Source organism: Amorphoplanes friuliensis DSM 7358 (assembly GCF_000494755.1).
GTDB lineage: Bacteria > Actinomycetota > Actinomycetes > Mycobacteriales > Micromonosporaceae > Actinoplanes > Actinoplanes friuliensis.
The window spans coordinates 114,532-171,772 of sequence record NC_022657.1 but is presented as its reverse complement, the minus strand read 5'-3'; the positions used below and the strand labels follow the sequence as shown (position 1 = coordinate 171,772).

53 protein-coding genes and 1 pseudogene (1 of these 54 cut by a window edge) are annotated in these 57,241 nt (G+C 69.9%); 20 read left to right on the top strand and 34 right to left on the bottom strand.

Annotated features, from left to right (window positions below; all coding sequences use genetic code 11):
• Window positions 1-387: the 5' portion of an RNA 2'-phosphotransferase gene (locus AFR_RS00805; protein WP_023357390.1), read on the bottom strand. It extends 174 nt beyond the left edge of the window; only the first 387 of its 561 coding nucleotides appear in the window; its start codon is at window positions 385-387; the stop codon falls past the left edge of the window.
• On the bottom strand, window positions 384-1,160 hold the full coding sequence (locus tag AFR_RS00800) for a class I SAM-dependent methyltransferase (protein WP_023357389.1): 777 nt from the start codon (window positions 1,158-1,160) through the stop codon (window positions 384-386). Before AFR_RS00800 ends, AFR_RS00805 begins: the two co-directional genes overlap by 4 nt.
• An 18-nt stretch (window positions 1,161-1,178) precedes the next feature.
• On the opposite strand from AFR_RS00800, the gene AFR_RS00795 reads away from it, so the two are divergent.
• Window positions 1,179-1,550, top strand: coding sequence for a PPOX class F420-dependent oxidoreductase (locus AFR_RS00795; RefSeq protein WP_023357388.1), 372 nt, complete (start codon window positions 1,179-1,181; stop codon window positions 1,548-1,550).
• Window positions 1,551-1,628: 78 nt separating this feature from the next.
• Here AFR_RS00795 and AFR_RS00790 read toward each other — a convergent pair whose 3' ends face one another.
• Both AFR_RS00790 and AFR_RS00785 read right to left on the bottom strand, forming a co-directional pair.
• Window positions 1,629-1,838, bottom strand: a complete 210-nt coding sequence (locus tag AFR_RS00790) for a BldC family transcriptional regulator (protein WP_014687221.1) — start codon at window positions 1,836-1,838, stop codon at window positions 1,629-1,631.
• Between the two features lie 302 nt (window positions 1,839-2,140).
• Entirely contained in the window at window positions 2,141-2,980 is an 840-nt protein-coding gene (locus AFR_RS00785) for a DUF8083 family protein (protein ID WP_023357387.1), read from the bottom strand.
• A 162-nt stretch (window positions 2,981-3,142) separates the two neighbouring features.
• On the opposite strand from AFR_RS00785, the gene AFR_RS00780 reads away from it, so the two are divergent.
• Window positions 3,143-4,225, top strand: coding sequence for a Glu/Leu/Phe/Val family dehydrogenase (locus AFR_RS00780; RefSeq protein WP_023357386.1), 1,083 nt, complete (start codon window positions 3,143-3,145; stop codon window positions 4,223-4,225).
• A 190-nt stretch (window positions 4,226-4,415) separates the two neighbouring features.
• The gene (locus tag AFR_RS00775; protein WP_023357385.1) at window positions 4,416-4,634 is read left to right on the top strand and encodes a DUF3073 domain-containing protein; all 219 of its coding nucleotides are present in this window, start codon (window positions 4,416-4,418) and stop codon (window positions 4,632-4,634) included.
• 122 nt (window positions 4,635-4,756) lie between these two features.
• Here AFR_RS00775 and amcA read toward each other — a convergent pair whose 3' ends face one another.
• From amcA to AFR_RS00750, 5 genes are all read right to left on the bottom strand, one after another.
• Complete coding sequence (gene amcA / locus AFR_RS00770; RefSeq protein WP_023357384.1) at window positions 4,757-4,981, bottom strand: multiple cyclophane-containing RiPP AmcA; 225 nt, start codon at window positions 4,979-4,981, stop codon at window positions 4,757-4,759.
• The gene (gene amcB / locus AFR_RS00765) at window positions 4,950-6,053 is read right to left on the bottom strand and encodes a cyclophane-forming radical SAM peptide maturase AmcB (protein WP_023357383.1); all 1,104 of its coding nucleotides are present in this window, start codon (window positions 6,051-6,053) and stop codon (window positions 4,950-4,952) included. The genes amcA and amcB overlap by 32 nt, the downstream gene beginning before the upstream one ends.
• A gap of 145 nt (window positions 6,054-6,198) precedes the next feature.
• Entirely contained in the window at window positions 6,199-7,350 is a 1,152-nt protein-coding gene (gene purM, locus AFR_RS00760) for a phosphoribosylformylglycinamidine cyclo-ligase (RefSeq protein WP_041840490.1), read from the bottom strand.
• A gap of 96 nt (window positions 7,351-7,446) precedes the next feature.
• On the bottom strand, window positions 7,447-9,057 hold the full coding sequence (purF, locus tag AFR_RS00755) for an amidophosphoribosyltransferase (RefSeq protein WP_023357381.1): 1,611 nt from the start codon (window positions 9,055-9,057) through the stop codon (window positions 7,447-7,449).
• Between the two features lie 78 nt (window positions 9,058-9,135).
• The gene (locus tag AFR_RS00750) at window positions 9,136-9,498 is read right to left on the bottom strand and encodes a sterol carrier family protein (RefSeq protein ID WP_041840489.1); all 363 of its coding nucleotides are present in this window, start codon (window positions 9,496-9,498) and stop codon (window positions 9,136-9,138) included.
• Window positions 9,499-9,771: 273 nt separating this feature from the next.
• Between AFR_RS00750 and AFR_RS00745 the strand changes: the two genes are divergently transcribed.
• Window positions 9,772-11,832, top strand: coding sequence for a carboxypeptidase-like regulatory domain-containing protein (locus tag AFR_RS00745; RefSeq protein ID WP_023357379.1), 2,061 nt, complete (start codon window positions 9,772-9,774; stop codon window positions 11,830-11,832).
• Between the two features lie 261 nt (window positions 11,833-12,093).
• On the opposite strand, the gene purL is transcribed toward AFR_RS00745, so the two are convergent.
• The 3 genes from purL to purS are packed head-to-tail and all read right to left on the bottom strand — an operon-like array spanning window position 12,094 to window position 15,814.
• Window positions 12,094-14,841: a phosphoribosylformylglycinamidine synthase subunit PurL gene (gene purL / locus AFR_RS00740; protein WP_023357378.1), complete on the bottom strand. Its 2,748-nt coding sequence runs from the start codon at window positions 14,839-14,841 to the stop codon at window positions 12,094-12,096.
• A complete protein-coding gene (purQ, locus tag AFR_RS00735; RefSeq protein WP_023357377.1) occupies window positions 14,838-15,551 on the bottom strand; it encodes a phosphoribosylformylglycinamidine synthase subunit PurQ in 714 nt (237 codons plus the stop codon). Before purQ ends, purL begins: the two co-directional genes overlap by 4 nt.
• Window positions 15,548-15,814, bottom strand: a complete 267-nt coding sequence (gene purS, locus AFR_RS00730; protein WP_023357376.1) for a phosphoribosylformylglycinamidine synthase subunit PurS — start codon at window positions 15,812-15,814, stop codon at window positions 15,548-15,550. The genes purQ and purS overlap by 4 nt, the downstream gene beginning before the upstream one ends.
• Window positions 15,815-16,138: 324 nt before the next feature.
• On the opposite strand from purS, the gene AFR_RS00725 reads away from it, so the two are divergent.
• Complete coding sequence (locus AFR_RS00725; protein WP_023357375.1) at window positions 16,139-16,822, top strand: S1 family peptidase; 684 nt, start codon at window positions 16,139-16,141, stop codon at window positions 16,820-16,822.
• Window positions 16,823-16,883: 61 nt separating this feature from the next.
• Here the strand turns inward: AFR_RS00725 and purB are convergent, their stop codons facing one another.
• From purB to AFR_RS00710, 3 genes are read right to left on the bottom strand one after another with little or no spacing between them, the layout of a single operon-like run.
• Window positions 16,884-18,305, bottom strand: a complete 1,422-nt coding sequence (purB, locus tag AFR_RS00720; RefSeq protein ID WP_023357374.1) for an adenylosuccinate lyase — start codon at window positions 18,303-18,305, stop codon at window positions 16,884-16,886.
• Window positions 18,302-19,558 (bottom strand): MFS transporter, encoded by a 1,257-nt coding sequence (locus tag AFR_RS00715; protein WP_023357373.1) that lies wholly within the window; start codon window positions 19,556-19,558, stop codon window positions 18,302-18,304. The genes purB and AFR_RS00715 overlap by 4 nt, the downstream gene beginning before the upstream one ends.
• On the bottom strand, window positions 19,555-20,100 hold the full coding sequence (locus AFR_RS00710) for an ArsR/SmtB family transcription factor (RefSeq protein WP_041840488.1): 546 nt from the start codon (window positions 20,098-20,100) through the stop codon (window positions 19,555-19,557). The genes AFR_RS00715 and AFR_RS00710 overlap by 4 nt, the downstream gene beginning before the upstream one ends.
• Before the next feature lie 130 nt (window positions 20,101-20,230).
• On the opposite strand from AFR_RS00710, the gene AFR_RS00705 reads away from it, so the two are divergent.
• Window positions 20,231-20,683 (top strand): SCP2 sterol-binding domain-containing protein, encoded by a 453-nt coding sequence (locus AFR_RS00705; protein WP_023357371.1) that lies wholly within the window; start codon window positions 20,231-20,233, stop codon window positions 20,681-20,683.
• Window positions 20,684-20,746: 63 nt separating this feature from the next.
• Here AFR_RS00705 and purD read toward each other — a convergent pair whose 3' ends face one another.
• A complete protein-coding gene (gene purD, locus AFR_RS00700) occupies window positions 20,747-21,988 on the bottom strand; it encodes a phosphoribosylamine--glycine ligase (RefSeq protein ID WP_023357370.1) in 1,242 nt (413 codons plus the stop codon).
• 229 nt (window positions 21,989-22,217) lie between these two features.
• Between purD and AFR_RS00695 the strand changes: the two genes are divergently transcribed.
• From AFR_RS00695 to AFR_RS48750, 3 genes are all read left to right on the top strand, one after another.
• Window positions 22,218-23,510 carry an adenylosuccinate synthase gene (locus AFR_RS00695; RefSeq protein WP_023357369.1) on the top strand — a complete coding sequence of 431 codons (1,293 nt, stop codon included), beginning with the start codon at window positions 22,218-22,220 and terminating at the stop codon, window positions 23,508-23,510.
• A gap of 1 nt (window position 23,511) precedes the next feature.
• The gene (locus AFR_RS00690) at window positions 23,512-24,480 is read left to right on the top strand and encodes a diacylglycerol kinase family protein (RefSeq protein ID WP_023357368.1); all 969 of its coding nucleotides are present in this window, start codon (window positions 23,512-23,514) and stop codon (window positions 24,478-24,480) included.
• A gap of 1,602 nt (window positions 24,481-26,082) precedes the next feature.
• Window positions 26,083-27,096 carry a MinD/ParA family ATP-binding protein gene (locus AFR_RS48750; protein WP_438829921.1) on the top strand — a complete coding sequence of 338 codons (1,014 nt, stop codon included), beginning with the start codon at window positions 26,083-26,085 and terminating at the stop codon, window positions 27,094-27,096.
• 278 nt (window positions 27,097-27,374) lie between these two features.
• On the opposite strand, the gene AFR_RS00675 is transcribed toward AFR_RS48750, so the two are convergent.
• Complete coding sequence (locus tag AFR_RS00675; RefSeq protein WP_023357365.1) at window positions 27,375-27,797, bottom strand: DUF3151 domain-containing protein; 423 nt, start codon at window positions 27,795-27,797, stop codon at window positions 27,375-27,377.
• Between the two features lie 29 nt (window positions 27,798-27,826).
• On the bottom strand, window positions 27,827-28,816 hold the full coding sequence (locus AFR_RS00670; protein ID WP_023357364.1) for an ADP-ribosylglycohydrolase family protein: 990 nt from the start codon (window positions 28,814-28,816) through the stop codon (window positions 27,827-27,829).
• Between the two features lie 18 nt (window positions 28,817-28,834).
• Between AFR_RS00670 and AFR_RS00665 the strand changes: the two genes are divergently transcribed.
• Window positions 28,835-30,028 carry an LOG family protein gene (locus AFR_RS00665; RefSeq protein WP_023357363.1) on the top strand — a complete coding sequence of 398 codons (1,194 nt, stop codon included), beginning with the start codon at window positions 28,835-28,837 and terminating at the stop codon, window positions 30,026-30,028.
• Here the strand turns inward: AFR_RS00665 and AFR_RS00660 are convergent.
• Window positions 30,009-30,782 (bottom strand): RNA ligase family protein, encoded by a 774-nt coding sequence (locus AFR_RS00660; RefSeq protein ID WP_238547218.1) that lies wholly within the window; start codon window positions 30,780-30,782, stop codon window positions 30,009-30,011. The two genes, AFR_RS00665 and AFR_RS00660, sit on opposite strands and share 20 nt — an antisense overlap.
• 79 nt (window positions 30,783-30,861) lie before the next feature.
• On the opposite strand from AFR_RS00660, the gene AFR_RS00655 reads away from it, so the two are divergent.
• Window positions 30,862-31,098, top strand: coding sequence for a hypothetical protein (locus AFR_RS00655; RefSeq protein ID WP_023357361.1), 237 nt, complete (start codon window positions 30,862-30,864; stop codon window positions 31,096-31,098).
• Between the two features lie 7 nt (window positions 31,099-31,105).
• On the opposite strand, the gene AFR_RS00650 is transcribed toward AFR_RS00655, so the two are convergent.
• Both AFR_RS00650 and fbaA read right to left on the bottom strand, forming a co-directional pair.
• Window positions 31,106-31,654, bottom strand: coding sequence for a hypothetical protein (locus AFR_RS00650; protein WP_238547217.1), 549 nt, complete (start codon window positions 31,652-31,654; stop codon window positions 31,106-31,108).
• 87 nt (window positions 31,655-31,741) lie between these two features.
• A complete protein-coding gene (gene fbaA, locus AFR_RS00645; RefSeq protein WP_023357359.1) occupies window positions 31,742-32,767 on the bottom strand; it encodes a class II fructose-bisphosphate aldolase in 1,026 nt (341 codons plus the stop codon).
• 801 nt (window positions 32,768-33,568) lie between these two features.
• Here fbaA and AFR_RS46615 point away from each other — a divergent pair.
• Window positions 33,569-34,477 (top strand): hypothetical protein, encoded by a 909-nt coding sequence (locus tag AFR_RS46615; protein WP_041840485.1) that lies wholly within the window; start codon window positions 33,569-33,571, stop codon window positions 34,475-34,477.
• Here the strand turns inward: AFR_RS46615 and AFR_RS00630 are convergent.
• Window positions 34,467-35,501: an LCP family protein gene (locus AFR_RS00630; RefSeq protein WP_023357357.1), complete on the bottom strand. Its 1,035-nt coding sequence runs from the start codon at window positions 35,499-35,501 to the stop codon at window positions 34,467-34,469. The two genes, AFR_RS46615 and AFR_RS00630, sit on opposite strands and share 11 nt — an antisense overlap.
• Window positions 35,498-35,980: a SigE family RNA polymerase sigma factor gene (locus AFR_RS00625; protein ID WP_041840484.1), complete on the bottom strand. Its 483-nt coding sequence runs from the start codon at window positions 35,978-35,980 to the stop codon at window positions 35,498-35,500. Before AFR_RS00625 ends, AFR_RS00630 begins: the two co-directional genes overlap by 4 nt.
• Window positions 35,981-36,078: 98 nt before the next feature.
• On the opposite strand from AFR_RS00625, the gene AFR_RS00620 reads away from it, so the two are divergent.
• The 3 genes from AFR_RS00620 to AFR_RS00610 are packed head-to-tail and all read left to right on the top strand — an operon-like array spanning window position 36,079 to window position 40,849.
• Window positions 36,079-37,494 (top strand): 3' terminal RNA ribose 2'-O-methyltransferase Hen1, encoded by a 1,416-nt coding sequence (locus AFR_RS00620; protein ID WP_023357355.1) that lies wholly within the window; start codon window positions 36,079-36,081, stop codon window positions 37,492-37,494.
• Complete coding sequence (locus AFR_RS00615) at window positions 37,491-39,989, top strand: polynucleotide kinase-phosphatase (RefSeq protein ID WP_023357354.1); 2,499 nt, start codon at window positions 37,491-37,493, stop codon at window positions 39,987-39,989. Before AFR_RS00620 ends, AFR_RS00615 begins: the two co-directional genes overlap by 4 nt.
• 26 nt (window positions 39,990-40,015) lie before the next feature.
• The gene (locus tag AFR_RS00610) at window positions 40,016-40,849 is read left to right on the top strand and encodes a DedA family protein (RefSeq protein WP_023357353.1); all 834 of its coding nucleotides are present in this window, start codon (window positions 40,016-40,018) and stop codon (window positions 40,847-40,849) included.
• A gap of 161 nt (window positions 40,850-41,010) precedes the next feature.
• On the opposite strand, the gene AFR_RS00605 is transcribed toward AFR_RS00610, so the two are convergent.
• From AFR_RS00605 to AFR_RS00585, 5 genes and pseudogenes are all read right to left on the bottom strand, one after another.
• Window positions 41,011-41,679 (bottom strand): class II aldolase/adducin family protein, encoded by a 669-nt coding sequence (locus tag AFR_RS00605; protein WP_023357352.1) that lies wholly within the window; start codon window positions 41,677-41,679, stop codon window positions 41,011-41,013.
• A 98-nt stretch (window positions 41,680-41,777) separates the two neighbouring features.
• Window positions 41,778-42,155, bottom strand: coding sequence for an ArsR/SmtB family transcription factor (locus AFR_RS00600; RefSeq protein ID WP_023357351.1), 378 nt, complete (start codon window positions 42,153-42,155; stop codon window positions 41,778-41,780).
• A 57-nt stretch (window positions 42,156-42,212) separates the two neighbouring features.
• A pseudogene (locus tag AFR_RS48745) lies at window positions 42,213-42,356 on the bottom strand (orotate phosphoribosyltransferase); the annotation flags it as partial.
• A 623-nt stretch (window positions 42,357-42,979) separates the two neighbouring features.
• Entirely contained in the window at window positions 42,980-43,798 is an 819-nt protein-coding gene (locus tag AFR_RS00590) for a hypothetical protein (protein ID WP_148307832.1), read from the bottom strand.
• Window positions 43,799-43,890: 92 nt separating this feature from the next.
• Window positions 43,891-44,820 (bottom strand): hypothetical protein, encoded by a 930-nt coding sequence (locus tag AFR_RS00585; RefSeq protein WP_193786344.1) that lies wholly within the window; start codon window positions 44,818-44,820, stop codon window positions 43,891-43,893.
• A gap of 348 nt (window positions 44,821-45,168) precedes the next feature.
• On the opposite strand from AFR_RS00585, the gene AFR_RS00580 reads away from it, so the two are divergent.
• The gene (locus tag AFR_RS00580) at window positions 45,169-45,348 is read left to right on the top strand and encodes a hypothetical protein (RefSeq protein WP_023357347.1); all 180 of its coding nucleotides are present in this window, start codon (window positions 45,169-45,171) and stop codon (window positions 45,346-45,348) included.
• A gap of 50 nt (window positions 45,349-45,398) precedes the next feature.
• Here the strand turns inward: AFR_RS00580 and clpB are convergent, their stop codons facing one another.
• Entirely contained in the window at window positions 45,399-47,987 is a 2,589-nt protein-coding gene (gene clpB, locus AFR_RS00575; protein WP_023357346.1) for an ATP-dependent chaperone ClpB, read from the bottom strand.
• A gap of 73 nt (window positions 47,988-48,060) precedes the next feature.
• Window positions 48,061-48,966, bottom strand: coding sequence for a beta propeller repeat protein (locus AFR_RS00570; protein ID WP_023357345.1), 906 nt, complete (start codon window positions 48,964-48,966; stop codon window positions 48,061-48,063).
• Between the two features lie 82 nt (window positions 48,967-49,048).
• On the opposite strand from AFR_RS00570, the gene AFR_RS00565 reads away from it, so the two are divergent.
• From AFR_RS00565 to AFR_RS00550, 4 genes are all read left to right on the top strand, one after another.
• Window positions 49,049-50,254, top strand: coding sequence for an MFS transporter (locus AFR_RS00565; RefSeq protein WP_041840483.1), 1,206 nt, complete (start codon window positions 49,049-49,051; stop codon window positions 50,252-50,254).
• A gap of 22 nt (window positions 50,255-50,276) precedes the next feature.
• Entirely contained in the window at window positions 50,277-50,774 is a 498-nt protein-coding gene (locus AFR_RS00560; protein ID WP_023357343.1) for a cation:proton antiporter regulatory subunit, read from the top strand.
• Between the two features lie 10 nt (window positions 50,775-50,784).
• On the top strand, window positions 50,785-51,990 hold the full coding sequence (locus tag AFR_RS00555; protein WP_023357342.1) for a cation:proton antiporter: 1,206 nt from the start codon (window positions 50,785-50,787) through the stop codon (window positions 51,988-51,990).
• 224 nt (window positions 51,991-52,214) lie between these two features.
• Window positions 52,215-52,661, top strand: coding sequence for a hypothetical protein (locus AFR_RS00550; protein ID WP_023357341.1), 447 nt, complete (start codon window positions 52,215-52,217; stop codon window positions 52,659-52,661).
• A gap of 18 nt (window positions 52,662-52,679) precedes the next feature.
• On the opposite strand, the gene AFR_RS00545 is transcribed toward AFR_RS00550, so the two are convergent.
• From AFR_RS00545 to dnaK, 4 genes are all read right to left on the bottom strand, one after another.
• Window positions 52,680-53,120, bottom strand: a complete 441-nt coding sequence (locus AFR_RS00545; RefSeq protein WP_023357340.1) for a heat shock protein transcriptional repressor HspR — start codon at window positions 53,118-53,120, stop codon at window positions 52,680-52,682.
• Between the two features lie 26 nt (window positions 53,121-53,146).
• On the bottom strand, window positions 53,147-54,352 hold the full coding sequence (dnaJ, locus tag AFR_RS00540; RefSeq protein ID WP_023357339.1) for a molecular chaperone DnaJ: 1,206 nt from the start codon (window positions 54,350-54,352) through the stop codon (window positions 53,147-53,149).
• A gap of 82 nt (window positions 54,353-54,434) precedes the next feature.
• A complete protein-coding gene (gene grpE / locus AFR_RS00535) occupies window positions 54,435-55,058 on the bottom strand; it encodes a nucleotide exchange factor GrpE (protein ID WP_023357338.1) in 624 nt (207 codons plus the stop codon).
• Window positions 55,055-56,953 carry a molecular chaperone DnaK gene (gene dnaK, locus AFR_RS00530; RefSeq protein WP_023357337.1) on the bottom strand — a complete coding sequence of 633 codons (1,899 nt, stop codon included), beginning with the start codon at window positions 56,951-56,953 and terminating at the stop codon, window positions 55,055-55,057. The genes grpE and dnaK overlap by 4 nt, the downstream gene beginning before the upstream one ends.
• Window positions 56,954-57,241 lie beyond the last annotated feature (288 nt).

The following is a 57,241-nucleotide window of genomic DNA, read 5'->3' as shown; positions in this document are numbered from 1 at the left end:
CGACAGGTGGACGTGGTTGCGGCTCCGCGGCCGCAGGCCCTCTTTCCTGATCGAGGCGAGGTTCGCCCGGGGCGTTCCGTGGAAGAGGACCGGCGGCGGCTCGACCGCGGCCAGCTCGAGGTCGACGTTCACCCGCCGGGAGTGGCCCTGGCTCGCACGGATCCGATCGGCACCGTCGGCGCCCGGTGCGACGGCAAAGCGGGACTTGTCGTTGCCGGCGACCACGGCGTCGAGGTCGGCGCGGGAGATCTTCAGCGCGGCGAGCAGCTCGGCGACCGGCACCCAGCCGTTCGGGTCGAGGGTGAGGCCGGCGGTCTCGGGCCGGTGACGCAGCACGAGCGACAGCCGCTTGCTGAGCCGGACCTGCTCCCGGGTCAGGGCGGTCATGTCCTCAGCTCCATGACCGCAAGGTAGTAAGGCCGGTCGGCGGTGTCGACGGAATTCAACCGCCACGGGGAGCCCGCGAGCAGTTGCTCCAGCTCGTCGACCGAGCAGTTGAGGTAGTCGAACCAGTCGGTCGCCAGCAGCCGGTAGCGCAGCCGCAACCGCAGCTGCCCGCCGAGCCGCCCCCGGTCCCGGTTGCGCTGGTGATAGGCCACGTGGACGGGGTCCGTCGTGCCGTACGGGTCGGTGCCCTGCGCGATGATCCGGGCGCCCGGACGGGCCAGCTCTGCGAGCGCCGCCAGGAATGCCGGTGCGCGTTCCGGCCCCTCGATCAGCCCGAGGTTGTTGCCGAGCAGCAGGAACGTGTCGTAGCGGGCGGTCGAGCGGGCGTACGCGTCGACGGTGTTGAGCACGGTGTCCCGCAGCCCCCGTTTGCGCGCGACCTCGATGGCGCCGGCCGAGGTGTCCAGCCCGGTGACCGCCATGCCGCGCTTCTGAAGCTCCAGGGCCGTACGCCCGGCGCCGGCACCGATGTCGAGCACCGCGCCCCGCACCAGCCGCAGGGCCCGATGGTCGTGCGGCTGCCACTCGTCCGGCTCGGCGAGGTAGTGGTCGGCGGGCGCGCCGTTGATCAGCCCGTCGTCGCGTTCGATGATCTCGATGACCGGCCGGGGCACCCGCCCACCGGCCAGCGGCCGTGGCCCGATCCCCGTACGCACGGCGTACGCGTCGCGCACCAGGTCACCGAAGACGTCTCCGAGCGGTGGCTCATCCATTGTCATTACTCTTGGCCCATGCCGACGCTGGAGCAACTGGGTTCCGAGAAGTACGTCCTGCTGACCACGTTCCGGCGCGACGGCCGGGCGGTGGCGACGCCGCTCTGGGTGGTCCCGGACGGCACGGGCGTGGCGTTCTGGACGCCCGCCGACACCGGCAAGGTCAAGCGCATCCGCAACAGCGGACGGGTCACCCTGGCGCCGTGCGACGTGCGCGGCAACGTCAAAGGCGAGGCCGTCGAGGCGACGGCCCGGATCGGCGACGGTGCCGACCGCCGCCGGATCGGCGCCACGCTTCAGCGGAAGTACGGCCTGATGGGCCGGCTCACCATGCTGGGCAGCCGTCTGCGCCGGGGCGTCGACGGCACGGTCGCCGTTCTGGTTTCCTGATGTCCTGAAGATCGAAGAAGGGGCGACTGCCCTGCGGCATTCGCCCCTTTATCGATCTCTCGGTCGACTGCGGTTCGTTCAGTCGCCCTGGCGCTGCGTGGGAATCTGCCCCTGCAGCAGGGCGCGAACCTCCGACTCACGGTAGCGACGGTGCCCGCCCAGGGTGCGAATTGCACTGAGCTTGCCCGCCTTGGCCCACCGGGTGACGGTTTTCGGGTCGACACGGAACATCGACGCCACCTCGGCCGGCGTGAGTAGCGGCTCAGGATCATGCGTACGCGATGCCATCGGTCACTCCTCCACAGGTACCTAAAGACATCGGCCGGGGTCCCGCCGGCCGGTGCGTCTCTCATGGTCCGGCTAGTCCCCGATGTCCGACATGGGCCGAACGGCCGAACGTCCCTAGATAGACGGTTGAAGCATGCCCGATTAATACCTGTTTTCTACGCCAGAAAGTGTCTTGTTTGGACCGATTATCACGCTTCGCGGGTCGGCGATCACGAAGAGTGTTCGCCTAGAAAGCGCTTTCCGGGGCAGCGTTCCGTGCCCGTTCGTCCCATTTTCCCAGGTCAGAGCGTTACAAACGTCGATCAGTTGCAGCGTTCGAGCAACTGGACCGCGCGCCACCGCGCGACGAGCTTCTCGTAGGCCTCCGTGGCGGCGTCGGCGTCACCCCGGGAGAGGGCGGAAAGTCCCGCGGCCACCAGTCCGGGTGAATCGTCCTCCGACAGGGCCTCGGCATCGAGCAGGCCGGTCAGGCCGCCGTAGTCCAGCTCGACGATCGACCGCGGGTGGAACTCCTCCAGCCACCGGGTGCCCTCCTCGACGGCCTCGGTGATCGGAGCGTCGCCCAGCGACTTGCGCAGCACCGACACGGCCCGGTGCGCCCGGCGCCGGGCCTTCGAGATCTCCGTGCGGTAGCGCAGCGTGCGCTTGCCGTCGGCCAGGTTGATCTCGCGCTCGTCCAGGTCGACAAAAACGAACCAGCGCAGCGGCACACCCCAGGTCGCGATCTGCTCGTGCACCCGCGGCACCCCGTGCTCGAGCACCTTGGCCCCGCTGCGCCAGTCCTCGACGATCGCCTTGGCCTGGCCGGCCAGGACCGGAGGCACAAAGGCGTCGGCGAGCACGCTGGGCACACCGTCGCGGGCGTTCAGGGCGGCCTCGGCGACCCGAAGGCGAAGGTTCCAGGGGCAGACCAGCAGCGTGTCGGCCCACTCCATGACGTAGGCCTCGTCGGGGAGATCGGGCAGACGGGTCCAGCCCGCGCCCAGCGCCTCCAGCACGGCTGTGCGCTGACGAACCGGCCCCTCGACGGGGCCCAGCGCCCGGCCCTCCCGCGCATACCGGCGCCAGAAAATCTGACGGTCCCGGTCGAAGGCGGTCAGCGGTTCGTAAACCCGCAGGTACGACGCGAACAGTGACGGCACGGCGCGATCCTTTCACGAAATCGCCCCCGATTGACTTGTGGCACGGAGCCAATCAGGGCGTCCGATTCGCGACTAGGCTCGCTCCTGACCGGCACACCCCGCCGGAGCAGGCAGCCAGGCCCCACGAGGGCGGCAACCTCACACCTGTAGGAGAGAGCAGTCATGGGCGTGTTCGTAAGCAGCGACGGCACCGATGCCGCCGGGCACGAGCAGGTCGTCTTCTGCCAGGACCGGCACACCGGCCTGAAGGCGATCATCGGCATCTACTCCACGGCCCTCGGGCCCGCGCTGGGCGGCACCCGGTTCTACCCGTACGAGAGCGAGGAGGCGGCGCTCACCGACGTGCTGAACCTCTCGCGGGGTATGGCGTACAAGAACGCGCTGGCCGGCCTCGACCTCGGCGGTGGCAAGGCCGTCATCTGGGGTGACCCGGGCCAGGTGAAGTCCGAGGCGCTGCTCAGGGCATACGGCCGCTTCGTGGAATCGCTCAACGGCCGCTACTACACCGCCTGTGACGTCGGCACCTACGTGCCGGACATGGACGTCATCGCCCGTGAGACCCGCTACGTGACCGGCCGCAGCCTGGAGCACGGCGGTGCCGGTGACTCCTCGATCCTCACCGCGTGGGGCGTCTTCCAGGGCATGCGCGCCGCCGCCGAGCACACCTGGGGCAGCCCCACCCTGGCCGGACGCCGCGTCGGTGTCGCCGGGCTGGGCAAGGTCGGCAAATATCTGGCGGGTCACCTGATCGAGGACGGCGCCTCCGTGGTCGCCACCGACGTCAACGAGGCCGCGCTCGAGTGGGCCCGCACCACCTACCCGCAGATCGACCTCGTGGCCGACACCCAGACCCTGATCACCAGCGACATCGACGTGTACGCGCCCTGCGCGCTCGGCGGTGCGCTGGACGACGACACGGTGCCCGCTTTGCGGGCCAAGGTCGTCACCGGCGGCGCCAACAACCAGCTGGCCCACCCCGGCATCGAGAAGCTCCTCGAGGAGCGCGGCATCCTCTACACGCCCGACTACGTGGTGAACGCCGGTGGTGTGATCCAGGTGGCCGACGAGATCGAAGGCTTCAACTTCGAGCGGGCCAAACTGCGGGCGACCCGGATCTTCGACACCACCGGTCAGATCCTGCGTCTCGCCGACGACGAAGGCGTGCCGCCGGCGGTCGCCGCCGACCGCCTCGCCGAACGTCGTATGGCGGAGGTCGGCCGGCTCCGGAGCATCTTCCTCGGTTGAGCAAGGTTGCGCTGTTTTGTACACCATCGCGCGTCGGGTCCGTGACAAGCGACGACGCGCGATGGTGGTACACGCAACCCGAGGTGCCGAAGCAGGCGTCGTCCATGTACCGTAAGACCCACGAGAGATGCCTGACGTCATCGGGGCCCGCCTTCGGGCTGCCCCGAATTCTGTGCGAGGGGGTCGAGCCATGGGGCGCGGCCGTGCTAAGGCCAAGCAGACGAAGGTGGCCCGGGAGTTGAAGTACCACTCCCCGAACACCGACCTCACCGCCTTGCAGCGCGAACTGGCGGGTGCCGGTGGTAAGTCCGACCATCATTTCGACGACGACAATGATCAGCTCGTCGACGATGATGACGAGGACGATGCGGACGACGACCAGGATCCCTGGTCGCCGACAAGGCGCTGACCCGTATCGCACAGAGCACGCGGCTTACCGCGTGCTCCAGTGTGTCGTGGTCTTTCCGCAGTTATTCCGACGCGATTGAAGCCCACGCGGTCTGCACCGCGTGGGCTTCATGAGCCGCATTCTCAGCGGGGACGGTTGTTCCAGTTGTAGAACGTCGGGATGTTCTCGAAGTGGTTCCAGGCGCAAACCGCCGAGCCTTCCTTCGTCGTGGTCTCCGCGCGCCTCTGCCGGGCCTCCTCCGCCTCCTCGAGGAGCGCGGCCAGCCCGGTCCGGGTCTCCTGCACCCGTGCCGTCACGGGATCGGTCTCCACGCGGTCAGACAGCCGTGGGCTCGTGATCTCGGGCATGGTCCAGCACTCCCTCCAGTAGGCGAATCTTGCTGTTACGACAGTGGTCCGTCTCCGTGACGTCGAAACGGCCCTGCTCGAAGTAGCGGTTGGCCGCGTGCGCGCCGCCGCAGAAGCCGAAATAGGGGCACCGGGCGCGACAGGCCTCCACGCCGTCCAGGAACTCCCGGATCCAGGGTGTCTCCGTGGCCCGCTCCAGGATCTCGCCGAGCGGGGTCGTCAGCACGTTACCGCTGGAGAAGTCGCCGTACCGGGGATCGTGGAAGCCGGCCAGCTCCGGCGACAGCAGCACCACCGAGCCGTCCTCCGCCACCGTCGGAATCGGGTCCAGCCGGCGCGGCAACACCTGGTCGGCCGTCCCGTCGAGGACCGCTGCGGCGTACCGGAGGGACCACTCGACCTCCCGGAGGTGGATCCGGGGGTCCTGACGCCAGGCACCGACCAGCTCGGCCCAGAAGGCGGTCACCTCCGCGGCCGGATGCCGGTTGTCACGCTTGTTGACCCCCTCGAGCTCCTCGACGTTGATGCCGAGGACGTCACAGCCCAGCTCGAGGAAGTAGGCGTACAGCTCGGTGGCCAGGCCCGGCTCCGGATTGCCCACGACGCAGAGCGCCGAGAACGGGATCCCGTGCCGGTGGAGCGCTTCGACGCCACGCATGATCCGGGCATAAGCGGGCTTGTCACCACGGGTGACCCGGTCACCGTTGCGTGCCTCCGGGCCGTCCACGCTCACGCTGACCCGGATCTGCCGCTCGGTGAAGAACTTGCACCACGCGTCGTCGATCAGCGTGGCGTTGGTCTGGACGTGGTGCTCGACATCGTCCGCGAAGGGCTCGAGCAGGGCCGCAAAATGGTCCCGCCCGGCGGCCAGCGGCTCGCCACCGTGCCAGACGACCGAAAATCTCCCCGTACGCGACCAGGGGTTCACCGACGCCGCGACCGCCCGCGCGACCTCGACCGACATCTTCCTGTCCACCTGACGGAACGGCAGGTAGCAGTAGGAACAGTCGAGGTTGCAGAGAGTGGTGGGCTGCATGACGACGTAGGTGGGAGTCGTCGAGATGCCCCGCATCCCACTCCATGGTTGTGCCACCGCTGGTCCACCCCCGTCCGTCGTCAGGCTAAGCGTCGTCGTCCACCCTTCCGGCGCAAAAAGGAACCGCGTGTGCCGACGTATCGACACACGCGGATCATTTCATACCAAGCGCGAGAAAACTTCAGCCTCGGGTGTACTGGCCGACCATCTGGACCTGGCCGGTGCCCTCGATGACCTCGCCGACCTGCCACGCCTCGACGCCGCGGCCGGTCAGATAGGCCATCGCCCGGTCGGCGTCGTCCGAGGAGACGATCGCGAACATGCCCACGCCCATGTTGAACGTGGCCTCCATCTCGACGTCCTCGATGCGGCCCTTGGCCTGGATCAGATCGAAGATCGGCTGGGGGCGCCACGACGAGCGGTCCACGACGGCGTCGACGTGCTCCGGCAGGATCCGGACCAGGTTGCCCGGGATGCCACCCCCGGTGACGTGCGAGAACGCGCGGACGTCGGTCTCCTCGATCAGGCCGAGGCAGTCCTTCGCGTAGATCTTGGTCGGCGTGAGCAGCTCCTCGCCGAGGGTGCGCTGACGGCCGAAGTCCTCCATCACCGTGTCGAGCCGCATCCGGCCGGCGCCCAGCAGCACGTGGCGCACCAGCGAGTAACCGTTGGAGTGCAGACCCGACGAGCGCATCGCGATGACCGCGTCACCGATCTCGACCCGGTGCGCGCCCAGGATCTCGCTCTCCTCGACCACACCGACGCCGGTGGCGGAGACGTCGTACTCGTCCGGGCGCAGCACACCCGGGTGCTCGGCGGTCTCGCCACCCAGCAGGGCACAACCGGCATAGCGGCAGCCGTCCGCGATGCCCGCGCCGATCTCGGCGACCTTGTCCGGCACGACCTCGCCACAGGCGATGTAGTCGAGCAGGAAGAGTGGCTCGGCGCCGCAGGCCACGAGGTCGTCCACGACCATGGCGACCAGGTCGATACCGATCGTGTCGTGGATGTCGAGCTGCTGGGCGATCACCAGCTTGGTGCCCACGCCGTCGGTGGACGAGGCGAGGATCGGGCTCTTGTACTTCTGGGTGTTGAGCTTGAAGAGACCGGCGAAGCCACCCAGGTCACCCATGACCTCGGGGCGGGTCGTCTTCTTGACCTTGGACTTCAGCAGCTCGACCGCGCGCTCACCGGCGTGGATCGAGACGCCGGCGTCCGCGTACGTCACCGTGCGCTTGCGCCCGCTCCGGCCGGCACCTGCCGACCACGGCTGGTGGTCGGCGCCTTCAGCACCGCTGGATCCGGCACTGTTGCGCTCGGACACGTGCGTCACGGTTCTCCCCTTAGTGCGCGGATGCCCGCGCGGTTCGCAGCCTTCGATGCCGCTGTCTACGACGTCTCGGGTGGTGCTGATGGTTCCCTCGGCAACTTACGGGCGGCGCAGGGCGTCGACGCCGCCCGGGCTCCCCACCAACGGCTTGGCGGTCTCCCGCTCGCCCTCGGTGTACTGCTCGTCCTCATAATCCTGCTCGAGCCCGGCCACCGCAGCACTCGTGGCCTGCGAACTCGCATCCGGCATCGCGGCGCGCTTGCCGACCGACTCCAGCAGGTGCTTGCCGATCAGGTGACCGGCCGGCAGCTCGATCGGGTACTGACCATCGAAGCAGGCCATGCAGAGCCGCGTCTTCGGCTGCTCGGTCGCCTGGACCAGGCCGTCCAGCGAAACGTAACCGAGCGAGTCGGCGCCGATCGAGCGCCGGATGCCGTCGATCTCCAGGCCGTTGGCGACCAGCTCGGCCCGGGTCGCGAAGTCGATGCCGTAGAAACACGGCCACTTCACCGGCGGCGAGGAGATGCGCACGTGCACCTCGAGGGCGCCGGCCTCCCGCAGCATCCGGATCTGGGCGCGCTGCGTGTTGCCGCGCACGATCGAGTCGTCGATCACGACGATCCGCTTGCCGCGGACGACCTCGCGCAGGGGGTTCAGCTTGAGCCGGATCCCGAGCTGGCGGATCGTCTGCGAGGGCTGGATGAAGGTCCGGCCGACGTAGGCGTTCTTCATGAAGCCGGCGCTGTACGGGATGCCGGACGCCTCGGCGTAACCGATCGCGGCCGGGATGCCCGACTCCGGGACACCGATGACCAGGTCGGCCTCGACCGGATGCTCCTTGGCCAGCTTGCGGCCGACCTCGACACGGGCCGAGTAGATGTTGCGCCCGGCGATCGTGGTGTCGGGGCGGGCGAGATAGACGTACTCGAAGAGGCAGCCCTTGGGCTCCGGCGCCGCGAAGCGGGTGGAGCGCAGGCCGTGCTCGTCTATCGCGATGATCTCGCCGGGCTCGACCTCGCGGACAAAACTCGCCCCGACGATGTCCAGGGCGGCCGTCTCGCTGGCCACGGCCCAGCCGCGCTCCATCCGGCCCAGGACCAGCGGGCGGACGCCCTGCGCGTCGCGGGCGGCGTACAGAGTGCTCTCGTCCATGAAGACGAAGCTGAAGGCGCCGCGCAGGCGCGGGAGGACCTCGAGGGCCGCGGCCTCGACCGAGAGGTCGGGGCGGCTCGCCAGCAGGGTCGTCACCAGCGCGGTGTCGGAGGTGCCCATGTCGGCCTCGAGACCGCGCTCGGCGACCTCACGGGCGAGCTCGGCGGTGTTGACCAGGTTGCCGTTGTGGGCCAGCGCGATCGTCGTGCCCGCTGTGGTGGCCCGGATCGTCGGCTGGGCGTTCTCCCAGTTGGAGCCGCCGGTGGTCGAGTAACGGGTGTGGCCGATGGCCAGGTGACCACGGAGGCTGGCCAGGGTCGGCTCGTCGAAGACCTGGGAGACCAGGCCGAGATCCTTGTAGACCACGACGCCCGAGCCGTCACTGACGGCGATGCCGGCCGCTTCCTGGCCGCGGTGCTGCAGTGCGAAAAGCCCGAAATAGGTGAGTTTCGCGACCTCTTCCTCCGGGGCCCAGACACCGAAGACGCCGCAGGCATCCTGGGGTCCGCGGTCCTGGGGGTCGAGATCGTCGGTCAACCGGCCGTCGCCTCGGGGCACGCGCTTGCTCCCTCATGCTGATCTGCTCGAGCTTGCTGGTCTGTTCCGACGGCCCAGTGTACGCGAGACGGAGACCACTCAACTCGGGTGCACAGGGAGGTACGGAGTGAGATCTGTGCGTATTCCACTGGCCCGCACCCGGCCCGACTCCACCGCATCGGCCCAGGCCAGGCGGCCGGTGGCGACGAGCAGCCAGGTCATCGGATCGGTCTCGACCACATTGGGCGGTGTGCCGCGGGTGTGCCGCGGCCCCGCGACGCACTGAATCGCACCGAAAGGTGGAATCCGGACCTCCACCGATCGGCCCGGAGCGGTTCGCGCGAGCTCGGTCAGCAGCGCTCGCACCGCGTCACGCAGCACTGATCGCTCGGGTTCGTCACCTTGGTCCAGCGCGTCCAACGCGCTGGTCACGGACTCGGATTTATTGTGCGCAGGAGACACGTCGGGACAATACGACCCGCCCGGAGACAAGATCCCGGCGGCCCTGGGTCGCGCAGAAGTCGTGCGACAGGGCATAGTGGCCGACGGTGTGTACTCGTCGCGGGATCTATGGGGCAACTTGAAGCAGCCCGGGCCCGTGCGACCCGGAAGGCGGTGGACGTGACAACGCACCTACGAGCCAGGGCTCTCCAGGCCGGTGCGTTCCTGGCACTGATCGGCGGCGCCATTGCCGTCGCGCCACCAGCTGCATTGGCGGAAACGCCGACAGTAACGGTGACCTCACTGTCAGGCAACGTCCCTTCCGGCGGTCAGACCGTCCTGAAGTACAAGGTCTTCAACAAGAACCTCAACGTCCCGGGCGCCGAGACGGGCGTCGCGATCGTGATCCAGGCCGACGGCATGGAGTGCGACAAGTGCGACTTCTCCGATGACGTCGCTCCTCAGCAGACCAAAGAATTCAGCGCGACGCTGAAGGCCGGCAACGTCGCTCCTGGTGAGACCCAGCAGGTGCAGGTCAGCATCAGCGCGACGATCGGCAATTCCCCCGCGGGCACCGCCGGCCGCAGGGTCATCATCCGCGGCGAGGACAAGCCCGAGACCGTGCGCCAGGTCAGCGGCAAGGTCAAGGACCAGGACGGCAAGGCCGTCTCGGGTGCGCTGGTCGGTCTGCAGGACTCCCAGGGACACCAGTTCTCGACGAACTCCAACGGCGACGGCGGCTACTCGTTCACCTCGTCGGACGACAAGCCCATCTCCGTCGGCGTCATGGCGGTCGGCGCCAACAAAGAGGGCTACAAGGTCACCTCGGTCAACGTGCAGGGCAAGGCCGGCAAGTCGGTCAACGTGCCCCTCACCCTGACCTCGACCACCCCGACATCACCCTCGGCCAGCCCGTCACCCTCGGCCAGCCCGACCACCGAGCCGACCGACGAGGCCACCGACGACGAGACCGCGGCGACCGACGAGTCGGCTGCCGCAGCGGACACGACGCCGACCTCGGGTGACGACGAAGGCTCCGGCTCGCTGCTCTACATCATCCTCGGCGGTCTGCTGGTCGCAGCGGGCATCGGCGCGATCGTGCTGGTCCTGATGCGCCGCAAGGCCGGCGACGACCCGGACGGCACCGACGGCCCCGACTCCCCCCTGGGCGTACCGCCCGCGGGCGGCGGCGGCCGGTACGCCGGTGCGGACGAGACGCGGCTGGCGGGTGCGCCCGTGGGCGGGCTCGCGAGCGACGCCACGATGATCGCCCCGCGGTCGGGTGCACCGTCCATGGCGGACGCACCCACGATGATTCACCAGGCTGCTCCGGCACTCGACGAGTTCCCAGACCCGTACGGCGCGCCGATCCCCCAGGGCGGCGGCTACAACGCGCCCGGTGGCTGGGGCACAGCCGGTGCGGCTGCGGGTGCTGCCGGCGCGTACGGCACGGCCACACAGTTCGGTGGCGCCCCGGTGCCGCCGCAGAACGGTGGATACGCCGACCAGGACGACAACGCGTACGGCGCCTACGGCGCGCCTCAGGGCGGCTACAACGACGCTGACGGATACGACCAGGCAGCTCCGTACGGCGCACCGCAGGGTGGCTACGAAGCCCCGCAGCAGCGGTACGACGAGCCGACCGGCATGTACCGCCCCGAGCCCAACGGCGGCTACCCGCCGGAAGCCGCCTACCCCGACCAGGGTGGTTACGGCGCCGAGCCGGCGTACGGCCAGCCCGGTTACGGCCAGCCCGGTTACGGTCAGGGCGCCGACGACTACGCCGCCCCGGCTGCCCAGCCGCCGGTTCAAGGTGGCGGCTACCAGGGCGGTGCCTACGGCGCTCCCGCGGAGCCCGCCGACCAGGGTGGCGGCTACGGCGCGTGGGACGGCCAGGACGACGGTGGCGCTTACGCTCCCCCGGCCGGCGGCGGCACCTACGGCGGCGGCGCTGCCGGGACCTACGGCGGCGCGCCCGCCCAGGGTCAGCCTTACGGCGGCGACAACTACGGCGGCGCACCGGCAGGCGGCGACAACTACGGCGCTCCGGCCGCCGGCGGCGGTTACGGCGGTGCCCCGGCCGGTGGCTACGGCGCCGACCAGGGCGGTTACGACCCCCGGGCCACGTACGGGCGGCCGGAAGGCTACGACCAGCAGGGTGGCGGCCGCGGCCAGCAGCCCCCGCCGCCGCAGGGTGGCGGCTACGGCGCCGACCAGGGTGGCTACGGTGCTGACCAGGGCGGCTACTACGGCGCCGACCAGCAGCAGGGCCGCCACGGTGGCCAGCCGCGGCAGCAGCCGCCGGAGCAGGCCCGGCCGGGCCAGCGCCGTCCGCTCGACTACCTGGACGACTGACACACCGGATCGTCAAAGCGGGCCCCGTCACTGACGGGGCCCGCTTTTTCATGCCTGTTCCGAGGTCGAAGACCGCGCCGGGCGTATGACCCGCCAGCCAGGCCCAACCACCGGCGGCGTCGGGTGTCCGCAGCTGGCTGCCCGGCGCACCACCCGCCAGCGAGACCCAACCACCGGCCGCGCCGGGTGCCGGCGGTGGAAAGCAGAACGCCACGGCTGGGCGGGTGCCCGGCCGTGGCGTTTCTGATTGCTGCTGCGCGGTCAGTCCTTGTTTTCGGGCTTCTCCGCGGCGGCCGGAGCGGCCGGGATGTCGGCCACCTCGGCGGCCGGACCGGTCTCCTGCGCCTCGGGCTTCTCGGCAGGCTCGTCCACGTCGGACGAAGCAGCCTCGGACGAAACAGCGTCGGAGGAGGCAGCGTCGGATGAAACGGGCTCGGACGGGATCGCCTCGGGTGCCGCCGGCTCGCTGATCTCCAGCGTGATCGACGGGCCGGTATCCGATGCGCCGATGTCCGATGCGGGCTCGTCCACCGAGGCGACGGGCTCAGACGCAGCAGCCGCGACGGCCGGGCGGATGATGCCCTCGGCCGGGCTGCCGAACAGGTTGCGCATCGTGGCCGTGAAGGCCTCGCGCAGCTCGTCCAGGCCGATCGTGAACTCGTTGTGCACCTCGAGCACGGGCTCCTCGGCGGTGACGCCGATCTGCACGCAGGCGACGTTGTGCTCGGCGGCGAGCGCCACGAACGCCTTGTCGTGGCCGCGTGGGACGGCGACGAGGGCGCGGCCGGCCGACTCGCTGAACAGCCAGACGAACGGGGTGGTGGCCGCGTCCTGCTCGGGGAGCGTGATGCGGGCGCCGACGTTGCGCCGGAGGCAGGACTCGACCAGGACCTGGGCGAGACCGCCGTCGGAGAGGTCGTGCGCTGCGACGATGTGCTCGCGCTCGGAGGCCTGCGCCATCAGGCGGCCGAGGTTCTGCTCGTGTGCCAGGTCGACCTTCGGCGGGCGTCCGCCGAGGTGGCCGTGGGTGACCCAGGCCCATTCGGAGCCGGACAGTTCGCACTCGGTGTCGCCGAGCAGGAAGAGCAGGTCGCCTTCCGCGGTCGGCGGCGGCGGGAAGCCCATCGGGGTGCGCTTGGCCACGTCGGCGAAGATGCCGAGCACACCGACCACGGGGGTCGGGTGGATCGCGGCGGCGCCCGTCTGGTTGTAGAAGCTGACGTTGCCGCCGGTGACCGGGATGCCGAGCTGCTGGCAGCCGTCGGCGAGACCGCGGACGGCCTCGGCGAACTGCCACATGACTGCCGGGTCCTCGGGTGAGCCGAAGTTGAGGCAGTCGGTGACGGCGACCGGGTCGGCGCCGGTGACAGCGACGTTGCGGTACGCCTCGGCCAGCGCCAGCCGCGCACCCTCGTACGGGTCGAGCCGGGCGTACCGGCCGTTGCCGTCGACGGAGAGTGCAACCCCGAGGCCGGTGCGCTCGTCGATGCGCAGCACGCCGGCGTCCTCGGGCTGGGCGAGCACGGTGTTGCCGAGCACGTAGCGGTCGTACTGCTCGGTGACCCAGCTCTTGTCGCAGAGGTTCGGCGACGCGATCATGCGCAGAACGGTCTCGCGGAGCTCGTCCGGCGTGGACGGACGCGGGAGGGTCTCGGCGCGGTCGGCCTGCAGCAGGATCAGGTCGGCGGGTTCCCTTATCGGCCGGGCGTAGACGGGGCCGTCGTCGGCGAGCGAGCCGGGCGGCACGTCCACGACGATGTGGTCGTTCCAGCTGATCAGCAGGCGGCCGGGCTGGCCGTCGGTCTCGCTGGGGGTGACCTCGCCGATGTTGGTCGCCCAGACGCCCCACTTGTCGGCGACCTTGAGGACCTCGTCGAGCTTCTCGGGCGCGACGATCAGGAGCATGCGCTCCTGGGACTCGCTGGCCAGGATCTCGGTCGGCGACATGGAGGCCTCGCGGAGCGGCACGCGCTCCAGGTAGACCCGCATGCCGGTGCCCGCGGCGGCCGCGGTCTCGGTGAGGGCGCAGGTCAGGCCGGCACCGCCGAGGTCCTGGATGCCGACGACCAGACCGGCGTCGTACAGCTCGAGGCAGCTCTCGATGAGCAGCTTCTCCATGAACGGGTCGCCGACCTGCACCGACGGGCGGCGCTGTTCGGCACCTTCGTCGAAGGTCGCCGAGGCGAGCACGGAGACGCCGCCGATGCCGTCACGGCCCGTACGCGCACCGAGCAGGACAACAACGTTGCCGACGCCGGCCGCCTCTTTCTTCTGGAGGCGCTCGACCGGCAGCACGCCGATGCTCAGGGCGTTGATCAGGGGGTTGCCCTGGTAACACGGGTCGAAGACGATCTCGCCGCCGATGTTGGGCAGGCCGAGGCAGTTGCCGTAACCACCGATGCCGGCGACGACGCCGGGCAGCACACGCGCGGTGTCGGGGTGGTCCGCGGCGCCGAAACGCAGCGGGTCCATCACGGCGACCGGGCGGGCGCCCATGGCGAGGATGTCGCGGACGATGCCGCCGACACCCGTCGCCGCACCCTGGTAGGGCTCGACGAAGCTCGGGTGGTTGTGCGACTCGACCTTGAAGGTGACGGCGAGCTCGTCGGAGATCTGCACGACACCCGCGTTCTCACCGATGCCGGCGAGCATGCGGGTGTTCTTCGGGGCCTTCTCACCGAACTGGCGCAGGTGCACCTTGCTCGACTTGTAGGAGCAGTGCTCGCTCCACATGATCGAGTACATCGCCAGCTCGGAGGCGGTGGGACGGCGGCCGAGGATCTGGCGGATCCGGTCGTACTCGTCGTCCTTGAGGCCGAGCTCGGCGTGCGGCTGCAGCTCGTCGCTCGTGTTGAGCGCCCGCTCGACGGTGTCGGGACCCCCGTCGAACTGGTTGATCAGCACGTCCGTGGCAGCGAAGCCGCTCGGCTTGGCGCCCGCCGGCGGCTGGTTCGGGACCCCCGGTGGCGCCGGAGCGCCGCTGGTCGCCGTGTCGTGCTGGGTGGTCATCGGTGGGCTCCCCCTGTGAGCTGCCCGCCCGCGGCCGACCCGGCCAGGTGCCGCAGGGCGGAGGTGAAGAAGCCGAGGCCGTCGAGTGACGGACCGGTCAGCGCCTCCACCGCGTGTTCCGGGTGCGGCATGATGCCGACCACGTTGCCGGCCGCGTTGGTGATCGCGGCGATGTCGCGCTGCGAGCCGTTCGGGTTGCCGCGCGTGTAGCGGGCCACCACCCGGCCTTCGCCTTCGAGCTCGTCGAGGGTGCGCTCGTCCGCCACGAAACAGCCCTCGCCGTTCTTGACCGGGATCAGGATTTCCTGGCCCTCGGTGAACGAGTTGGTCCACGCGGTCGACGTCGTGCCGATGCGCAGGTGCTGGTCGCGGTTGCGGAAGTGCAGGTGCTGGTTGCGGGTGAGCGCGCCCGGCAGCAGGTGGGCCTCGCAGAGGATCTGGAAGCCGTTGCAGATGCCGAGCACGGGCAGGCCGCCACGGGCGGCGTCAGCGATGGACTCCATGACCGGCGCAAATCGGGCGATGGCACCGCAGCGCAGCGCATCACCGTACGAAAAGCCACCGGGCAGGACCACGGCGTCGACGCCGTGGAGGTCCGGGTCACCGTGCCAGAGGCGGACGGACTCGGCGCCGGCGATCCGCGCGGCGCGGGCCGCGTCGCCGTCGTCGAGCGAACCCGGGAAGGTGACGACTCCGATCCGCATGGTCACGCGCTCTCGAGAGCAGCGTCACCGGCAGTGTCGTCGACCCGGATCGAGAAGTCCTCGATGACCGGGTTGGCGAGCAGCTTGTCGGCGATCTCACGAGCGGTGTCGAGGTCGGGTTCACCAGCGAACTCGATCTCGATCCGGCGTCCGATGCGTACGGAGGAGATGTCGCTGACACCGAGCCGCGGCAGCGCGTTGGCGACTGCCTGGCCCTGCGGATCGAGGATCTCCGGCTTGAGCATGACGTCGACGACGACGCGAGCCACGGGCACTCCTGACTGTGTAGGTGCGCAGTTGGGTGGCCCTCTAAGGGGCGAGCGGCCAAAGCCTACCCTGTACGCCTCGCGTGCGACCCATCGGCCGGTGTCGGCAGGCCGACGACAGGGCCGCTGAGCAGGGAATCTCGACCGTGATCTCCACCACCGCGCGTGTCACCGTGCGGTGTCGCACGGGCACGCTCCGCCACTGCCCCCATCACACCGTGATAGGTGTCAATTGGAGTCTTGTCGCGGACCGCAGGTCACCTTAACGTTCGGTCGACGAAGTTCGATGAATCCCCCACATCGACCGACCATCGGAAGGAGCCCGGCGTGCGCATCCGCATCGTCGTCGCCTCTCTGGCCACCGCCCTGACCGGCGTCCTGGCCGCCCCCGCCGCCGCGAACGCGGTGGAAGCCGGACCGGACCCCATCATCGGCGGCAGCACCGTCGCGTCGGCGCCCTGGGCCGCCGCGGTGTTCAGCAACGGCAGCTTCACCTGCTCGGGCACGATCATCTCCGCGAACTACGTGCTGACCGCCCGGCACTGCATCAGCGGCTCGATGTCGGTCCGCGTCGGCAGCGTGAACCGCTCCTCCGGCGGTGTGACGCGCACGGTCAGCTCGACCTCGACCCAGAACGACCTCGCCCTGATGCGGCTGAGCAGCTCGGTGTCGACCAGCTACATGCCGCTGTCCAGCGCGTACCCGCCCGTGAACTCGACGAACTCGCTCTACGGCTGGGGCCAGACCTGTTACAGCGGTTGCGCGGCGTCGACCACGCTCAAGACCGCTTCGGTACGCGTCACCTCGACGAACGGCACCGACGCGTACGGCGGCCGGGCGATCGCAACGACGGCGATCAACGGCAACGCGTGGCGCGGCGACTCCGGTGGCCCGCAGGTCTACAACGGCGCCCAGGTGGGTGTCGCGTCGACGGCGGACGGCCAGAGCCGGCAGTACTACGGCAGCGTCGCCTACAACCGGGCCTGGATCAGCTCGGTCGCGGGCGTCTGAGTTCTCCGTCGGGGTGCGGTGCGATGGAAGCTCCGCCGCGCCCCGACGGCATCACCGGTGACTAGAGGATCGGCGCCGGGGCGTACTTGACCGCCTCCGGGTGCGCCGCCACGATCGCCGCCACCCGTTCCGCCACAGCCCGGACCTGGGCGGGGGCAGCACCGATGAATGCCGCGCGATCCGCCACCAGGGCGTCGATCTCCGCGCGGGACAGCTGCAGCCGGCCGTCGTTCGCGAGCCGGTCGAAGAGGTCGTTCTCGGCGAGACCCTTCTCACGCATCGCCAGCGCGACGGCCACCGCGTGCTCCTTGATGACCTCGTGCGCAACCTCGCGGCCGACACCCTTGCGCACCGCCGCGACCAGCAGCTTCGTGCTCGTGAGGAACGGCAGGAAACGGTCCAGCTCACGGGCGATCACCGCGGGGTAAGCGCCGAACTCGTCCAGCACCGTGAGGAACGTCTGGAAGAGGCCGTCGGCGGCGAAGAACGCGTCCGGCAGGGCCACCCGGCGGACGACCGAGCAGGAGACGTCACCCTCGTTCCACTGGTCACCGGCCAGCTCCCCGACCATCGACAGGTACCCGCGGACGATCACCGCGAGACCGTTGACGCGCTCGGACGAGCGGGTGTTCATCTTGTGCGGCATCGCCGACGAGCCGACCTGACCGGCCTTGAAACCCTCGGTGACCAGCTCCTGGCCGACCATCAGCCGGATCGTCGTGGCCAGCGAGGACGGCGCCGCGACCACCTGGGCCAGCGCCGACACCACGTCGAAGTCGAGCGACCGCGGGTACACCTGGCCCACGCTGGTCAGGACGCGGGTGAAGCCGAGGTGCTCGGCGACGCGCTGCTCGAGGCCCGCCAGCTTCTCGAAGGAACCGTCGAGCAGGTCCAGCTGGTCGGCAGCCGTCCCCACCGGTCCCTTGATGCCGCGCAGGGGGTAGCGCCCGATCAGGTCGTCCAGTCGCTCGTACGCGATGAGCAGCTCCTCGGCGGCGCTCGCGAACCGTTTGCCGAGGGTGGTCGCCTGCGCCGCGACGTTGTGCGAGCGACCGGTCAGGACGAGGTCGCTGTATTCGACGGCGCGTTCGGTGAGCCGCGCCAGCGTGGTGACGATGCGGCTGCGGATCAGCTCGAGCGAGGCCCGGATCTGCAGCTGCTCGACGTTCTCGGTGAGGTCCCGCGAGGTCATGCCCTTGTGGATGTGCTCGTGCCCGGCCAGCGCACTGAACTCCTCGATGCGCGCCTTCACGTCGTGCCTGGTCACCCGCTCGCGAGCCGCGATGCTGGCCAGATCAACATCGTCGACCACCCTCTCGTACGCCTCGACGACGCCGTCCGGGAGTGCGATGCCGAGGTCGCGCTGCGCCCGCAGGACGGCGAGCCAGAGGCGGCGCTCCATCCGGATCTTCTCCTCGGGCGACCACAGGTCGACGAGTTCGGCGGACGCATAACGGCTGGCGAGGACGTTCGGGATGCTCACGGCGTCGATTCTTCCATGGTCGGATCGGCGGCCTTCGCGCTCGTCGGGAGACGGTGCCGCAGGTTACGCACGTCCCGGCTGCTCACCATCCCGATCACCGCCAGACCGATCAGCGCGGCCGTCCCGACCAGCGTCGGCTCGATCCCGACGGCCTCCGCGATCGGCCCGGCCGCGACCTGCCCGATCGGGATCGCCACAAAAGAGCCCACCATGTCGTACGAGTAGACGCGTGCGAGCTTGTCGGCGGGGACGTGTTCCTGGATGGTCGTCTCCCAGGCCACGCCGAACTGCTCGACGCCGACGCCGGCCAGGAACGCGGCCCCGAGCAGGAGCCCGAGGTGCGGCACGACGCCGAGGGTGACCATCGGCAGGATCTCCAGCGCCATGCAGGCGACGCCGAAGAACAGCAGCCGGCTCAGCCGGATCCGCAGGGCCAGGATCGCGCCGAGCAGCATGCCGGCGGTCTGCGCCGCGAGCACAAAACCCCAGGCTTTGCGGCCGACAGTGTCATCCGCGACGACCGGACCGAGCACGTTCAGGCCGCCGCTGATGCACGCGTTGATGACACCGAAGCCGGCGACGACAACCCACAACCAGGTACGGCTGCGGAACTCCGTCCAGCCGGTGCGGAGCTCCGTGAAGATGCTCGTCCGCTCCGCCTTCTCGTCCGCCCGCGGCGGCAGCCGGAGCAGAGCGAACGCGATCGCCGACAGGGCGAAGGCCGCCGCGTCGACCGCGATGCCCCAGCCCGGGCCGACACCCGCGACGAGCACACCACCGATCGGGGCGCCGACGATGAACGCGCCGTTGAAGAGCAGACGGCTCAGAGCGTTCGCCTGCTGGCGGAGGTCGGCCGGGACGAGCTGCGGAACGATCGAGGACGAGGCCGGCAGGGCCAGCGCGCTCACCATGCCGTTGACCGCGGACAGGGCGATCAGGAGCGCGACTGTGGCCGTACCGGAGAGGACCAGGGCGGCGACCGCCGCCTGGGTGACCGCCGCCGCGATGCTGGCGCCGACCATCAGCAGGTGTTTGGGCAGGCGATCGGCGAGCGCGCCGCCGAAGAGCAGGAACAGGACGTTGACCAGCACGCGCGCGCCGACGACCAGGCCGAGGTCGCGCGGCGAACCGGTCAGGTCGAGGACCGCGAAGGCCAGCGCGACCGGCGCGATCGCGTTGCCGAGGGAGTTGATCGTGCGACCGGCGAGCAGGAAGCGGAACGGGACGATCCGCAGCGGCGCCAGGGCGTTCACGAGTCCTCCATGCGGAACATCGCGATGGTGGAGCTGGTGCGGACCGTGCCAGGGGTGCGCGGCGCCTGGGCCGCGTCGTGCAGATCGCGGCTGGCCTGGACGATCCGGTCGCGTATCTCCCGCCAGACCTCCGGGTCGACCCAGAGCTCGGCGTCGGTCATCGTCGCGCCGACCGACCAGTTCGCCTCGGCCGTGCGGCGGGTCAGCTCGTTGGCGACCGCCGCGAAGAGCGCACGCTGCGTGTCGAAGCCCTGGTCACCGAAGGTTTCGCGGTCGCGGGCGCGGTCCCGCTCGGAGTCGTAGCGGTAGCGCTTGGCGACGCCACCCCGGATGCGCTCCTCGCCGGCCTGCACGATCATCCCGGCCGCGAGCAGCTGGCGCAGGTGGTAGCTGGCGTTGGCATGCGTGAGACCGAGCTCCCGCCCGACGTCGGCTGCGGTCAGCGAGGCGCCGGTCAGCAGCGACAGGATCCGCAGCCGGACGGGGTGCGCCATCGCCCGTAGCGCGGCCTGACGACGGTCGGACTCGTCTCCCAAAGACATGTTGGGGAGTCTAGGAGAGACGGGGCTCACTGTCCAACACTTGTTTGGTGGTTGCGACACTGCAAGCCGACGCGGTTATCGCTAGGGTTACTCGCGAGTAGGTCTGGCGCTCATCCCGAAAGGTCCACCGATGACTGATTTCAGCCCCGAGTCGTTCGCCACGATCGGCCCGAAGGAGTTCGCCCAGCTCGTCAAGTCCACCCCGGACTCGAAGCTCGCTGAGGTGATGGGCAACGAGAACCGGAGCAAGATCCTCGACGAGGTGTTCAACCGGATGCCCACGCTGTTCCGCGCAGACCGCGCCGGCGCGACGCAGGCCGTCATCCACTGGAACATCACGGGCGGCCCCGGCGGCAGCACGGACACCTACGAAACGGTGATCGAGAACGGCGCCTGCACCGTCACCAACCAGCCCGTCCGCGAGCCCAAGCTCGCCATGACGATGGACCCGGTGACGTTCCTCAAGGTCGTGACCGGCGACGGCAACCCGATGATGATGTTCATGACGGGCAAGATCAAGGCGAAGGGTGACCTCGGCCTGGCCGCCCAGGTCGCCAAGCTCTTCGACATCCCGAAGAACTGACCCCAGCGCCCAGCAACGCCCCGCCGGCACCTGCCCGGCGGGGCGTTCGCGTGTTACAGCTGTCTAGAGCTTGATGCGGCCTTCGACTGCGGCCAGGGCGATGTCCCGGCGGTGGTGCGAGCCTTCGAGCGTGATGCTGTCGACCAGCGCGTAGGCCGCCCCACGGGCCGCGGCCAGGTCCGGACCGGTCGCGGTCGCCGTCAGCACGCGGCCACCAGCAGAGACCAGAGCGCCGTCCTCGCGGCGGGCCGTCCCGGCGTGGATCACACCAGGCTGCTCGCCGCCCTCGATCACGTCACCCGTCCGGGGCGTCCCGGGGTAGTTGTGACTGGCCACGACCACAGTCACCGCAGAACCGTCGTACCACCGCAGCGGCGGAAGATCAGCCAGCGTGCCCGTGGCGGCGGCGTGCAGCAGTGAGCGGAGCGGCGAGGCCAGCAGGGCCAGAACGACCTGCGTCTCCGGGTCACCGAAGCGCGCGTTGAACTCGATGACCTTGGGGCCCTTGGTGGTCAGCGCCAGCCCCACGTAGAGCAGGCCGGCGAACGGCGTGCCCCGATCGCGCATCTCGGCCAGCGTCGGCTGGACCGTCTCCGCCATCACCCGCTCGACCAGGTCGGCCGGCGCCCACGGCAGCGGCGCGTAGGCACCCATGCCGCCGGTGTTCGGCCCCTCGTCGTTGTCGCGGGCCCGCTTGAAGTCCTGGGCCGGCATCAGCGGCACCGCGGCCGTGCCGTCGGTCACCACGAAGAGCGAGACCTCCGGGCCGTCGAGGAACTCCTCGATGACCACCCGGCCGCACTCCCGGGCGTGCTCCTCCGCGACCGCACGGTCGTCGGTGACCACCACACCCTTGCCGGCGGCGAGACCGTCGTTCTTCACCACGTACGGAGTGCCGAACTCGTCGAGCGCGGCGGACACCTCCTCGGCCGTGGTGCAGGCGTGTGAGCGGCCGGTGGGCACACCCGCAGCGTCCATCACGTCGTTGGCGAACGCCTTCGAGCCCTCGAGCTGCGCCGCGGCGCCGGTCGGGCCGAAACAGGCGATGCCCTTGGCCCGGACGGCGTCGGCGACTCCCGCGACGAGCGGTGCCTCCGGGCCGATGACCACCAGGTCGGCAGCCACCTCGACGGCCAGCGCCGCCACGGCCGCCGGGTCGGTGGCTTTGACGTCTCGCAGCTCGGCAACCGATGCGATGCCCGGATTGCCCGGTGCAGCGATCAATTGCTCCACCGAGGGGTCCGCGGCAAGGCCGACGGCAAGGGCGTGCTCGCGGCCGCCGGATCCGATCAGAAGTACACGCACGCCGCAGATCCTACGGGCCGCCGCCGATCACCATCGCAGTCGTCCACAGGTCCACAGTGCACGCGCCGCGACGATCGGACGGCCAGTTGTGGATAACTCACCGCCTGCCTGTGGATAACCGAGGGTGGCCTGTGGGGAACCGTCCGGCGGTGAGCTGCGCGGTCGCGTAAACTTCGGCAGTACCCGGGCCTCTCCGCGTACGACGTGTGCAACGGAAGGCGTCAGTCAAGTGCCGGTGATCGTGTTGGTCGGCGCCCAGTGGGGCGACGAGGGCAAGGGCAAAGCCACGGACCTCCTGGGCGACCGGATCGACTACGTGGTCAAGTTCAACGGCGGTAACAACGCCGGCCACACCGTCGTGATCAAGGGTGAGAAATACGCCCTGCACCTGCTCCCGAGCGGCATCCTCACGCCCGGCGTCACGCCGGTGATCGGCAACGGTGTTGTCGTCGACCTCGCGGTGCTGTTCCAGGAGATCGAAGGGCTCGAGGCCCGCGGCATCGACACCTCCCGGCTGCGGATCAGCGCGAACGCGCACGTCATCGCCGGTTACAACCGCACCCTCGACAAGGTCAGCGAGCGTTATCTCGGCGCCCGGCGGATCGGCACGACCGGTCGCGGCATCGGCCCGACGTACGCGGACAAGATGAACCGTCTCGGCGTCCGCATCCAGGACCTCTTCGACGAGTCGATCCTGCGGCAGAAGGTCGAGGCGGCCCTGTCGTTCAAGAACCAGGTGCTGTCGAAGATCTACAACCGCAGCGCGATCAAGCCGGACGAGGTCATCGCCGACCTGCTCTCCTACACCGAGCGGCTCCGGCCCATGGTCGCCGACACCGCCCTCGAGCTGTCCCAGGCACTCGACAACGGCAAGGTCGTGCTCTGCGAGGCCGGCCAGGCCACCCTGCTCGACGTCGACCACGGCACCTACCCGTTCGTGACCAGCTCGAACGCGACCGCCGGGGGCGCCTGCACCGGCTCCGGCATCCCGCCGACCCGGGTCGACCGGGTGGTCGCGGTGCTGAAGGCCTTCACCAGCCGCGTCGGCGAGGGCCCGTTCCCGACCGAGCTCCACGACGAGGTCGGCGACTACCTCCGCGAGGTCGGCCACGAGTACGGCACCACCACCGGCCGCCCTCGCCGCATCGGCTGGCTCGACCTGGTCATGGGCCGGTACGCCCAGCGCATCAACGGCGTCACCGACTTCGCCCTGACCAAACTGGACAATTACGACGGGCTGGACGAGATCCCGGTCTGTGTCGCGTACGACGTCAACGGTGTGCGCCACGACGAGATGCCGTACAGCCAGAGCGACTTCCACCACGCGACGCCGATCTACGAGACGCTCCCGGGCTGGAAGAAGGACATCAGCGGCGCCCGCAGCTTCGCCGAACTCCCCGACAACGCCCAGCGCTTCGTCGAGTTCGTCGAGGCCCGGATCGGCGCGCGGATCTCCGTCGTCGGCGTCGGCCCCGGCCGCGAGGAAGTCATCGAGCGGCACTCGGTGCTGAGCGAGGCCTGACGTGTACGACGTCATCGTGCTCAGCCTCGCCGAGGGCGGCGGCACGTCCGCGGGCGCGTGCGGCTCGGCCTGCGGTGGTTGCGGTTCCGCCGAGCGTGAGGTTTGCGACACTCCCCGCGTACCCGTCTTGAAGTGTGCGGATGCGCTCACCCAGGCCGGGGCGCGGGTGGAGACGGTGACCGCCGCCTCGGACGCGGAGATCGACGCGGTCATCGCGCGGTTCGACGCGGCCGGGCGGGCCGACGGCCTGTCCTGGCCCGACCCGGACACCAAGCTGCGCCTGGTGGTGGCGACCGCGACCGACGGGCAGCTGCGTGCGGTGATGCGCCGGCTGGTCCGGCGTTACGCGCCGCCGCCCAGCAAACGCCCGGCCGATCTCGCCGACGACCGCACGGTGCCCGACCTGCCGCCGATCGCGATCCTGCCGCTCGACCCGGCCAGCACCACCGACCTCGCCGCACAGCTGGGCCTGCCCCGCGAGCCGGCCGCAGTCGCCGCGGCCGTGCTCACCGGCACGGTCCGGCGTCTCGACCTGCTGCGCAACGACGGCGGTTCGGTCACCGTGGACGGCGCGCTGGTCGGCGGCTCGGACGACAACGGCGCCGCGGTGCCGTGGCGCGGCCGCATCGAGGTCGACGACGCCGTGCTCTCCGACGGCACCGACCGGATCATCGCGTGCGCGATCGGCAACGCCGGCGCCTACGCCGAGTTCGACGGCCTGCCGCTGCTCACCGACGGAGACCCGACCGACGGCCGCGTCGAAGTCGCCGTGGCGGTCCCGGTGATCGTCAAACAACGCTTCAAGAAGCCCCGCGTACGCATTGAGGTGCGCCGTGCCCGCGGCCGAGCGGTCTCGGTGCTCCCCCGCGACGGTGAGCTGCAGTTCCTCGACGACGGCGTCGCCGGGACGATGACCCGCAAACGTTCGTGGTGGACCGAGCCCGGCGCCTGGGCGGTGTACGCGGGATGACCGATTGTGCGAGTCTGAACTAGCACTCAGGTACGAATCTTTGTTTACGGGGAGGTCGCATCCGTGGAGGACGAGAACGCCGACCGCGTCTACGTCCCGGGCACGAACGGTACGCCACCTGACCGGGACGTCGAGCCGTTCTGGCCACCGGAGGAGCTGAACGCCCCGGTGCACGGTGGCAAGCCGGTGCCGAGGGACGCACCGCAGGCATTCCCGCTCCCACCGGCCCCGCCGGTGACTGTCCCGCCTGCCCCGCAGCAGGGCGACTCCGGCGTCTACCGGCCGACGGACCGGGTCGTGCCGCCACAGCCAGCGCCGCCGGTCTTCCACCAGCAGACGCCGCCCGCGCCGCAACCGCCCCGGCAGCAGCCAGGTCCGGATGGTGGGGTTCAGCCGTGGCCGAACATCGCACCCCGGACTGCCGATTCCGGTCATTTCACCGGGTCCGCCCAGGTCTCGCCAACCACTTCGGAGGGTGCGACCGCGCCGGTCAGCAGTGCCGAGCAGGGTACGACTGCCACGTCGGACTCGCCGTGGTCCCAGCCGCCGCAGCGACCTGCCACGGGCCAGGGTGACGGCCGTCCGGTGCCCGAGCAGCGCACCGGACCGGAGACCACCAGCTCGACGCCGCGGCCTGCCCCGGCCGTCCCGCTCACTACTTATCAACCTGCGCTGACACCCCGCCAGAGCCCAGAAAACGGCGATGCGGACAATTCCGGCGCGGTCTACCGCGCGGGACCGGTCGGGCCCGACACCCCGCGCACCATCGGCCCCCCGCCGAACCCGGCCCTGCCCAACCAGCAGCAGACCGGCGCAGGCCAGGCCGGTACGCAGCAGCCGACCCCGCCGAACGCCGGGCCGGTGCCTCCGGGCCCTCAGCCGACCCCGCCCGGACCTCAACAGAACGGCGCACAGCAGGCCACGCCGCCGAACGCTGGTCCCGCTCAGCCCGGACCGCAGCACGTCGGACAGCAGCAACCTGGACCCACGCCGCCCGGACCGCAACAATCCGGACCGCAGCCGGGCCCTCAGCAAGCGGGACCGCAGCAACCCGGGCCGGTGGCGCCTGGACCACACCAGGCCGGACCGCAGGCGCCCGGGCCGCAGCAGCCCGGCCCTGTGCCGCCCGGACCACATCAGGCGGGACCACCGCAACCCGGGCCGCAGCAACCCGGGCCTGTGCCGCCCGGACCACAACAGCCCGGGCCGCAGCAACAACCCGGGCCGGTGCCGCCAGGCCCGAACTCGCCGGGTCCGCAACAGACCGGTCCGCAACAGCCAGGCCCCAACCGACCCGGCCCTCAGCAGGCCGGGCCCCAGCAACCGGGACCCCAGCAGGCAGGACCGCAACAGCCAGGCCCACAGCAGGCCGGGCCGCAGCAGGCCGGGCCGCAGCAGGCAGGACCGCAGCAGGCTGGGCCGGTGCCGCCTGGGCCGGTGAATCAAGGGCGGCCTGGGCCGATGCCGCCGCATCCGGGGCCGCCCGGGCCGTGGCCGAACAATCAGCCGCCCTGGATGATGGAGGGGCAGGCGCCGCATCCGCTGCCGCCTGGGCCTTACCCGCCCAGCGTTGATCAGCGGGCCGTGCCGCCGCATCCGCATGTGCAGCAGCCGAACACCGGTGAGCAGGGGCAGCCTGGGCCTTCGGTGGACCCGTACCAGCAGTTGCCCTGGGTTTCGGACGGGACGCCGACCGCGGAGGAGTTTGCGCGGCGGCGGCTGGCCAAGCCGGCGGAGCCGACCGCCACCATGGGCGCCCGGGCGATGCTGCAGAAGGGCACGATGGGGCTGGTCCGGCTGGCGCCGGGCAAGCGGGAGCAGGAGTACAAGCAGGACGTCGAGATGGTCCGGCGCAACTTCGGTGGGCTGCGGCAGGTGACCGTGGTCAATCCGAAGGGCGGTGCCGGCAAGACCGTTGCGGTGCTGCTGCTGGCGATGACCTTCGGGCAGAAGCGCGGCGGGTACGTGCTGGCCTGGGACAACAACGAGACCCAGGGCACGCTGGGCATGCGGGCGCAGCAGGACTTCCACGCTCGTACGGTGCGGGACATGATGCGGGACCTGCAGTTGTTCCGGGGGTCGCACGGGCGGGTCGGGGATCTGAGCCAGTATGTCCGGGCGCAGGGTGAGGGCATGTTCGACGTGCTCGCGTCCGACGAGTCCGCGACCGCCGGTGAGATGCTCACGGCCAGTGCGTTCGCCGAGATCCGGGAGATCGTCAGCCGGTTCTACAAGCTGATCTTCGTGGACACCGGTAACAACGTGCGGGCGCAGAACTGGCAGGCGGCGATGGATGCCACCGACCAGCTGGTGATCACCATGTCCGCGCGTAACGACTCGGCCGAGACCGCGGCGCGGATGCTCGACCACCTGGAGCAGAGCGGCCGGCAGCGGCTGGTCCGTCAGGCGGTCAGTGTCGTGACGATGCCTCCGACCCGCAAGGACATCGACCTTCCGGCCATCGAACGCCACTTCGCGGCCCGCACCCGCGCGGTGCTGCTGGCGCCGTACGAGAAGCTGATCGACTCCGGCGAGCCTCTCCGGTACGGCCACCTGTCTTCCGGCACCCGCGACTCCTGGCTCAAGATCGCCGCCGCCGTGGCCGAAGGCCTCTGACACCGCGAAGGCCAGGCCACCCGGGTGGGTGGCCTGGCCTTCGCATTTCCAACACCTCACGTGCGTCTCGAACCCCGCGCAGTCAGCTCACCTTCGCGACGTTGCACGCACGGCCACGGCCTGCGGGAGCCGGACAGAGAGCAAGTGCCGGTCCGGGCCGGTTTTGTCGGCGCGGAGCGGCGACGGAGCTCAGCCCATCACTCAGCCGGCAATCGGCGGGAGCGACGGTCTGCGCCACCCACCCAGGCACGACATCCAGCTCTTGATTTTCTGAAGGATCAGGTCAGGGCGTCGGCGGCGGCCGGGTCGCTGTCGCGGAGGAACTGGGCGCAGCGGGCCGCCTCGTCGGATTCGCCGATCTCGGCCGCGGCCAGCGACAAGGCGTGCAGGCAGCGCAAGAAGCCCTGGTTGGGCGTGTGGGACCACGGCACCGGGCCGTGACCCTTCCAGCCGTTGCGGCGCAGGGCGTCGAGCCCGCGGTGGTAGCCCGTGCGGGCGTAGGCGTAGGCGGTCACCGGCTGCTTCTCCGCCAGTGCGCTTTCGGCCAGCGCAGCCCAGGCGCCGCTGAACGCCGGGAAGCGGGCGGCGACGGTCTTGAACGCGTCGTCGGTGCCGGCCTTCGCCGCCTCGGCCAGGGCTGTGTCGGCCTCGGCGTCGGCGGGGAGGCGGGTGGCCGGCGGTTCGGGAAGGAGGTTCTGCATGGTGCTATTCAACCGTGCCGGCCCGGCGGTTAGTCCCAGGCGGTGCCCAGGGCCGACAAACGGTCTGTGTATTCGATCTGCTCCTGCCAGGCGGCAGGCCAGGCGGCCAGGCCCAGCGCGGCCCCCGCGAAGCCGCCGGCCAGGCAGGCGATGGAGTCGGAGTCGCCGGAGGAGGCCGCGCCCCGGCCGAGGACCGCGACGGGCTCGTCCGGTGAGATCAGGTAGCAGTACAGGGCTGTGGCCAGGGCTTCTTCGGCGATCCAGCCGGCGCCGGTGGCCAGGCAGGGGTCGCCGGTGTAGTCGCCGCGGTCGAGGGCCGCGCCGACCCGGTCGAGGGCCGCAGCGCTCTCGTCCCAGCCGCGGGAGATGAACTCTTCAGGGGTTTCGATCGTCGGCCGCTGCCAGAGGTCGCCGAGCCACTCGTGGTGATAGACCTTGCGCTGGTCAGCGCAGTGGTCACGCAGCCGGGCCAGCAGATCTTGCGGTGCGAGACCGTCGGCCAGCCACCGTACGCCGAAAGCGGTCAACTCACTCGCCGCGAGCCCCGTCGCGTGTCCGTGGGTCAGTCCGGCCTGGAGCTGCGCGGCTCCTGAGCGCTGCTCGTCGGTCAGTCCGGGGATCAGCCCGACGGGGGTGACGCGCATGTTGGCGCCGCAGCCCTTCGAGTGAATCTGGGACGCCTGCTGCCAGGGGCGGCCGTCCGACAGTTCTCCGCAGGCACGGAGGCAGGTCATGCCCGGTGCGCGGTTGTTGTCGGGGCTGATCGCCCAGTCGAGGAACGCCTGCCGCAGCACCGGCTCGAAGCTTCCGGGCGTGAGGTCACCGGCCGCCAGCAGCGCTTCGCCGACCGCGAGCATCATCTGCGTGTCGTCGGTCACCAGCGCCGGGTTGCCTTCCAGCCGCTGCGGGCCACCGGGCCCGTACTCGGTGACGATGGTCGCGTAGTCCTGGAACTCCGTCGGCTTCCCGAGCGAGTCCCCGTACGCCAACCCGAACAGCGATCCGGACGCGTTTTTCACGCTGACTACCCTACGGTGATGCCCGGTGATCCCCTGCAGTCCGTCTTCGGCGGCGACGTCCCGTTCGATGCCACCGCTTTTGAGATCGAGTCCCGTGCCGAGCTCGACACCCATCTGGCCAAGGGGTCGCTGGCCGGGCTGATCGTCCTCGGGGTGCGGCTCGACCTCGACCCGCCCGAGCTCGCCGGTGTGGACGTGAGCGGCACGCTTTTTGTCGGCTGCCATCTGGCCGCGCCCGAGGTCGAGATCGATCTGATCCGGCGCGGCGCCCACCTGATCCCACCGTTCGCCGCACGGCCTTACCCGACACATCCCGCGCACCTCTACACACCCGAGGACCTGTCCTTCGGTTTTGCCGAGCACGGCTTCGCCGGGATGTACGACACCCTCGTCTACCAGCACTTCCTCGACCACGGCAGTGCCGCACCCGACCTGCGGGAGGCGATCGCGCAGCGTCTGCACGACGCCGGCATCGACAACGCGCTCGGTAAGGCCCTCGCCGCCTGGGTCGGGACTCACGGCGCCCGCGGCGCGGTCGGGATCATGGGCGGGCACGCCGAACCGCGCGGCTCCGCGGCGTACCGGATGGCCGCGACGCTGGCCTGGCGGCTGGCCGGCGCCGGGCGGCTGATCGTGACCGGCGGTGGGCCGGGTGTCATGGAGGCCGCCAACCTGGGGGCGTACCTCTCCTCGCGGACCGCCGACGAGTTGTCGGCGGCGATCGACCTGCTCGCGCCCGCGCCGGATTTCATGGACCACGACCCGTACACCGCTGCGGCGCTCGCTGTCCGGGCGGCCTACCCGGCACCGGCGGCCGAGTCCCCGCTGAGCCACGGCGGCCTGGCCCTGCCGACCTGGCTCTACGGTCACGAGCCGGCCAACCTGTTCGCGGGCCAGATCGGCAAGTACTTCTCGAACGCGGTCCGCGAGGACTCGATCCTGCGTCTCTCCCGGGGCGGCATCGTTTTTGCCCCGGGCTGGGCCGGCACCGTGCAGGAGGTCTTCCAGGCGGCGACGAAGACGTTCTACCGCACCGACGGGCCGTCGGGCGCGTTTGTTTTCCTCGGGGTCGACCACTGGTCGGCGTTGCCAGTAGAGGCCCTGCTCAGGCCCCTACTGGCTCGCTCACCGCACGGTGACCAGTCGGATCTGATCGTGGTCACCGACGACCTGGACGAGGCGGTCCGCGCCCTCAGCGTCGACGGCGTTTGAGGGTGCGCGCGTAGTCCTGGAACCGCGCCTTGGCGATCACGCCGCGGTCCATCGTCCGCAGCACGATGCCCTCGGCGCCACCCTGAGCACCGTCGTCGAGTCGCACCCGGGTCGCCGGCAGGTGTTCGCCGAGCCAGGCGTTCGTCTTCTCGAGGTCGGTCGGGAGCTCCGACGCGTCCACGGTGAAAAGTCGTGGCGTCAGCTCCAGGCCGGCGTCAGCGGCGGCCGCGGCCAGGCTCTCCTCGGCGAGGAACGGCTGGCCACCACCCTCACGCCAGGCGGAGATCCGCTCGGTGGGCCAGCTCAGCTGCTCGGCGTGATCGCGGAGTTCGAGCACGTCGAAGAGCCGCCAGCCGAAGCGGGCCGGGTTCGTCGTATACTGCTTGGCAGCACTGCCGACCTTGCCGCCGTAGAGCTCGACGTAGAACACGCGGATCCGCTCATCGTCGACCGGGGCGAGGGCCTCGGCGACCGGCTTCAGTGCGGCGACGATGCCCTGCGACGGGTTGCCGATGAGGTCCCCCTTGGCGCAGAGCAGCTCCTCCCGGGAGCCGAGCACCCAGTCGCCGCCCGGCACCAGGATGATCCGGGCGTTGGTGCCGTCGACCTTCTCGGTCCCGACAACCGGCCCGGAGAACACGACGGACTCGTCCTGCAGCCCGCCGTTGCGCGGGTCGAGCAGGTGGTACGTCGGGATCGACGGGTACTTGGTCAGGGAGTTGAGCGCCCGGAGGTCCACTCGGCGAAGGTCCATGGCTGGCATTGAAGCGCCGCCGCGCCACCTGCCGCAAAGCGTTTACCGCAGGTGGCGGACGTGCCGCACACTGCGGGACATGACCTTTCTGTTTGCTCTGGGGTTCCTGGCGGTGGTCGGCCTCGCGATCTGGATCAGCCGGCGCACCACGGGCGGACGGTCCTCGCGCAGCGGTACGAGCTACATGCACACCGGCTCGTCGAACCAGGACGGGAACAGCGGCGGTTACGACTACGGCGACTCGCACCACCACGACAGCGGCGGCGACAGCGGCGGTGGCGACAGCGGTGGAGGCGGAGGCGGAGGCGGCGACTGAGCCGCGCTCAGGCGATGCGGACGCGGCGCCAGCTGTTCACGGGGAGATCCATCTCCGGGATGTCGGTCAGGCCGTTCTCGTCCATGGCGTTGAAGACCGCCAGCCGCGCGCCCTCGAAGAGGAACTCGACCGCATGCAGCACCCGCGGCCGCCACTCCTTGACCGTGGTGCGTTCGACGATGTTGACCTCGCGGAGGACCTTGCCGCGGGCGTTGCGCAGCGCGGCGTGCGGGTCGGCGCGCCAGTCGAGCTGGATGCCGGTCGCGTACCAGTCGATGGGTGCGGTCATGTCGACCTGGTCCCAGGTGATTGCACATTCGTCGAACTTGCGGTGAGTGATTTCGACGTTGGTGTCACCGAAGCCGAGGATCACCGGGCCGTCCGCGAACCAGCCCCGCTCGGAGAGGTCCCACATCAGCCAGCCGGCAACCAGTTCACGGCCGATGAGCCGGGTGAACCGTGCTCTGTGGACGGCGGCGAGGGCTTCGGCGTCGTGATGCCACTCGGGTTCATACCCCTCGATGCCGAGCATGATCACCGCCCTGGTTCCGGACAAGACGCCGATCGTACCCACGCCTCTGCGTAGTCCTGCAACACGACAACGGCCGGCCCCCACGTACGGGGACCGGCCGTTACCGATGGGTCACTTGTTGAGACTGGTGCCCGCCGAACGCAGGTGCTCGCACGCCTCGACGACGCGCTTCGCGAGGCCGTCCTCGGCCAGCTTGCCCCAGGCGCGGGGGTCGTACTGCTTCTTGTTGCCGACCTCGCCGTCGATCTTCAGCACGCCCTCGTAGTTGCGGAGCATGTGGTCGACGACCGGGCGGGTGAACGCGTACTGCGTGTCGGTGTCGATGTTCATCTTGACCACGCCGTAGTCCAGAGCGCCGTGGATCTCCGACAGCAGCGAGCCGGAGCCGCCGTGGAAGACCAGGTCGAACGGCTTCTCCTTGCCGTACTTGGCGCCGACGGCCTCCTGGATCTCCTTGAGGATCTCCGGGCGCAGTTTGACGTTGCCGGGCTTGTAGACGCCGTGCACGTTGCCGAAGGTCAGGGCCGTCATGTAGCGGCCCTTCTCACCCAGGCCCAGCGCGGCGGCGGTGGCCAGGCCGTCCTCGACGGTCGAGTAGAGCTTGTCGTCGATCGCGGCGGAGACGCCGTCCTCCTCGCCACCGACCACGCCGACCTCGATCTCGAGGATGATGTGCGCAGCCGCGGAGAGCGCGAGCAGCTCCTCGGCGATCTGGAGGTTCTCGTCGACCGGCACGGCCGAGCCGTCCCACATGTGCGACTGGAACAGCGGCGCCTGACCGTTGGCCACGCGCTCCTTGGAGAGGGCGAGCAGCGGGCGCACGTACGCGTCGAGCTTGTTCTTGGGGCAGTGGTCCGTGTGCAGCGCGATGTTGATCGGGTAGTTCTTGGCGACCTCGGTCGCGTACTCGGCGAGGGCGACGGCGCCGGTGATCATGTTCTTCACGGTCGGGCCGGACGCGTACTCGGCGCCGCCGGTGGAGACCTGCACGATGCCGTCGCTGCCCGCCTCCGCGAAGCCCTGGAGGGCGGCGTTGAGCGTCTGCGAGGACGTGACGTTGATCGCGGGGTACGCGAATGCGCCGGCCTTGGCGCGGTCGAGCATCTCGGCGTAGACCTCAGGGGAAGCGATGGGCATCGGTGCGCTCCTTGATCTTCAATACGGAAGCAGAGGGCAGGACCGCGCTGTCCTCCAGCAGGCAGTATTCCGCAGCGACCGACCGCGACGGAAATCGCCCCGTTACCTGCGGCTGCAAGATCGAGCTGACTCGAAAACGGTCACTTGTCACCTAACGGGCATTTAGGCTGACAATCATGCCGATGCTCAAGCGTTGCCTCGTCTCTGCCGTGGCGGCTGTGCTGCTGGCGGGCTTCGCCTGGCCGGAGTCAGCCGCAGCGGCACCCCCGGCCGTGCTGACCACGCTGTTCTCGCAGGTCACCGTGGCACCGGGAACCGAGGGCGAGTGGGCGACGCTGGACGGGCATTTTTCGCGGGCGGAGGCTTCACCGCGGCCTCGCCGCGTCGCCTACAAGGTCGACTTCTCGGCGGTCGCCGCCTTCGCGACGATCGTCCCGCTCGACATCGAGCAGAACATCATCGTCACGCAGGGAGCGTCCAAGCCACCCAACGCCTCCCCCTGTACGGGAAACAGCCCCGTCCTCACCTGCACCACCATGATCGAGGCCGGAGCCTTCGTCGTGCCGATGGGCGTCTTCCAGGTGCGGGCGACCGCGGGTGCACAACCCGGCGACGCCGGACAGGTGGTGATCACCACCCGCGTGGACGGCGGCCCGACCACCACGAGCAGATCCCAGGTCCGCATCGGCCAGGGTGTCGACCTCGCCACCTCCGGCACCACCAAGCTGTCCGTACGCCCCGGCCGGACCGCCTCGTACCGTCCGCGGGTCAGCAACGTGGGCGCCACGGCGGTCGAGGGGTGTGGTCCTCTACTTCGCGCTCCCGCCGGAGTGGCTCGCCGGCACCTCGTACGCGAACTGCCGCTACGGCGACGCTGTGGTCTGCACCTTCGACACCGAGCTCGCACCGGGTCAGGCGTACGTGCTCTCCGAGCCACTGCCGTTGACGGCACCGGACAACGCCGCGGCCGGGAGCTGGGCCTCCGGTTCACCGCGCTGGCTGACACCGGCCGTCTGGGAGGACTGGCAGGCTAGTTTTCCGGGGCTGAAGCCGGGCCGGTCCGGGACGGGCGACGCGCTGGACCTGGTCGCGGAGAGCTCCGCGGCCGCGCCGCCCCAGGTCGACCTGGACGACACCGACGAGCTGGCCGACTTCGAGCTGACGGTGGTCGGCGCCCGCCGCCCGGACATCGCCGCGGTCGGCGCCCGGGTGTCCGGCACCGTCGGCAACCGGGTGTCCGTCCGTGTCGGGCTGGTCAACCGCGGTCCCGGGACCCTCTATCCGCGGTTCTTCCCGAACACCTCGATCCCGGTGACCGTCGACGTGCCCGAGGGCCTGGACGTCGTCCAGCTCGACCGGCGCTGTGTGCAGTGGTCGGCCGAGATCGCCCCGGACCGTTACGAGTGCTGGATGGGTGAGGACCCGCTGCCGGCGGGCGGCTCGGCGCTCTTCGGCTTCACCTTTGCGGTCACCGGGGACTTCGACGGTGAGGCGGGCCGGGTCGAGGCCGAGCCCAACCTGCTCTACGACTCCGCGCTGGAGAGTGCCGGGGCCGGTGCGAACAACACCGCGAAGCTGCTGGTGCGGCTGCCGGACGACGGCCTGCCGATCACCGGCACCGGCCTGGGTCTCGGCGCCGGCGCCTTCCTGCTCGCCGGTGCCGCCGGGGTGCTGCTGGCCCGCCGCCGCCGGATCCGCTTCACTTCGTGATCAGCGTCGGGTTGGCACTGACCCACTCGTCCAGGGTGTCGTCGCGGATCGCCTGGTAGAGCTTCGGCCCGACCTTGGGATAGATCTGCTCCCGTCCGCTGCCGAGCGCCGCGAAGCTGTAGGCCCCGATGCCGACCACCTGGGCCGCGGTCTTCGGCACAGCCCCCAGGAGCGCCCCCGCGTCCCCGTCGATCTCGAGCCCGTCCTTGGCCGCCACCAGCAGCTCGTGGAGGCGCCCCGGGTCGGCGGTCGTGCCGTCCGCGGTCAGCTTGGCGAACAGCGCCCGCAGGAAACGCTGGGAGTTACGGTCGCGTTCGTAACTGCCGACCATGAAGCCGTAGCGGGCCTGGAGCACCGGCCCGACGTCGTCGGCGCCGAGGTGCTGGCAGCCCTTCGGATATTTCTTGCCGTTGTGCGCCGACTTGATGCTCAGGGGCAGGCAGATCTCGACCCCGCCGACAGCCGCGGTCACCGCCCGGAGAGCCCGGAAGTCGATCGTCACGGTGGCATCGAAGTCGACACCGGTCAGCTTGCTGACGACCTGCCCGGTGAGCGCGGGACCGCCGAAGTAGAGCGTTTCGCTGAGCTTGGCCCGCGCGCCGCCGGGCAGCTTCACCTCGCCGTCCCGCGGCAGACTCACCAGGTAGATCCGGCTGCGGTCGGCCGGCACGTGGATCATCATCACGGTGTCGGCGCGGCGGTTCTTGGCGTCGTGCAGGCGGAGGCGGTTGTCGCTGCCCAGGAGCAGGACGTCGAGCGGCCCGGTCGGTGCGGGCTCGTCAGCCAGGCTGCCGATCACCGCTGGTGCGGGCGCCACCTGGTGCTGCCACTGCTCGACGACGACCGGCACACCCGCACCGGCCATCAGCAGGCCGGCAGCAGCCCCCGTGACACGGCGGACCAAACGGCGGCGCCGGGCCCGGGCCCAGGCCATGTCGATCTTGGCCCGGACCGGGCCGATCGGCGGCGCCAGCGTCTCGTGCCGCTCGAAGGCGGCACGCAGCTCTTCCTCGATCGGGCTCATCGGGCCTCCACCAACTCGGTGCGGAGCGTTGCCAGCGCTCGCGAGATGGACGAACGGACCGTGCCGACGGCGCAGCCGAGCACCTCGGCGATCTCCGCGTCCGGCAGGTCTTCGTAGTACCGCAGGACGAGGACCGCCCGCTGCTGACGCGGCAGTCGCGCCAGCATGGTCCAGACACTGTCGCGCTCGGCGGTCTCGCTCGCGTGGTCGGAGGGCTCCGCGCGCACGGGGTCCGGCTCGGCCCGCAGCAGCACCCGCTTGATCCACGAGCCACGGCGCAGGTCGATGAACTGGTTGGTCAGCATCTTGCGGACGTAACCGTCGGGCGAGTCGCTGCGGACCACCCGGCGCCAGTTGAGCTGGACACGAACCATCGTGTCCTGCACCAGATCCTGCGCGGTGTGCTCGTCGCCGGTGAGCATGACGGCATAACGCAGCAACGCGCCGAGCCTGCTGTCGACGAACTCCTCGTAGGTCACGGGCACCTCCGCTCCTACGACGGGTACGGACCCCGGAATCATTGCGGGGGGCGTCAAATAGGTCGCCGTCCCTGGCCGGGCACTGCGATCATCGGCCCGTGCTGCTCACCGTGACGACCACTCGCCGGCCGGCGACCGACCTCGGTTACCTGCTGGTCAAGCACCCCGACAAGGTGCACTCCTTCGACGTGCCCACCGGCACGGCCCACGTCCTCTTCCCGGACGCGGCCGACGACCGGTGCACCGCCGCGCTGCTGCTGGACGTCGATCCGCAGCGGCTCGCGCGGGGTGGTCGCAAGCAGCAGTCGGCGCCCGAGTCGTTCGCGCTGGGTCAGTTCGTCAACGACCGCCCGTACGCCGCGTCGAGCCTCCTGGCCGGTGCGCTCGCCAAGGTCTTCCGCAGTGCGCTGCGCGGTGAGTCGAAGGACCGTCCGGAGCTCGCGAACGAGGCCATCCCGCTGGAGATCCACGTGCCCGTGCTGCGGTGCCGGGGCAGTGCGGCCGCGCTGTTCGAGCCGCTGGGCTGGACGGTGACCGCCACCGCGATCCCGCTCGACGACGTGCCCGACGGCCACCCGCTGGCCGGCGACAGCCCCTACGTCGATCTCACCCTGACCGGCACGCTGCGGCTCGCCGACGCCCTCAACCACCTGTACGTGCTGATGCCCGTCCTCGACGACGCCAAGCACTACTGGGTGGCGCCCGACGAGATCGACAAGCTGCTCCGCGCCGGCGAGGGCTGGCTGGCCGACCACCCGGAGAAGGTGCTGATCACTCGCCGCTACCTGGCGCACCGGCGCTCGCTGGCCGCCAGCGCCCTGGAGCAGCTGGACCGCGTCGACCCGGACTCCGTCGACGCGCCGGCCGACACCGTCACCGACGAGGAGGCAGAGCTGCCGGTCGAGCGCAAGCAGTCGCTCGCCGAGCAGCGGCGTGACGCGGTGCTGGCTGCTGTCGCCGAGTCCGGTGCGACCCGCGTGCTCGACCTCGGCTGCGGTGGCGGCGCCCTGCTCAGCGGTCTCATGAAGGACCGCCGCTACACCGAGATCATCGGTACGGACGTGTCGTCGCGCGCCCTCGACCTCGCGCACCGCCGGCTGCGGCTGGACAACGTGCCCGAACGTCAGCAGGGCCGCGTGAAGCTGTGGCAGTCGGCGCTGACCTACCGCGACGACCGGCTGCGCGGGTACGACGCGGCGGTCCTGATGGAGGTCGTCGAGCACGTCGACCCGCCGCGGCTGCCCGCGCTGGAGGCGTCCGTCTTCGGTCACGCGAGCCCGGCGACGGTCGTCGTGACCACGCCGAACGCCGAGTACAACGTCCTCTACGAGGGCCTGACCGGCATGCGGCACTCCGATCACCGCTTCGAGTGGACCCGGGCCGAGTTCCAGGACTGGGCCGCGCGTACGGCGACCGCGCACGGTTACGCGGTCAGCTTCCGCGGGGTCGGCGACCTCGACGAGACGCACGGCACCCCGACCCAGATGGCGATCTTCACGAAGGAGGAGGCATGACCACCATCGACATCCCGGAGCTCGCGCTCGTCGCGCTGGTCGGCATCTCCGGCTCGGGCAAGTCGACGTTCGCCCGCGAGCACTTCAAGGCGACGCAGGTGCTCTCCTCCGACTACTTCCGCGGCCTGGTCGCGGACGACGAGAACGACCAGTCCGCGTCCGGCGACGCCTTCGACGTGCTGCACTACGTCGCCGGCAAGCGGCTGGCCGCCGGGCGGCTCACCGTCGTCGACGCCACCAACCTCCAGACCCATGCGCGGGCCGGGCTGGTCAAGGTCGCCCGCGAGCACGACGTGCTGCCCGTCGCGGTGGTGCTGGACGTGCCGGAGGCGCTGGCGTGGGAGCGCACTCAGGGACGCGAGGACCGGACGTTCGGTCGTCACGTCCTCAACCGCATGCACCGTGACCTGCGGCGTTCGCTGGGTCAGCTGGCCCGGGAGGGCTTCCGCAAGATCCACGTGCTGCGGGGCGTGGACGAGATCGCGGCGGCCGAGATCCGCTACGAGAAGCTGTTCAACGACAAGCGGGACGTCACCGGCCCGTTCGACATCATCGGCGACGTGCACGGCTGCCGTGCCGAGCTCGAGACCCTCCTGACGACGCTGGGCTATGCCCTCGTCCGCGACGACGCCGGCCGCCCGGTCGACGCGGTGCATCCGGACGGCCGTACGGCTGTCTTCGTCGGTGACCTGGTGGACCGCGGCCCGGACTCCCCCGGAGTGCTGCGCCTGGTCATGGGCATGGTGGCCGCCGGCACGGCGATCTGCGTGCCGGGAAACCACGAGAACAAGCTCGCCCGCAAGCTCAACGGCCGCAACGTGCAGCTCACGCACGGGCTTCCGGAGACGCTCGAGCAGCTTTCGTTCGAGGACGAAGCTTTCACGGCCGAGGTCCGGACCTTCATCGAGGGCCTGGTCAGCCACTACGTGCTCGACGGCGGCAAGCTGGTCGTCGCCCACGCCGGGCTCAAGGAGGCCTACCAGGGCCGCGCGTCCGGGCGGGTCCGGTCCTTCGCGCTCTACGGCGAGACCACGGGCGAGACCGACGAGTACGGCCTGCCGGTCCGCTACCCGTGGGCCCGCGACTACCGCGGCTCGGCAGCGGTCGTCTACGGCCACACGCCCACCCCGCAGCCCGAGTGGATCAACAACACGATCTGTCTCGACACCGGCTGTGTGTTCGGCGGCAAGCTCACCGCCCTGCGCTGGCCGACCCGCGAGCTGGTGTCGGTACCCGCCGAACGCGAGTACTACGAGCCGGCCCGCCCGCTGGTGCCGGTCGACACGAAGCCCGACGAGGGGCTCGACCTGGCCGACGTCACCGGCCACCGGCACCTCGAGTACGGGTACGGCCGCACCACGGTCGCCGCGGAGAACGCCGCCGCGGCACTGGAGGTGATGAGCCGCTTCGCCCTCGACCCGGCAACACTCGTGTGGCTGCCCCCGACGATGGCACCGTGCTCGACGTCGACGATCGACGGCTATCTCGAGCACCCGTCGACCGCCTTCGCCGACCTGCGTTCCGCCGGCGTGGGCAAGGTCGTGTGCGAGGAGAAGCACATGGGCTCCCGTGCGGTCGTCCGCGTCTCCCGCGACGGTGCGGGTGACGCGATCTGGACGCGTACCGGACGGCCGTTCTTCGACGCCGAGCGCAACGCGGCGCTGCTGGCCGGTGTCCGCGCCGCGGCGGCCGGGATCTTCGACGAGCTCGACACCGGCTGGCTGCTGCTCGACGCCGAGCTGCTGCCCTGGTCGGCCAAGGCCGGCAGCCTGATCCGCGAGCGGTACGCCGGAGTCGGCGCCGCCGGCCGCGCCGCGCTCCCGGCCGCCCTCGACGTGCTGCGGAAGGCGACCGGCCGGGGCCTCGACGTGTCCGTGCTCCGGGACCGCCTCGAGCTGCGGGCGACCGAGATCGAGGGCTACTCGGCGGCCTACCGTGCCTACGTGCAGCCGACCGACGGGCTGACCGGTGTGACCCTGGCACCGTTCGCGGTGCTCGCCGGTGCGGGCACGAGCTACCGGGACAAGGACCACGGCTGGCATCTCGACCTGGCCGACAAGCTGGTCGCCGCGGACCCGGTCCTCTTCACGCCGACGCGGCGCATGGTGGTCGACCTCGACGACCCCGCTGCCGAGCAGGCCGCCACCGACTGGTGGCTCGACCTCACGGCTGCGGGTGGCGAGGGAATGGTCGTCAAGCCGTACGCGGGGCTCGGGGTGACCGACACCAAGGGCCGGCTGGCACAGCCGGGGGTGAAGTGCCGTGGCCGGGAGTACCTGCGGATCATCTACGGCCCGGAATACACCCGTCCGGAGCAGCTCGATCGGCTCCGCCAGCGCTCGCTGGGCCGTAAGCGCGGTCTCGCTCTGCGTGAGCACGGGCTCGGTCTGGCGGCGCTGGACCGGCTGGCCGAGGGCGCCCCGCTGTGGCGCATCCACGAACTTGTCTTCGCCATCCTGGCGGCGGAGTCCGAGCCCGTGGACCCGCGTCTGTAATCCACAGCATGCGTACAGGTACCGGTATGGCAGCGGCCGGTACCCTGCTCCTCGTGGACATCCGTGCGCTCTCCGAGCAGCTTGCCCTGAACCCGATGGACCCGAAGGATTTGCTGCAGACCTTCGGGTTGATCGGCGTCTGGGCGATCCTCTTCGCGGAGACGGGCCTGCTCGTCGGGTTCTTCTTCCCCGGTGACTCTCTGCTGTTCCTGGCCGGTGTCGCAGCCTCTCCCGTCGCCGACTCGATCTTCGGTGACGGCACCCGCATGTCCCTCGTGGGCCTGCTGATCGGTGCGCCGCTCTGCGCCATCGTCGGCGCCCAGCTGGGTCACCTCCTCGGCGCAAAATACGGCCGCCGCATGTTCGAGCGCCCGGACAGCAAGCTGTTCAAGCGTGAATACGTGGAGAAGGCGGAGTTCTACTTCGAGAAGTTCGGGCCCGCCAAGGCCGTTGTCCTGGCCCGCTTCATCCCGATCGTCCGCACCTTCCTGAACCCCGTCGCGGGCACCCTCGGCATGCCGGCTCGCACGTTCTTCCTGTGGAACGTGGTCGGCGCGATCCTCTGGTGCGACGGCGTGATCCTGGTCGGATATCTGCTGGCCCAGCAGATCTACGACGCCATCGGCGACAAGATCGACCACTACATCCTGCCGGTGGTCGCCCTGATCGTGCTGATCTCGGTGCTGCCGATCCTGATCGAGATGCTCCGCGAGCGGAAGGCCAAGAAGAACGCGGCGGCGGAGCCTGGACCGGCCACGGCCATCGGTGTCGTCGCGGCGGCCACGGTTGCCGGCATGGCGGAAGCCATCACCGACCACGAAGACGACCACAGCGACCACAAGCCCCGCCACTCAGCCTGATGCTCTGAGGCTCAGATCCAGACCCAGAGTCAAGATCTGGATGTCGTGCCTGGCTGCATGGTTCTGACCGTCGCTCCCGCCGATTGCCGGCTGCGTGCTCGCCGGCCTTGAAACCGAAAAACACGCCCCGCGAACCGAATCGGTCGCGGGGCGTGTTCTTGTCAGACGGAGATTGCTGACGGCAGGCGGTCGAGGAATTCCTCCGGGACTTCGCGGAGGTTGTCCAACCGCCCGAGCGTCAGCGCCCGGTAGGTCAGCAACGCGGCTTCTTCGAGGTTGCGGGCCCGTTTGTGGGCCAGCTCCACCGAATCGGCCATGACCACACAGCCGTGCTGGCTGAGCACCAGACAGTCGGTGCCGTCGGCGGCCATCGCGGCCGTCAGTGCAGCCACCTCCGTGCCGCCCGGCAGGCGGAACGGCACAGTGGAGACACGCTTGAGGTAGAAGGCGTGATCGGTCGTCACGATGCGGATGTGCTCACCGAGCGCATCCAGCAGCAGCGCCGTCTGCGGGTGCAGGTGGATCACCGCGTTGACGTCCGGGCGGGCGCGGTACAACGCGAGGTGGAGAGCGATTTCGCTGGTCGGGGTCAGGCGGGGTGCCGGCAGCGTGCCGATGGTCGCGGGCGCGCCGTCGGAGATGCGTACCGGTGCGAAGGTCGTCCGGCTGAGTCTGTCCAGCCAGGCGCCGCTCGCGGTCACCCAGCAGGCATCCTCGTCGGGCATCCGGGCGGACAGGTTGCCGCCGGAGCCACAGACCAGACCGGCCTGCACCACGTCGTAGCCCACGTGCGCGAGCTGATCGCGCAGATCGCCGGGCACATAGTTCACCCGTTTACTCCTAAGGGTCCGGGGGGTGGATCCTTCGGGGAGGTACCGGCCTGGCGTCACGCCCCATTAACGGTGACGCCAGGCTTTGTCAGGTCTACTCAGCGGGCCTTCTTCGTAGCCCGCTTGCGCGGCGGGGTGAGCAGGTCCGCAATGGTCGCGATCGCTGTCGGGACCAGCCGGTAGTAGGCCCACACGCCGCGCTTCTCGCGCTCGAGCAGGCCGGCCTCCGTCAGGATCCGCAGGTGGTGGCTCACGGTCGGCTGCGACAGGCCCAGAGGGGCAGTCAGGTCGCAGACGCACGCTTCGCCATCCGTAGCGGACTGGATGAGGCTCAGCAGCCGGAGCCGAGCAGGGTCGGCAAGTGCCTTCAGCACTCCCGCCAGTCGCTCGGCATCCGCCTTTTCAATTGGCTCGCCGGCAAGCGGCGAGATCTGAGGCATTGTCATTTCCGCCAACGCAGTTCCCACGATCTCCATCCTTCCACCAACTGCATCGATTCTCCTGCATGTGCGCAGGAACGAACCGGCTAACTTTCAGGCCGTAAGGCCGAGATCGGTCGAACGGTAGGCCGATCGGTACGTCTGTCCGGCACCCCGCACGGCAGCGTCCGCACCCCGATCGACCATTTCCGCGACACCGACTTCGGTCTCTGCCTCCTGCAACGCCTCAGCCGCCTTCTGGTCGCTGCTCATCGCCGTCGAGCTCTCGATCCCCGCCCCCGGAGTGAGACGCCCCACATTGTTGAATCACGATCAGCATGGCGGCCGTCCCGACGCCCGCCCGGTCGTCGGAACTGCCGTGTAGTGCACCGTCACACGACCCGGGTCGAGGTCACAGTCAACTTCACGACCCGATGAAAGCACGGCACAACGCTGCGCGACGGCCAATTCAGTGATGAATTTACGCAGGTCGTGGTGGGCTTCCATGTCATCGAGCGTACTTCCTGACGCCGAACTGGAACGTTCTGCCCCGCCAGGGCGGAAAGGAACTATTGACCCACGGCATTACCCCGGCGGAACAGGAAATATTGTTAACTGAAGAGGCTGCGGCCACCGCTTCAAAACAGGTATAGACGCAGCTCAAAGCACCTTTCCGCGGCACCGTTGCCGGTCCCGCAGACAACGACGGTCATCGAACGAGTACGCACCGACACCGTTGTCATCGATCGACGTCTGTCCGTCCAGCGAAAAACACCCACCGAGCGGCACGCTTACATCGACCGGACAGCGAAACCTGAGACATCCTCGGCGTTCAACGGTACCCGTTCGGGTGACGCACAACCGTCGATGCTTGTCCCTCGTCAGCTGGAAGGACGCGACCAGTACTCGTCGTCCGGACCCGGCTGGGGAGGCGACGCCGGCTGTCCCGGCGGGATCGGCTGCCCCGCGGCGGGCGGCGCCGACGGATAGGGCGATCCGTAACCGCCGGCCGGCGGCGCTGACCAGCCACCCGGAGCCGGCGGACCGTAGCCGGCCGATGGCGGCAAACCGTACCCGGCCGGAGGCGGCGGATAACCACCCGGCGCCGGAGCGGCGAACGGGTCCGGCGGCAGCGCCTTGGGTGCCCGGCCGAAAAACGTCCCCGGGCTGGTGAGCAAGAGCACACCCACAAGCAGGTACCCGAGCACCTGCGCGACGCTCACGACGACGTTGAGCCCGAGCCACGAGGCGGGGTAGGCATCGGCCAGCGCGGCCCCCAGCGTCCCCTGAGCGTCGTCTCCGCCCCGCTGCACGGCCATGCTGATCGTCGTGCCGCACCCGGCGACCAGGCCGAGCCCGACAACCACCCAGGTGGCGATCCGTGCCGCGTTGCTGCCGCGTCGCAGGCCCAGAGCCAGCACGATGAAGAGCGCAAAGAGGATCACGGCCAGGACCACGCTGAACGCGGCGACGATCCAGACGACCGTCACGTAACCGTCGACGTCCGCGCTGCCCGAACCGGCAGCCGCGCGGAACCGGTCGACCGTCCCGGGTGCGACCGCCAGCGTGGCGACGGCGTACGCGAGGCCGGCCACCGCCATGACGATCAGCAGGATGGACGCGAACGCCACCGACACCGGCCGGCGGGGCTCGGTGGTGGGGGCCGCCGCGGCGATCGGCGGCTGCATTGCGTACGACATGGACGTCTCCCGGGTGATCCGTTGCGGACGAACCTACCTGGACGCGCAGCGCGCCGCCGGGGTTACCCGGCGGCGCGCGAGGCGAGCGTTTCTCAGGAGGGGTTGGCCGGGGGCGGGCCCGGCTTGTCCTCCTCCGACGGAGGCGAAGGCGGAGTCTGAGACGGCGGCGGTGACGGCGCACTCCACGGATCGGTCGGCTGCACACTGCCCGTGTGCGGATCCGCTTCCGGGCCGGAGGCCGGCGGCGGTGTCGGCTCGCCGGACGGCGGTGGTGCCGCAGGCGGAGTCGTCGGCCCCGACACACTTCCCGGGTACGCCGGGTAACCCGCCGGCTGTCCCGGATAGGTCGGGTACGGCGACTGCCCCGGATAGGGCTGCCCAGGATAAGGCTGGCCCGGATAAGGCGGCTGCTGACCAGGCATTCCCGGGTACGGGTTCAGCGGATCCCACGCGACCGCCGGCTTGCGGAAGAACTCGTTCGCCGCCGGCAGCATCAGCAGGATGACCGCGCCCAGCAGCGTCAGCACGACGATGACGGTCAGCGTGGTCGAGATGGGCTGGAACCACCCGGGCAGCCGGTCCGCGAGCTCCGCCTCGATGTCCGAAGCGCTGGGACCGGACGTGGTGCCGGTGTCGAGGTTCATGCCGCTGGTGGCGGCGGTGCCGAGCAGGCCGAAGCCGTTGCAGCAGAGGAAGATGCCGCCGACCACCCACGTGGTGATCCGCGCCGCCTGCTTGCCCCGGTTGTTGTAGATCGCGAGGATCGCCAGTGCGGCGGCGAACAAGATGTTGATCACCACACCGACCACGCTGACCGCGACGATGACACTTTCGATGCCGGAGTTCTCGGTGCCGGCGTACAGCTCGGTGTAGACGTCCCGCGTCGTCCCGACCGTGGTGAGGGACAGGACGCCGGCGATGATCGACGCAGCCGAGGCGAGGTAGAGCAGGTAGGACGAGACGGTGACCACCGTCGGGCGTGATCTCGGTGCCGACATTCCCGGGTACATCGGATCAGACACGGCGCTCCCTCCTAGATCCACTCACGGTATCGGGCGTATGCCAGTTCCGTCGACCGACCGACATCGGATCGCCACCTGTGGCAACATCGCCCGATGTAACCCGAAATCGGACGATATAGGTCGCTCGTTCAGGGGGCGACAGGAGTCGATCGCTACCCATACACTTCCATCTCGTGGCGCGCCCCAGGCAGCAGAGACCTTCGGCGACGCCCCCTGCCCGACCGAGTCGCCGCCCCCGCTCAGAGACAGCCGGGGCCGAGGCAGACCGGATTCGGGCGCCTTCCCGATTGCGCCGGCCGCGTGACCATGCCGCGGCCGCCCCAGACTCGACAAGGACCGGTGAGTCCCATGCCACACGCAGACACCCTGACCGTCGTTCACCATGACGACACACGCACCAGTTACACCGACGTCCGGTACCAGTTGCACCGCGACGGCATCAGGATCTGGTCCGACGAGGGCGAGCACGCTCTCACGGACATTCTCATGACCCACGCCTACCGGCAACGGGAGGCACGGGCGAGCTAGACGGCAAGGAAAAAGGGGCCCCTCCACGGAGGGGCCCCTTTTCTGTGTCCTCAGGCGGCGTGGACCGACAACCCGTCCTTGGTGTCGTTGAGATCCACGACCACGGTGTTGCCGTCGACGATCTCCCCGGCCAGCAGCGCCTTGGCCAGCGAATCGCCGATCGACGACTGCACCAGCCGGCGCAACGGGCGGGCGCCGTAGATCGGGTCGTAACCCCGCTCGCCCAGCCACAGCACCGCGGCCTCCGAAACCTCCAGCTCGAGCCGCCGGTCGGCGAGCCGGGACCGCAGCCGGCCCAGCTGAATGTCCACGATGGCCGCCAGGTCCTGCGACGTCAGCGCCTGGAAGACCACGATGTCGTCGAGCCGGTTGAGGAACTCCGGCTTGAAGTGCGCGCGGACGGACGCCATGACCTCCTCACGCCGCTCCTCCTCACCCAGGGTGAAGTCGGAGATGACCGACGAGCCCAGGTTCGAGGTCAGCACCAGGATCGCGTTGCGGAAGTCGACCGTCCGGCCCTGACCGTCGGTCAGCCGGCCGTCGTCGAGCACCTGCAGCAGCGTGTCGAAGACGTCCGGGTGAGCCTTCTCGACCTCGTCCAGCAACACCACCGAGTACGGCCGGCGGCGCACAGCCTCGGTGAGCTGTCCGCCCTCCTCGTACCCGACGTATCCGGGCGGGGCGCCCAGCAGGCGGGCCACGGAGTGCTTCTCGCCGTACTCGCTCATGTCGATGCGGACCATGGCGCGCTCGTCGTCGAAGAGGAAGCCCGCGAGGGCCTTGGCCAGCTCCGTCTTGCCGACACCGGTGGGGCCGAGGAAGAGGAAGCTGCCGGTGGGGCGGTCCGGGTCGGCGACACCGGCACGGGCCCGGCGTACGGCTCCGGAGACCGCGGCCACGGCGATGGGCTGGCCGACCACCTTGGCCTGCAGCGTCTCCTCCATGCGGAGCAGCTTGGCGGTCTCGCCCTCCATCATCCGGCCGGCCGGGATGCCGGTCCACGACGCGATGACCTCGGCGATGTCGTCGGCGCCGACCTCTTCCTTGACCATCGGCGGCTCGGTCTTCTCCTCCTCGGCCGCGGAGGCGTGCTCGATCTCCGCCATCAGCGCGGGGATCTCCTGGTACTGCAGGCGGGACGCCTTCTCCCACTCCGCGTCACGCTGCGCGCGTTCGAGGTCGGCCTGCTGCTCGTCGAGCCGCTTCTTGAGCTCACCGACACGGTTGAGGCCGCTGCGCTCACGCTCCCAGCGGGCGCTCAGCGCGGTGAGCTCCTCCTCGCGGTCGGCGAGGTCACGCTCGAGCCGCTCGAGACGGGCGATCGACGCGGGGTCGGTCTCCTTCTCCAGCGCCAGCTTCTCGACGCGCATCCGGTCGACCTGACGCTGCAGCTGGTCCAGCTCGACCGGCTGCGAGTCGATCTCCATGCGCAGCCGGGAGGCCGCCTCGTCGATCAGGTCGATCGCCTTGTCGGGCAGGAACCGGTCGCTGATGTAACGGTCCGAGAGGGCGGCGGCCGCGACCAGCGCGGCGTCCGTGATCTGGACCCGGTGGTGCGCCTCGTAACGACCCTTGAGCCCGCGCAGGATGCCGATCGTGTCCTCGACCGTCGGCTCGCCGACCACCACCGGCTGGAAGCGCCGCTCCAGGGCGGGGTCCTTCTCGATGTGCTCGCGGTATTCGTCCAGAGTGGTCGCACCGACCATCCGCAGCTCACCGCGGGCGAGCATCGGCTTGAGCATGTTGCCGGCGTCCATCGAGCCCTCGCCCTTGCCGGCGCCGACAACGGTGTGCAGCTCGTCGAGGAAGGTGACGACCTGACCGTCGGAGTTGCGGATCTCCTCGAGCACGCTCTTGAGGCGCTCCTCGAACTGTCCGCGGTATTGCGCACCGGCGACCATCGCGCCGAGGTCGAGCGAGACCAGCTTCTTGTCGCGCAGGGTCTCGGGCACGTCACCCGCGACGATCCGCTGGGCCAGGCCCTCGACGATCGCGGTCTTGCCGACGCCGGGCTCACCGATCAGCACCGGGTTGTTCTTGGTACGCCGGGAGAGCACCTGCACCACCCGGCGGATCTCGGCATCCCGGCCGATGACGGGGTCGATCTTGCCGTCACGGGCGAGCGCGGTCAGGTCGACGCTGTACTTCTCGAGCGCCTTGTAGGTCTGCTCGGGCTCGGCGGTGGTGACCCGGCGGTCGCCTCCGCGTACCGAGGGGAAGGCCGCGACCAGGGTCTCCTCGGTCGCGCCGACGTCACGCAGGGCCTTGCCGACCACACCGCCGACCCGGGCCAGACCGGCCAGCAGGTGTTCGGTGGAGACGTATTCGTCGCCGAGCGGCTTGGCGATCAGTTCGGCCTCGCCGATCGCGTTGACGAACTCCCGCGACAGGCTGGGCTCGGCGGTGCTCGCACCGCGGGCGGAGGGCTGCTGCTCGACCGCGCGGACGGCCGCGCGCCGCACGTCGGCGGGGTTGGCGCCGACCGCGCGCAGCAGGGCGCCCGCGGTGGACCCGCCGGTGTCGAGCAACGAGAGGAGGAGATGCCACGGTTCGACGGTGGCGTGGCCCCGCTGGTTCGCGTCGGCAACAGCACCGGTGATGACGTCGCGGCTCTTGGTGGTCAGGCGTTCGGCGTTCATGAGCTCCCCTGGATCGGATCTTCCCAGTAGTGCAGCAATCCGAGACTTGAGCGTATTCCACTCAACTCTAGCGTCAGCTCCGGGGAAGTACCTTCAGCTTGACCCACGCACGCTCGGCCGCCTCGCCGGTGCCGAGCCACAGCTCACCCTGCAGGTCGTCGCGGGCCTGCAGCGTGCCGTCCAGCAGCGTCTCGACACCCCCGCCGGACGGCCAGATCATCGGTGACCAGGGCATGTCCGGTGCGACGATCCCGGCGCCGTGGGCGGTCGAGACCATCAGCATCCCGTGGCCGAGCGGCGCCGCGCCCGCGTACGAGGCGGGGTGGCCCTCGACCGTCACCGGCTTCCACGTGCCGCCGTCGAGGTGCCAGATCTCCGGAAACTCGCGCCGGCTCGCCGGTTGCTCGACCAGCCAGATGTCCGCACGGTCCGCCGAGACCAGCATCCGGCCCTGCACACCCGGGGCCACCACCTGATGATCGTCCGCGGTGGAGCGCGGCGGTTCCTTCTCGACGTGCCGGAAGGTCCGCCCGGCGTCGGTCGAGACGTACCAGAGGCGGGGCTCGGCGAGCAGGATCAGCTCGCCGCCCGTACCGAAAAAGACCTGGTGGTTGTCCGCAACCGGCTTGGGGTGCCGGCGGGGCAGCCAGGTCGAGCCGCCGTCCGCGGTCACGAAGAGCCGGGCGGTGCAGTCGTCGTGGTTTCCGACCCGCCGCTTCGGCAGCTCGCAATGGGTGAAGAGAGCAACACCGACCGTGGCGGTCCGAAACTTGAGCGCCTGCTGGACGTACCCGTGCGGCACGTCGACCGAGGCGGTCCGCACTGTGTACTCGATCGGCAGGTGCGGCTGATGCACGATCGCGGACGGTGACGGCGAACGGTCGGGAGGAGGGCGCCGGACACCGTCGAGCGCCGAGCAGCCGCCCAGCGTGAGCAGCAACAGAACCCCGGCCAGCGCGCGTGGCAGAACAGCATCCATATGCGTATCCCCCTCACCGAACGCCGACCGTAACGGGCGTCACCATGGGCAAGGAATCCCCCGAAGCCGTAGCGTGGCCGCAATGGCTCAGGAAACTTCGACCCGGACGGCTACTCGTCTCGGCCGTGCGCTGCTACCGCTGGGCCTGCTGTTCCTGGCCGTCGGCATCTCGGTGGCGCTGTTCAACCCGTTCCTCGCGCTCTTCCTCAGCACCGAGGTCGACGCCGGGCCGGTCAAGACCACTGTCTTCCTGATCGTCGCGCCGCTCGCGGGTGTGCTCGGCTCCAGCCTCGTCGGCCGTGTCTCCGACCGCCGGCCGATCCGCCGGCGGCTACTGATCATCGGCGCGGTCGCGGGTGTCGTCGGCACCGGCGTGACCGCCGTCGTCCGCGACTACTGGGTGCTGCTCGCCCTGGCCATCACCGCCTTTGCGCTGGCCGGCTCACTCTTCCCCCAGTCCTTCGCGTACGCCCGTCAGGTGCTCCTGCGTGACGACCCGGCACGCGCCCCGATGGGCATCAGCGCCCTGCGTACCGTGTTCTCGCTGGCCTGGGTGGCCGGACCGTCGCTGGCCGCGTTCCTGCTGGACTCGGGCAGTTTTGTCTGGGTCTACGGCACGGCCGCGCTGACGTACGCGTTTGCCGCCCTGATTGCGATCTTCTGGCTCGACGAGGTCCCCGCGCCCGCACCCCCGGCCGCGGACGAGCCGGCCGCCGTGTCCGGTGACGCACCGAGGTGGACACTGTGGCTGACCGCGGCGGCGTTCACCCTGCTCCAGACGCCGCTGACCCTGGCGGTGCAGGCCCTGCCGCTGTTCATCAGCACCGAGCTGGGTGGCGACGTCGGCGACGCCGGTCTGCTGCTCGGGCTCTGCGCGGCCCTGGAGATTCCGCTGATGCTGGGCCTCGGGTTGCTCTCGACACGGCTCCCGCTGCGGCTGCTGCTCTTCATCGGCGCGGCCTGCGGCATCGGCTACTACGGGATCGCCGCCGTGTCGACCGGCCTGTGGATGCTCGTCGCCGGGCAGGTGCTGAACGCCCTGTTCATCGCGGCCGTCTCCGGACTGGGCATCTCGTACATGCAGGACATGCTGCCCCACCATCCGGGTCGTGCCACGACACTGTTCACCAACTCGTTCCCGCTCGGCGCGATGCTGGCCGGGCCGCTGTTCGGGCTCGCACAGCACTTCGACTACCGGCTCGCGTACTGGCTGTGCACAGCACTCTGCGCGGCAGGCCTGCTGCTCCTGATAGTGGTGCGTAACGACCATGCGACGCGGCACGCATGACAGATCCGTTACCGTTGAATGCGTGCGCGTACGGGTAGAGCAGACTCCACTTCCTGGCATCGGTGTCCGTCACGACCTGATCACCTCCTCCGGTCGTACGGTCGGTGTGGTCTCACACCGCAACGGTCGTCGTGACCTGCTGCTCTACGACGTGGACGACCCCGACTCGTGCCTCGCCTCGATACCCCTCACCGACGACGAGGCCGAGGCGCTCGCCGATGTCCTCGGCGCCTCGCTGATGCTGGGTCAGCTCGCCGGACTGCGCCAGCAGGCCGCCGGTCTGCTCACCGAGCAGATCGCCCTGCCCGCCGGCTCGCCGTTTGTCGGTCGCCGGCTGGGTGACACCCGGGCCCGCACCCGCACCAGCGCGTCGATCGTGGCGGTTCTCCGTGACCGCGAGGTCATCGCCTCACCCGGCCCGTCGTTCCAGTTCGACGCGAACGACGTGGTCGTCGCTGTCGGCACCCGCGAAGGCCTGAATGGCGTGACCGCCATCCTGGCCGGCGACACCGGCGACTGAGGCGCCGCCCGTGCACAGCACGACGATCCTGCTCATCGAGGTCGGCGCGCTCCTCTTTGCGCTCGGCATGCTCGGTCGAATCGGTCGCCGCTTCGGTCTCTCACCCATCCCGCTCTACCTGCTCGCCGGGCTCGCCTTCGGGCACGGCGGTGTCATCCCGCTCTCGGCCAGCGAGGAGTTCATCGAGGTCGGCGCCGAGATCGGCGTCATCCTGCTGCTGGTCATGCTCGGCCTGGAGTATTCCGCCAGTGAGCTCGTCGGCAACCTGCGCTCGGCCGCGCCCGCCGGGCTGATCGACGCCCTGTTCAACGCCCTGCCCGGTGCCGGTTTTGCGTTCCTGCTCGGCTGGGGCTGGGAGGCGGCGCTGGTGCTGGCCGGCATCACCTGGGTGTCGTCGTCGGGTGTCATCGCCAAGGTGCTCGGCGACCTGGGCCGGCTCGGTAACCGCGAGACGCCGGTGATCCTGTCGGTGCTGGTCATCGAGGACCTCGCGATGGCGTTCTACCTGCCGCTGGTCACCGCCGTCCTGGCCGGCGTGGGCCTCCTCGGCGGTGCGAAGGCCCTGGCCGTCGCCGTCCTCACCGTGGTCGCGGTGCTCGTGGTGGCGATCCGCTACGGCCACGCCATCTCGAGCTTCATCTCGGTGAAGGACGCCGAGGCACTCCTGCTCAGCGTGCTCGGCCTGACGCTTTTTGTGGCCGGTGTCGCCGCCGAGCTGAAGGTGTCCGCTGCTGTGGGCGCCTTCCTCGTGGGCATTGCGCTCTCCGGTCCCGTGGCGCACAACGCGACCCAGATCCTGTCGCCGTTGCGGGACCTCTTCGCGGCGGTCTTTTTCGTCTTCTTCGGGCTCTCCACCGATCCGGCCGCGATGCCGCCGGTGATCCTGCCCGCCCTCGGCCTGGCCGTCCTGACCATGCTGACCAAGGTTCTCACCGGTGTGCTCGCCTCGCGGCGGGCAGGCATCGCGCTCCCCGGCCAGATCCGCACCGGGCTCGCCCTGATGCCCCGCGGCGAGTTCTCGATCGTCATCGCCGGACTCGCCGTCGCCTCCGGTGTCGAACCCGAGCTGGCGCCTCTCGCGACCGCGTACGTCTTGATCACCGTGGTGAGCGGGCCGATGCTGGCCCGTTTGCCCGACTACACCTGGTTCAAGAGCATGGTCCGCAAACGTATGGCTGTGCAGCGCCCTGTCGGACCTGTTACCGCAGCTGAATGACCGTTTTTGCGTCCAGGCAGCTTAAAGCTACTGACCAGTATCCGAAAGTGATCTCTTACGCCTTCCGCAGGACACGTACGGCGCGCTAACGTGTCGCCGCGACAACAACGTGTTATCGGGTGACCAGCGTCTCGCCGAATGCAGGGGGAATTGCCTTCCGGCGGGTCAGCACGGCCCTCTGCCGGGGAGGACGGCGGCATGAGTGAGCTAAACGAGGCGGCGTCGTGACCGTGCGTGAATCGGCCTTTTTCGGGTTCGTCAACCCGGTCGATCCGCGACCGGAAGAGCTGCAGGCCTGGGCGTACCACCCCGAGGCTGTCCCGCTCGACGCCATGCCCTCCGACTGGGACCTGCTCATCGCGGGTGACGTGCTCGCGCCCACGCTCTACGAGCTGGCCATGGACAGGCAGTGCCCGGCCCGCCGCTTCGCACTGCACTGCATGTACATCTACGCCGCCGACGGCGTCCGCCCGAACGCATCCTCGCTCCGCAAGCGCCGCCTCAAGAAGTACGTCGAGCGCGCGGAAGAGGTCGGCGACGAGCCGATGGCGATCTGGGCCCACAACTGCCGGGTGCTGATGACCCGCCCCGAGCTCTTCGACTACGAGGACTGGATCGAGGGCGGCCTGGTCCGCAACCCCCGCCGCCTCGCCGCCTTCGGCCGCCGCTGACCGGACCCTCGTGACGGCTTACTTGTCGCCGGCGCGGCGAGGGCGCCACACCACCAGGGCGGTCGACGGGCGTTCCTGACGGACCAGGTCACGGCCCGGGTACGCGTGCATCGTCTCGAGCTGGGCGATCCGCTGGTACGCGTCGCCGAGCTGCCGTTCCAGCTCGGCGACCCGTTCCTGGAGCTCACTCGCGAGCTGCTCGAGACCGATGATCCGCTTGATGCCGGCCAGGTTGACGCCTTCCTCCTGGCTCAGCTTCTGCACCTCGCGCAGCAGGGCGACGTCGCGTTCGCTGTAGCGACGGCCGCCACCACCGGCCCGGCCGGGCTGCACCAGGCCGAGCCGGTCATATTGACGCAGCGTCTGCGGGTGCATCCCGGCGAGCCGGGCGGCGACGGAAATGATCAGGACCTTCGCGTCGGAGGCCTGCTCCACCGAGATGCTGATCTCTTCATACATGTGCCACCTCCTGACAGGGTCCTGAATCAGCCGCGGCGCAGCCGGGCCTCGATGCGCTCACGCTCGGCGTTGGGCGTGAGCTTGGCGAACTGTTCCAGTGCGTCCCGGGCCTCGGTGCTGACCGCGGCCACGGCCGGGACCTGCACCTCGACGGTGACCAGCAGATCGCCGGCCTGGCCGTCGCGGCGCTGCACACCCTTGCCGCGCGCCCGCAGTGTGCGGCCGCTCGGTGTGCCGGGCGGCACCCGCAGCGTCACGGGACTGTCCAGCGTGGGCACTCGCAGGTCGGTGCCGAGCACCGCCTCCGCGAACGTGATCGGCACGGTCAGGGTGATGTCGTCCCCGGTACGCCCGAACAGGTCGTCGGGCCGGACCTTGACCTGCACGTACAGATCTCCGGCCGGGCCGCCCTTCTCACCCGGCTCGCCCCGCCCCGAGAGGCGGATCCGCTGACCGTCGGCGACACCGGCGGGGAAGCGGACGTTGATCGTGCGGTTCTTGGTGACCCCGCCCGTCCCCCGGCACTCCGGGCACTTCTGGTCGACGATGCTGCCCGCACCCTGGCACTCGCGGCACGGCTCGGAGAAGCTGAACGACCCCTGGTTGCGGGAGATCAGCCCTGACCCGTGGCACTGCGGACAGGTCCGCGGCACCGTTCCGGGCTTGGCGCCGTTGCCGTGGCAGGTGTCGCAGACGCCCGGCGAACGCAGGGTCAGCGGCAGGGTCGTGCCCTTGACGGCGTGGGCGAAGTCGAGCGTGACCTCGGCCTCGACGTCCCGGCCACGCTGCGGTCCCCGTCGCCCTCCGGCCGCGGCCCCACCGGCGCCACCGCCGGAGAAGATCGAGCTGAAGATGTCGGAGAAGCCCGCACCACCGAACCGGCGGTCACCGGCGCCTCCGGGCTGGCCGGCCCCGCTGAACCCGCCGCCGAACAGGTCGGACGGGTCGAACTGCGACCCACCGCCCGGGCGGGCGCCCCGGCGGAATGCGCCGGAGCCGAACAGGGAGCGCATCTCGTCGTACTCTTTGCGCTTCTTGTCGTCGGAGAGCACGTCGTAGGCCTCGGACGCGGACTTGAACCTGTCCTCGGCGTCCTTGTTGCCCGGGTTGTGGTCGGGGTGGTTCTCCCGGGCCAGTTTCCGGTACGCCTTCTTGATCTCATCAGCGGAGGCGGACTTGCCCACCCCGAGAACGGCGTAGAAGTCCTTCTCCAACCAGTCCTTGGAACTCATCCAGCCCACCTCCTCCACCGGATCGTTGGTGCGGGGAACGACGGGGTCCCGCCCACCGAGAGGTGGGCGGGACTGTTGATCGTCACGCGGGGTCGGCGACCGCGACCAGGGCCGGCCGCAGCAGCCGATCGCCCAGGGTGTAACCGCGGCGCATGACCTCGACGCAGGTCGGCTCGGTGACGTCTTCCGACGTCAGGTGCGCGACCGCCTCGTGCTGGGTCGGGTCGAAGGGGTCACCCTTCTCACCGAACGCCACGAGTCCGAGCTTGCCGACCGCGGCACCGAGCGCCTCGGCCACCGAGGCGAACGGTCCCACCAGGTCGCCGTGCTCGCGGGCACGGTCGATGTCGTCGAGCACCGGCAGCAGTGACGTGAGCACCGAACCGGTCGTCAGCTCGGCCGCCGCACTCCGGTCGCGGTCGACCCGCTTGCGGTAGTTGGCGTACTCCGCGGTCACCCGCTGCAGATCGCGGGTGCGCTCCTCGAGGTCGGTGCGCAGCAGGCCCACCTCGGCGCCGAGCAGGGACGCGGACATGGCCGCATCCTCGTCCGGCTCCTCGGCGGCGCGGTGCGCGCCTCCCGTGGTCTCCTCTTCGGGCTCCTTGGCCACCGTGGTGCCCTTACCCTTCACATCGATCTTGCGCCGGTCCCGGATGACGACGCGTTCGGTGTTCTCACCGTCGTTCTCGTCGTCCGCGCGGCTCACTTCTTGTCGTCCTCGACGATCTCGGCGTCCACGACGTCGTCAGGACCGCCTGCGGACGGGCCCGCGCTCGCGCCGGCCGCACCCGCGCCGCCCGGAGCACCGGCGCCACCAGGAGCACCCTGCGTGCCGTCGGGGCCGGGAGCACCCTCTGCGCCTTCCTGGTTCTGGGCGTACAGGAGGGATCCGGCGGCCTGGGAGACCGAGGCCAGCTTCTCGTGCGCGGTCTTGATCTTCTCGATGTCGCTGCCGCCCAGCGCGCCGCGCAGGTCACCCAGCGCCTCGCTGATCTGACCCTTGCTCTCCTCGGGCAGCTTGTCGCCGCTCTCGGCGAGGAACTTCTCGGTCTGCCACTGCAGCTGCTCGGCCAGGTTGCGCGTCTCCGCGTCCTCCTTGCGCTGCTTGTCCTCGTCGGCGTGGTCCTGAGCGTCGCGCATCATGCGCTCGATGTCGTCCTTCGGCAGCGCGGAGCCGCCGGTGATCGTCATCTTCTGCTCCTTGCCGGTGCCCATGTCCTTCGCGGCGACGTGCACGATGCCGTTCGCGTCGATGTCGAAGGTGACCTCGATCTGGGGCACGTTGCGGGGCGCCGGCGGAAGACCGGTCAGCTCGAAGGTGCCGAGCTTCTTGTTGTAGGCCGCGATCTCACGCTCGCCCTGGAAGACCTGGATCAGCACGGACGGCTGGTTGTCGTCGGCCGTGGTGAAGACCTCGGAGCGCTTGGTGGGGATCGTGGTGTTGCGCTCGATCAGCTTGGTGAAGATGCCGCCCTTGGTCTCGATGCCCAGTGACAGCGGGGTCACGTCGAGCAGGAGGACGTCCTTGACCTCACCCTTGAGCACACCGGCCTGCAGGGCGGCGCCGACGGCGACGACCTCGTCCGGGTTGACGCCCTTGTTGGGGTCACGGCCGGTCATCTGCTTGACCAGGTCGGAGACGGCCGGCATACGGGTCGAGCCACCGACGAGGATGACGTGCTCGACGTCGGCGACCTTGATGCCCGCGTCCTTGATGGCCTGCTCGAACGGGCCCTTGCAGCGGTCCAGGAGGTCCTGCGTCATGCGCTGGAACTCGGAGCGGCTCAGGGTCGTGTCGAGGTGCAGCGGGCCGTCGGGGCCGGCGGTGATGTACGGCAGGTTGATGCTGGTCGTCGACGCGGCCGACAGCTCGATCTTGGCCTTCTCGGCGGCCTCACGCAGACGCTGCAGGGCCATCTTGTCGTTGCCGAGGTCGATGCCGTGCTCGCCGCGGAAGGTCTTGACCAGGTGGTCGATGACCCGCTGGTCCCAGTCGTCGCCACCGAGGTGGTTGTCACCGGAGGTCGACTTGACCTCGATGACACCCTCGCCGAGCTCGAGCAGGGAGACGTCGAACGTGCCACCACCGAGGTCGAAGACCAGGACGGTCTGCTCCTTGGTGCCCTTGTCCAGGCCGTATGCCAGGGCGGCGGCGGTGGGCTCGTTGACGATGCGCAGGACGTTGAAGCCCGCGATCTCACCGGCCTCCTTGGTCGCCTGACGCTGGGAGTCGTTGAAGTAGGCCGGGACGGTGATGACCGCGTCCGTGACCGACTCACCGAGGTAGGCCTCGGAGTCGCGCTTGAGCTTCATCAGCACACGCGCCGAGATCTCCTGCGGCGTGTACTTCTTGCCGTCGATGTCGACGGACCAGTTCGTGCCGACCTCCCGCTTGACCGAACGGATGGTCCGGTCGGGGTTGGTCACTGCCTGACGCTTGGCTACCTCACCGACGAGCACCTCGCCGTTGCGAGCGAAGGCGACGATGGACGGGGTCGTCCGGGAGCCTTCCGCGTTCGCGACGACGGTGGGCTCACCGCCCTCGAGAACGCTGACGCAGGAGTTCGTGGTGCCGAGGTCGATGCCGACCGCTCGTGCCATGTTCGCTTCCTCGCTTCATAACCTTGCTTGAAGTTGAGTGGACCGGGCTCAATGATGCCACGGCGATCCACATCCGCAAGTCAAAGTTGAGTCAAGGCGGCGCAACTCACGTTCCGCAGGTACCTGTCCGGTCACGGCGGCGGGGTACCTGTTGTCTGCGATGCATAGATCAGGCACGCTTTACCCGTGACGACGCACGGTGACGCGGTCGGTCCGTCGGCCACTCCCGCCGTAGCCGACCCACCCTCCTCCCAGAACTCTGCCCAAAAAACCGACAAATCATCCGGT

What these genes read in the sequence shown, in the direction of transcription:
- AFR_RS00590 (WP_148307832.1), bottom strand. Translation starts at nt 43,798, where the DNA reads ATGTCGTACGCAATGCAGCCGCCGATCGCCGCGGCGGCCCCCACCACC.
- AFR_RS00775 (WP_023357385.1), top strand. Translation starts at nt 4,416, where the DNA reads ATGGGGCGCGGCCGTGCTAAGGCCAAGCAGACGAAGGTGGCCCGGGAG.
- dnaJ (WP_023357339.1), bottom strand. Translation starts at nt 54,352, where the DNA reads ATGAGTTCCAAGGACTGGTTGGAGAAGGACTTCTACGCCGTTCTCGGG.
- AFR_RS00630 (WP_023357357.1), bottom strand. Translation starts at nt 35,501, where the DNA reads ATGAGCCCGATCGAGGAAGAGCTGCGTGCCGCCTTCGAGCGGCACGAG.
- AFR_RS00705 (WP_023357371.1), top strand. Translation starts at nt 20,231, where the DNA reads ATGACTGATTTCAGCCCCGAGTCGTTCGCCACGATCGGCCCGAAGGAG.
- AFR_RS00660 (WP_238547218.1), bottom strand. Translation starts at nt 30,782, where the DNA reads ATGGACCTTCGCCGAGTGGACCTCCGGGCGCTCAACTCCCTGACCAAG.
- AFR_RS00610 (WP_023357353.1), top strand. Translation starts at nt 40,016, where the DNA reads ATGGCAGCGGCCGGTACCCTGCTCCTCGTGGACATCCGTGCGCTCTCC.
- AFR_RS00565 (WP_041840483.1), top strand. Translation starts at nt 49,049, where the DNA reads ATGGCTCAGGAAACTTCGACCCGGACGGCTACTCGTCTCGGCCGTGCG.
- AFR_RS00790 (WP_014687221.1), bottom strand. Translation starts at nt 1,838, where the DNA reads ATGGCATCGCGTACGCATGATCCTGAGCCGCTACTCACGCCGGCCGAG.
- AFR_RS00570 (WP_023357345.1), bottom strand. Translation starts at nt 48,966, where the DNA reads ATGGATGCTGTTCTGCCACGCGCGCTGGCCGGGGTTCTGTTGCTGCTC.
- AFR_RS00800 (WP_023357389.1), bottom strand. Translation starts at nt 1,160, where the DNA reads ATGGATGAGCCACCGCTCGGAGACGTCTTCGGTGACCTGGTGCGCGAC.
- fbaA (WP_023357359.1), bottom strand. Translation starts at nt 32,767, where the DNA reads ATGCCCATCGCTTCCCCTGAGGTCTACGCCGAGATGCTCGACCGCGCC.
- clpB (WP_023357346.1), bottom strand. Translation starts at nt 47,987, where the DNA reads ATGAACGCCGAACGCCTGACCACCAAGAGCCGCGACGTCATCACCGGT.
- amcB (WP_023357383.1), bottom strand. Translation starts at nt 6,053, where the DNA reads ATGCGGGGCATCTCGACGACTCCCACCTACGTCGTCATGCAGCCCACC.
- AFR_RS00580 (WP_023357347.1), top strand. Translation starts at nt 45,169, where the DNA reads ATGCCACACGCAGACACCCTGACCGTCGTTCACCATGACGACACACGC.
- AFR_RS00615 (WP_023357354.1), top strand. Translation starts at nt 37,491, where the DNA reads ATGACCACCATCGACATCCCGGAGCTCGCGCTCGTCGCGCTGGTCGGC.
- AFR_RS00710 (WP_041840488.1), bottom strand. Translation starts at nt 20,100, where the DNA reads ATGTCTTTGGGAGACGAGTCCGACCGTCGTCAGGCCGCGCTACGGGCG.
- AFR_RS00780 (WP_023357386.1), top strand. Translation starts at nt 3,143, where the DNA reads ATGGGCGTGTTCGTAAGCAGCGACGGCACCGATGCCGCCGGGCACGAG.
- AFR_RS00655 (WP_023357361.1), top strand. Translation starts at nt 30,862, where the DNA reads ATGACCTTTCTGTTTGCTCTGGGGTTCCTGGCGGTGGTCGGCCTCGCG.
- AFR_RS00665 (WP_023357363.1), top strand. Translation starts at nt 28,835, where the DNA reads ATGCCCGGTGATCCCCTGCAGTCCGTCTTCGGCGGCGACGTCCCGTTC.
- dnaK (WP_023357337.1), bottom strand. Translation starts at nt 56,953, where the DNA reads ATGGCACGAGCGGTCGGCATCGACCTCGGCACCACGAACTCCTGCGTC.
- AFR_RS00600 (WP_023357351.1), bottom strand. Translation starts at nt 42,155, where the DNA reads ATGGAGATCGTGGGAACTGCGTTGGCGGAAATGACAATGCCTCAGATC.
- AFR_RS00675 (WP_023357365.1), bottom strand. Translation starts at nt 27,797, where the DNA reads ATGCAGAACCTCCTTCCCGAACCGCCGGCCACCCGCCTCCCCGCCGAC.
- purL (WP_023357378.1), bottom strand. Translation starts at nt 14,841, where the DNA reads ATGACCACCCAGCACGACACGGCGACCAGCGGCGCTCCGGCGCCACCG.
- AFR_RS00795 (WP_023357388.1), top strand. Translation starts at nt 1,179, where the DNA reads ATGCCGACGCTGGAGCAACTGGGTTCCGAGAAGTACGTCCTGCTGACC.
- amcA (WP_023357384.1), bottom strand. Translation starts at nt 4,981, where the DNA reads ATGCCCGAGATCACGAGCCCACGGCTGTCTGACCGCGTGGAGACCGAT.
- AFR_RS00545 (WP_023357340.1), bottom strand. Translation starts at nt 53,120, where the DNA reads ATGTATGAAGAGATCAGCATCTCGGTGGAGCAGGCCTCCGACGCGAAG.